This window comes from Flavisolibacter ginsengisoli DSM 18119 (genome assembly GCF_900129295.1).
GTDB lineage: Bacteria > Bacteroidota > Bacteroidia > Chitinophagales > Chitinophagaceae > Flavisolibacter > Flavisolibacter ginsengisoli.
In genome coordinates this window covers 1-57671 of sequence record NZ_FQUU01000011.1, presented here as the reverse complement: position 1 = coordinate 57671, position 57671 = coordinate 1, and the positions used below count along the sequence as shown (strand labels likewise).

General features: G+C 43.2%; 46 protein-coding genes and 1 tRNA gene. 21 read left to right on the top strand and 26 right to left on the bottom strand.

The features are described 5' to 3' along the window. Positions 1-515 precede the first annotated feature (515 nt). On the top strand, positions 516-1013 hold the full coding sequence (locus BUA53_RS13185; RefSeq protein WP_072835856.1) for a DUF7935 family protein: 498 nt from the start codon (positions 516-518) through the stop codon (positions 1011-1013). A gap of 57 nt (positions 1014-1070) precedes the next feature. After that, a complete protein-coding gene (locus BUA53_RS13180; protein WP_072835855.1) occupies positions 1071-2627 on the top strand; it encodes an acyl-CoA mutase large subunit family protein in 1557 nt (518 codons plus the stop codon). A gap of 51 nt (positions 2628-2678) precedes the next feature. Here the strand turns inward: BUA53_RS13180 and BUA53_RS13175 are convergent, their stop codons facing one another. Continuing rightward, entirely contained in the window at positions 2679-3293 is a 615-nt protein-coding gene (locus BUA53_RS13175; RefSeq protein ID WP_072835854.1) for a DUF4142 domain-containing protein, read from the bottom strand. Positions 3294-3465: 172 nt separating this feature from the next. Here BUA53_RS13175 and BUA53_RS13170 point away from each other — a divergent pair, with 172 nt between their 5' ends. Continuing rightward, complete coding sequence (locus BUA53_RS13170; protein ID WP_072835853.1) at positions 3466-4977, top strand: serine hydrolase; 1512 nt, start codon at positions 3466-3468, stop codon at positions 4975-4977. A gap of 20 nt (positions 4978-4997) precedes the next feature. Here the strand turns inward: BUA53_RS13170 and hutH are convergent, their stop codons facing one another. Beyond that, the gene (gene hutH / locus BUA53_RS13165) at positions 4998-6557 is read right to left on the bottom strand and encodes a histidine ammonia-lyase (protein ID WP_072835852.1); all 1560 of its coding nucleotides are present in this window, start codon (positions 6555-6557) and stop codon (positions 4998-5000) included. A gap of 58 nt (positions 6558-6615) precedes the next feature. Between hutH and BUA53_RS13160 the strand changes: the two genes are divergently transcribed. The 3 genes from BUA53_RS13160 (at position 6616) to BUA53_RS13150 (ending at position 8357) form a co-directional block, all read left to right on the top strand. Then, a complete protein-coding gene (locus tag BUA53_RS13160; protein ID WP_072835851.1) occupies positions 6616-7119 on the top strand; it encodes a hypothetical protein in 504 nt (167 codons plus the stop codon). A gap of 46 nt (positions 7120-7165) precedes the next feature. Continuing rightward, positions 7166-7239, top strand: a tRNA-Arg gene (locus BUA53_RS13155). A gap of 194 nt (positions 7240-7433) precedes the next feature. Next, entirely contained in the window at positions 7434-8357 is a 924-nt protein-coding gene (locus BUA53_RS13150; protein ID WP_072835850.1) for a hypothetical protein, read from the top strand. Positions 8358-8585: 228 nt separating this feature from the next. On the opposite strand, the gene BUA53_RS13145 is transcribed toward BUA53_RS13150, so the two are convergent. Further along, positions 8586-9800, bottom strand: a complete 1215-nt coding sequence (locus BUA53_RS13145; RefSeq protein WP_072835849.1) for an exo-beta-N-acetylmuramidase NamZ family protein — start codon at positions 9798-9800, stop codon at positions 8586-8588. A 487-nt stretch (positions 9801-10287) separates the two neighbouring features. Between BUA53_RS13145 and BUA53_RS13140 the strand changes: the two genes are divergently transcribed. Next, positions 10288-11034, top strand: a complete 747-nt coding sequence (locus tag BUA53_RS13140) for a glycosyltransferase family 2 protein (protein WP_072835848.1) — start codon at positions 10288-10290, stop codon at positions 11032-11034. Here BUA53_RS13140 and BUA53_RS13135 read toward each other — a convergent pair whose 3' ends face one another. Together BUA53_RS13135 and BUA53_RS13130 are read right to left on the bottom strand one after the other, a co-directional pair. After that, the gene (locus BUA53_RS13135) at positions 11035-12651 is read right to left on the bottom strand and encodes an ArnT family glycosyltransferase (protein ID WP_084080063.1); all 1617 of its coding nucleotides are present in this window, start codon (positions 12649-12651) and stop codon (positions 11035-11037) included. Between the two features lie 93 nt (positions 12652-12744). After that, complete coding sequence (locus BUA53_RS13130) at positions 12745-13965, bottom strand: acyloxyacyl hydrolase (protein WP_072835846.1); 1221 nt, start codon at positions 13963-13965, stop codon at positions 12745-12747. Between the two features lie 889 nt (positions 13966-14854). Between BUA53_RS13130 and BUA53_RS13125 the strand changes: the two genes are divergently transcribed. The 6 genes from BUA53_RS13125 (at position 14855) to BUA53_RS13100 (ending at position 24733) form a co-directional block, all read left to right on the top strand. Beyond that, positions 14855-15298, top strand: coding sequence for a hypothetical protein (locus BUA53_RS13125; RefSeq protein ID WP_072835845.1), 444 nt, complete (start codon positions 14855-14857; stop codon positions 15296-15298). A 27-nt stretch (positions 15299-15325) separates the two neighbouring features. Next, on the top strand, positions 15326-18142 hold the full coding sequence (locus BUA53_RS13120; protein WP_072835844.1) for a T9SS type A sorting domain-containing protein: 2817 nt from the start codon (positions 15326-15328) through the stop codon (positions 18140-18142). 20 nt (positions 18143-18162) lie between these two features. Beyond that, positions 18163-18297, top strand: coding sequence for a hypothetical protein (locus tag BUA53_RS21670; RefSeq protein ID WP_262494402.1), 135 nt, complete (start codon positions 18163-18165; stop codon positions 18295-18297). 275 nt (positions 18298-18572) lie between these two features. After that, positions 18573-20798, top strand: a complete 2226-nt coding sequence (locus BUA53_RS13110; protein WP_084080062.1) for a TonB-dependent receptor — start codon at positions 18573-18575, stop codon at positions 20796-20798. Positions 20799-21162: 364 nt separating this feature from the next. Beyond that, entirely contained in the window at positions 21163-21963 is an 801-nt protein-coding gene (locus BUA53_RS13105) for a hypothetical protein (protein WP_072835843.1), read from the top strand. Position 21964: 1 nt separating this feature from the next. Further along, complete coding sequence (locus tag BUA53_RS13100; protein ID WP_072835842.1) at positions 21965-24733, top strand: CHAT domain-containing protein; 2769 nt, start codon at positions 21965-21967, stop codon at positions 24731-24733. Between the two features lie 16 nt (positions 24734-24749). On the opposite strand, the gene BUA53_RS13095 is transcribed toward BUA53_RS13100, so the two are convergent. Further along, a complete protein-coding gene (locus BUA53_RS13095) occupies positions 24750-25493 on the bottom strand; it encodes a tetratricopeptide repeat protein (RefSeq protein WP_072835841.1) in 744 nt (247 codons plus the stop codon). Further along, a complete protein-coding gene (locus BUA53_RS13090) occupies positions 25486-26094 on the bottom strand; it encodes an RNA polymerase sigma factor (protein WP_072835840.1) in 609 nt (202 codons plus the stop codon). Before BUA53_RS13090 ends, BUA53_RS13095 begins: the two co-directional genes overlap by 8 nt. A 165-nt stretch (positions 26095-26259) precedes the next feature. On the opposite strand from BUA53_RS13090, the gene BUA53_RS13085 reads away from it, so the two are divergent. Together BUA53_RS13085 and BUA53_RS13080 are read left to right on the top strand one after the other, a co-directional pair. Next, positions 26260-26919 (top strand): hypothetical protein, encoded by a 660-nt coding sequence (locus tag BUA53_RS13085; protein WP_072835839.1) that lies wholly within the window; start codon positions 26260-26262, stop codon positions 26917-26919. Positions 26920-27164: 245 nt separating this feature from the next. Continuing rightward, positions 27165-27566: a winged helix-turn-helix transcriptional regulator gene (locus BUA53_RS13080; RefSeq protein WP_072835838.1), complete on the top strand. Its 402-nt coding sequence runs from the start codon at positions 27165-27167 to the stop codon at positions 27564-27566. 12 nt (positions 27567-27578) lie between these two features. Here BUA53_RS13080 and BUA53_RS13075 read toward each other — a convergent pair whose 3' ends face one another. Next, complete coding sequence (locus BUA53_RS13075; protein ID WP_072835837.1) at positions 27579-28142, bottom strand: cupin domain-containing protein; 564 nt, start codon at positions 28140-28142, stop codon at positions 27579-27581. A gap of 164 nt (positions 28143-28306) precedes the next feature. On the opposite strand from BUA53_RS13075, the gene BUA53_RS13070 reads away from it, so the two are divergent. From BUA53_RS13070 to BUA53_RS13055, 4 genes are all read left to right on the top strand, one after another. Next, positions 28307-28840 carry a DinB family protein gene (locus BUA53_RS13070; RefSeq protein ID WP_245793118.1) on the top strand — a complete coding sequence of 178 codons (534 nt, stop codon included), beginning with the start codon at positions 28307-28309 and terminating at the stop codon, positions 28838-28840. Positions 28841-29009: 169 nt separating this feature from the next. Further along, positions 29010-29837, top strand: a complete 828-nt coding sequence (locus tag BUA53_RS13065) for a helix-turn-helix domain-containing protein (RefSeq protein WP_084080061.1) — start codon at positions 29010-29012, stop codon at positions 29835-29837. Positions 29838-29909: 72 nt separating this feature from the next. Continuing rightward, positions 29910-30812, top strand: a complete 903-nt coding sequence (locus BUA53_RS13060; RefSeq protein WP_072835834.1) for an SRPBCC family protein — start codon at positions 29910-29912, stop codon at positions 30810-30812. 638 nt (positions 30813-31450) lie between these two features. Next, the gene (locus tag BUA53_RS13055; protein ID WP_072835833.1) at positions 31451-32053 is read left to right on the top strand and encodes a hypothetical protein; all 603 of its coding nucleotides are present in this window, start codon (positions 31451-31453) and stop codon (positions 32051-32053) included. Positions 32054-32399: 346 nt separating this feature from the next. Here BUA53_RS13055 and BUA53_RS13050 read toward each other — a convergent pair whose 3' ends face one another. Then, positions 32400-32678 (bottom strand): hypothetical protein, encoded by a 279-nt coding sequence (locus BUA53_RS13050; protein ID WP_072835832.1) that lies wholly within the window; start codon positions 32676-32678, stop codon positions 32400-32402. Positions 32679-32904: 226 nt separating this feature from the next. Between BUA53_RS13050 and BUA53_RS21665 the strand changes: the two genes are divergently transcribed. Next, positions 32905-33033 (top strand): hypothetical protein, encoded by a 129-nt coding sequence (locus BUA53_RS21665; protein ID WP_262494401.1) that lies wholly within the window; start codon positions 32905-32907, stop codon positions 33031-33033. A 61-nt stretch (positions 33034-33094) separates the two neighbouring features. Here the strand turns inward: BUA53_RS21665 and BUA53_RS13045 are convergent, their stop codons facing one another. From BUA53_RS13045 to BUA53_RS12965, 17 genes are all read right to left on the bottom strand, one after another. Continuing rightward, positions 33095-36235 carry a T9SS type A sorting domain-containing protein gene (locus tag BUA53_RS13045; protein ID WP_072835831.1) on the bottom strand — a complete coding sequence of 1047 codons (3141 nt, stop codon included), beginning with the start codon at positions 36233-36235 and terminating at the stop codon, positions 33095-33097. 248 nt (positions 36236-36483) lie between these two features. Then, the gene (locus BUA53_RS13040) at positions 36484-38661 is read right to left on the bottom strand and encodes a glycoside hydrolase family 3 N-terminal domain-containing protein (protein WP_072835953.1); all 2178 of its coding nucleotides are present in this window, start codon (positions 38659-38661) and stop codon (positions 36484-36486) included. A 14-nt stretch (positions 38662-38675) separates the two neighbouring features. After that, positions 38676-40142, bottom strand: coding sequence for an alpha-L-fucosidase (locus tag BUA53_RS13035; protein WP_072835830.1), 1467 nt, complete (start codon positions 40140-40142; stop codon positions 38676-38678). A gap of 199 nt (positions 40143-40341) precedes the next feature. Further along, the gene (locus BUA53_RS13030; protein WP_072835829.1) at positions 40342-41325 is read right to left on the bottom strand and encodes a PKD domain-containing protein; all 984 of its coding nucleotides are present in this window, start codon (positions 41323-41325) and stop codon (positions 40342-40344) included. 273 nt (positions 41326-41598) lie between these two features. Then, positions 41599-42681 carry an AI-2E family transporter gene (locus BUA53_RS13025; RefSeq protein WP_072835828.1) on the bottom strand — a complete coding sequence of 361 codons (1083 nt, stop codon included), beginning with the start codon at positions 42679-42681 and terminating at the stop codon, positions 41599-41601. A gap of 274 nt (positions 42682-42955) precedes the next feature. Then, the gene (locus BUA53_RS13020) at positions 42956-44608 is read right to left on the bottom strand and encodes a serine hydrolase domain-containing protein (RefSeq protein ID WP_084080059.1); all 1653 of its coding nucleotides are present in this window, start codon (positions 44606-44608) and stop codon (positions 42956-42958) included. 292 nt (positions 44609-44900) lie between these two features. Continuing rightward, the gene (locus BUA53_RS13015) at positions 44901-45335 is read right to left on the bottom strand and encodes a hypothetical protein (RefSeq protein ID WP_139256433.1); all 435 of its coding nucleotides are present in this window, start codon (positions 45333-45335) and stop codon (positions 44901-44903) included. Between the two features lie 80 nt (positions 45336-45415). Next, positions 45416-46177: a nuclear transport factor 2 family protein gene (locus BUA53_RS13010; RefSeq protein WP_072835825.1), complete on the bottom strand. Its 762-nt coding sequence runs from the start codon at positions 46175-46177 to the stop codon at positions 45416-45418. Positions 46178-46658: 481 nt separating this feature from the next. Beyond that, entirely contained in the window at positions 46659-47201 is a 543-nt protein-coding gene (locus BUA53_RS13005) for a hypothetical protein (protein ID WP_139256432.1), read from the bottom strand. Between the two features lie 25 nt (positions 47202-47226). Continuing rightward, positions 47227-47691, bottom strand: coding sequence for a hypothetical protein (locus tag BUA53_RS13000; RefSeq protein ID WP_139256431.1), 465 nt, complete (start codon positions 47689-47691; stop codon positions 47227-47229). 248 nt (positions 47692-47939) lie between these two features. After that, complete coding sequence (locus BUA53_RS12995) at positions 47940-48356, bottom strand: hypothetical protein (RefSeq protein WP_072835822.1); 417 nt, start codon at positions 48354-48356, stop codon at positions 47940-47942. 163 nt (positions 48357-48519) lie between these two features. Then, entirely contained in the window at positions 48520-49041 is a 522-nt protein-coding gene (locus BUA53_RS12990) for a tetratricopeptide repeat protein (RefSeq protein ID WP_217652995.1), read from the bottom strand. A 445-nt stretch (positions 49042-49486) separates the two neighbouring features. Next, positions 49487-49843, bottom strand: coding sequence for a transposase (locus BUA53_RS12985; RefSeq protein ID WP_072835820.1), 357 nt, complete (start codon positions 49841-49843; stop codon positions 49487-49489). Positions 49844-50055: 212 nt separating this feature from the next. Then, positions 50056-51453, bottom strand: a complete 1398-nt coding sequence (locus tag BUA53_RS12980; RefSeq protein WP_072835819.1) for a c-type cytochrome domain-containing protein — start codon at positions 51451-51453, stop codon at positions 50056-50058. Positions 51454-51464: 11 nt separating this feature from the next. Beyond that, positions 51465-52343 carry a sugar phosphate isomerase/epimerase family protein gene (locus BUA53_RS12975; protein WP_245793117.1) on the bottom strand — a complete coding sequence of 293 codons (879 nt, stop codon included), beginning with the start codon at positions 52341-52343 and terminating at the stop codon, positions 51465-51467. 139 nt (positions 52344-52482) lie between these two features. After that, positions 52483-53994, bottom strand: coding sequence for a DUF1501 domain-containing protein (locus BUA53_RS12970; RefSeq protein ID WP_072835817.1), 1512 nt, complete (start codon positions 53992-53994; stop codon positions 52483-52485). Between the two features lie 54 nt (positions 53995-54048). Beyond that, entirely contained in the window at positions 54049-56814 is a 2766-nt protein-coding gene (locus BUA53_RS12965; protein ID WP_217652994.1) for a DUF1553 domain-containing protein, read from the bottom strand. 649 nt (positions 56815-57463) lie between these two features. Here BUA53_RS12965 and BUA53_RS12960 point away from each other — a divergent pair. Continuing rightward, the coding region (locus tag BUA53_RS12960) for a transposase (protein WP_175546076.1) at positions 57464-57671 on the top strand (208 nt) is incomplete at its 3' end.

Below are 57671 nucleotides of genomic sequence, written 5' to 3'. Positions count from 1 at the left end.
TGCTGGAACAGTCTGAAAGATTGAAGTGTTTTTGCGTTTCGTTTGTTTGATGTTGTTTGATTTGGCATCAACTGTTTTGCCCCTTTCTCTGCGAAACTTTGCGGAAAACGCTGCGTCCTTCGCGTTACTTATTACGCAATGTGTATTAAGTCCAACTAATAAGATGAATCGTCTCTGCCTTCACACATCTGCCAAACAGATTGCTTCGTTCCTCGCAATGACTTTTATTTATTGATTTTCCTTCGAAACTTCTCTCCCTTTCTCCCTTCGATATTCCTTGTTCTATTGTTCTGCAGTTCTCTCTCCCTCGTCCGCCGAAGCGTTAGCGTATGAGGATCCTTATCAACTTGTTAACCCTGTCAACTTTTCAACCCCACTGTCAACTTTTCAACCCCACCGTCAACTTTTCAACCTGTCAACTTTTCAACTTCTCCTTCAACCTCTCCCTTCCCCCCTCAAACAATCCCTTCAATCATCCCAGTTTCCTATTAAATTTGCCCCCATAATAAAATCTAATGGGAGTTACCGTAGTCAGTTTAGTTGTTTCTATCATCGCCCTCATTCTTTCCCTGTTCGTTTTTTTCCAGTTGAAGGATAAGGACAACAGCACCCCGGATAGCTTCAGCACCCGGCCCTTACAGTTGCAGGCCTATGAAAGGCTGGTTATTTTATGCGAAAGGATCGCATTGCCCAACCTGATCAGCCGTTTATATCAACCCGGTCTTACCGCTAAAGAAATGCAGGTTTTCCTGCTCGAATCCATCAAACAGGAATATGAATACAATGCCTCGCAGCAGATCTATGTAAGCCAGCAATCGTGGGAAGCAGTAAGGAATCTTCGCGATCAGAATATGCTCATGATCAATACCATTTCCAAAACACTGGCACCGGAGTCCACAGCGGCAGACCTGAATAAGAGGATCATCGAAGGATTGATGCATGAAGAAAAAGCTGCCCTGCATACCTATGTAGCAGATACGCTTAACAGCGAAGCAAAGAAGATCATGAAGTAGATTCTCTTAGCTAGAAGATGGTAATGTGGTAAACTGTTTATCTAAAGCTTTAAGATCATGAGTAAACCTGTATTCACCGACTCCGGTATAGAAATAAGAACCCTGTACTCCAAAGAAAATACAGGGGATATAAAGCTTGAAGCGCCGGGTGAATTTCCTTTCACCCGTGGTGTGCAGCCTGACATGTACAGGGGCAAGCTATGGACCATGCGTCAGTATGCTGGTTTCTCTACCGCAGAAGAAAGCAACAAACGCTACCATTATTTATTATCCCAGGGTGTCATGGGACTGAGCGTGGCCTTTGACCTGCCCACTCAGATAGGTTATGACAGTGACCATTCGCTGTCTGAAGGTGAGGTGGGAAAAGTCGGTGTGGCCATTGACTCTATTGATGATATTGAAGCACTGTTTAAGGGTATAAGGCTGGAGGATGTTTCCACCTCCATGACCATCAATTCCACTGCTTTTATTCTCTTGTCTTTTTATGTGGCTTTGGCCAAAAGACAGGGTGCTGACCTGAAGAAACTTACCGGCACCATTCAGAATGATATTCTAAAAGAATATGCCGCCCGGGGTACCTATATCTATCCCCCCAAGCCTTCCATGCGCATCATCACGGATATCTTCCAGTGGTGCAGCGCGGAGCTGCCTAAGTGGAATACGATCTCCATTTCAGGTTATCATATCAGGGAAGCCGGGAGTACGGCTGTTCAGGAAATAGCCTTTACCTTAAGTAACGGCAAGGCCTATGTGCAGGCGGCTTTGGAAAAAGGGCTTGACATCAATGTGTTTGGCAAGCGTCTCTCCTTCTTTTTCAATGCCCACAACAATTTATTTGAAGAAGTAGCCAAGTTCCGTGCCGCCCGCCGCATGTGGGCCCGCATTATGAAAGACCTGGGCGCTACAGATCCCAAGGCCATGATGCTGCGGTTTCATACCCAGACTGGTGGCAGCACCCTCACTGCGCAGCAGCCTTTGAATAATATTGCCAGGGTAACCATGCAAACACTGGCGGCTGTCCTGGGCGGCACCCAGTCATTACATACAAATGGCTATGACGAGGCCTTGAGCCTGCCCACCGAAGAAGCGGCACGCATCGCTTTGCGCACCCAACAGATCGTGGCTTTTGAAACCGGCGCGGCTGATACCGTTGATCCCCTTGCTGGTTCTTATTACATAGAGACCCTGACCAAAGAAGTAGAGGAAAAAGCATGGCAACTGATAGAGAAGATCGATGCTATGGGTGGCAGTGTATCGGCTATTGAACAGGGATTCATCCAGGACGAGATAGCCCGCAGTGCCTACCAATACCAGCGCCAGGTTGAGAACCATGAAAAGATCATCGTGGGAGTCAACAAATTCCAGGTGGAGCAGGAAACGCCCATACCAGGCTTTCGCATTGATGACAGCATCAGGGAACACCAGGTGGAAAAGCTCAAAAAACTTAGGGCAACGAGAGATGCCGCGAAGGCCAGTGCCAGCCTGGAAACGATCAGGCAAAGGGCCATTGCGAATGAGAACCTGATGCCTTCTGTAATAGAAGCAGTGGAAAATTATTGCACCCTTGGTGAGATCGCCGATGTGTTGAGGGGCGTGTTTGGTGAATATAAATAAGCCTTTTATGCAAAAGCATAAAAGGCTTACAGATAATTAAAACTTTACTGGTTACATCTTTCCTTTTGAAATGGCCTGGATGGAATCAAGGTGTGTTTTCAGCGTTGGTAATGTCTTACCAGCCCAATTCCTGATATCCGCATCTTTGGCATCTTTTGATTCTTTTTCAAACTTGCTGACGTCCTTTTTGTGATCGCTCAACATCATGCTTACATAATGGTTATCGAAGGCCTTGCCTGTCATTTTTTTCATGGCATCCATGTGTTTACGCATATCTGCAGGCAAGCTATCCGGAAGCATGATACCTCTTCCTGAAACCAGTGATTTTAGTTCATTATTAGCCGCTGAATGATCACGAACCATCATGGCACCAAAATCTTTTACACGCTGGCTGGCAGCATTTTGCTGAGCCAGGTTACCTGCTTCTACTTCCATCATGCCACCTTTGGCTGCTTCCAATACAAAAAGGCTATCTTCTTTAGGTATTGGTGCCGTATTCATTGGTGTTGTGGTTGCCGTTGAGGTTTTAGAAGTATCCATCCCCGTTGTTGAGGTTGTGGTGGATGTTGAATCTGTGGTTTCCGTGCTGGTTGATTTGTTGTTGCCGCAAGACCAGAGGGTTGCAGCTAACAGAATGGCTGAGAAGGCTAAGAAATTCTTTTTCATACATGAATGTTTGTTACTGGTTTTGCAGAAATTTTTATGCCACTATTAAGGATACACTAAAATATTAATTCACAGCAACGATAATTCATGCATTCCTTAAACAGATTGCCTCTGAAGGCATTCCCTCCATCAGTGAAAAAACCTTTACTTTGTTTCTCAACTATTGATAAGTATGAGAAAACTTGCCTGTTTATTTAGTCTTTGTTTATCACTGTCTTGTATAGCCCAAACACCTTCCTTTGTCAAGGATAGCCTTGACCAGTATATCAATACAGGTTTAAAGGATTGGGAAATACCCGGGCTTTCCATCGTCATTGTAAAGGATGGGCACGTTGTAGTTTCTAAAGGTTATGGCGTGCGCAGCCTGGAAACAAACAAGCCTGTGGATGAGCATACCCTGTTTATGATCGCCAGTAATACCAAACTATTCACAGGAACAGCTTTAGCATTGCTGGAAACAAGGGGAAAATTATCCCTTAATGACAAGATCAGTAAATATTATCCCGAATACAGGGTGTATGACTCAACAGTAAATAAGTTGGTAACGATACGTGACCTGCTAACGCACAGGTTGGGTACCAAAACTTTCCAGGGCGATTTTACGTTCTGGAATACTAAGCTCAGCAGGGAACAGATCATGAATAAAATGCGCCTGTTAAAGCCTACAGGCATCTTCAGGCAGGACTATGGCTATTGCAACAGTTATTTCCTTGCAGCAGGCCAGGTGATCCCAAAGGTGACAGGAAAGCAATGGGAAGAATTTGTAAAGGACACCATTATGACGCCTCTGCATATGAGCGAGTCACTGGTCTTATCTACAGGTATTGCCCAACAGACCAATGTGGCAGTGCCTTACACAACTTCTTATACGGGTACCCTGCAAAAAGTACCATATGATAACTGGAACAACCTGGCTCCTGCTGCCAGCATTGTTAGCAATGTCAGTGATCTTTCTCATTGGCTGATGATGCAGCTGGACAGCGGTCGCTATAATGGCGAACAGGTCATTCCATGGGCAGCCATTCAAAAAACAAGAGATGTGAACATCATTACCGGCAGCCGCAAATCTGGAATATACCCTATACATTTCCGTGGTTATGGCCTGGGATTGTTTGTAGCAGATTACAATGGCAGGCAGGTCTACTGGCATACCGGTGGCGCAGGTGGCATGGTGAGCAATGTTTGCTTTATTCCTGAAGAGAAATTGGGCATTGCCATCCTTACCAATAATGACAACCAAAGCTTCTTTGAATTCCTTCGATACCAGATCATGGATGCCTACCTGGGTGTGCCCTATGTAAACAGGAGTAAGCAGCAACTGCAAAACTTCCAGGCAGAAATGGCAGGACAACTCAAAGAGATCGCTGACTGGAAGGCAAGGGTAAAAAACAATAAACCTGAATTACCCTTAACAGCGTATGCAGGTGTTTATAACAATGAATTGTATGGCCCCATTACCATCAGCCAGGTGGGCAACCGGTTGAAGATGAACTTCAGTGCCAAGCCTGAGCTTTCCGCTACGCTGGATTATATGGACAATGGTGAATGGCTGATGCAATACAACAATATCGAGTATGGCATTTTCAATATAAAGTTTACTATAGAAGGTAAAAAAGTAAAGTCAGTAACCACCCGGCAGAATGAATTCGTGGAGTATGATCCTTATACGTTCATCAAGAAATAAATGCAGAAGGATTTGAGGTCTTACTGGTAGGCCTCAAATCCTTCATTCAATTTAATACCCAGGGATTGGGCCAGCTCATTCACCTTGCGGACAAAGGAAAAATCACTGATGATGTTTTTGATGCTGTTGATATCATCAGCAAAGATCCTGTCCTCTTCGGCAAAGCCGGCAAACTGCCGTACAAAATCGTGTGCCCCTTCCAGTAAGGCGCTGCTTTTTAAAGGCCTGCGGAATTCAATGGCCTGGCAGGCGCTCATCAATTCTATTGCTAGTATAAATTCAAGGTTGTCAATGACGCGATTGAGTTTGCGCCCGCTGATGCTTCCCATGCTTACATGATCTTCCTGTCCCAGTGAAGTGGGAATGCTGTCAGCGCTGCTGGGAAAGCAAAGTGTTTTGTTTTCCGTGACCAGGGCGGCAGTGGTGTATTGCGGAATCATGAAGCCACTGTTCAAACCCACATTGTTCATGAGCAGCATGGGCAATCCCCATTTACCTTCCAGCAACAGGTAACAGCGACGGTCTGAAATATTACCAATTTCAGCCGATGCAAAACAGGCATAGTCCAACGGAAGCGCTAAGGGCTGCCCATGGAAGTTGCCACCACTGATGGTATCATCCTCACCAAATACAATAGGGTTGTCGGTAACAGAATTTGCTTCAATTTCTACCAGGTCCTTCAGGTGTTTCCATGCATTGCGCGAGGCGCCGTGCACCTGTGGCATGCAGCGCAGGGAATAGGGATCCTGTACCCTACCGCAATCCATATGGCTTTGCATGATCTCTGAATCAGCCAGCAATAACCTGAGGCGCTGTGCCACCAGGGTATTCCCTTCGAAGGGACGCAATTGATGCAGGCGTTCATCAAAGGGGGCCTTGGTGCCTGTCAATGCCTCGAGGCTCATGGCCCCGATCACATCGGCGGCTTCCAGGCAGTTATGCATTCTTTGCACGGCCTTAATGCCAAAGGCCAGTATGAACTGTGTGCCGTTGATGAGCGCCAGACCTTCCTTGGGACCCAGTTGTATGGGTTGTAACGAAAACTGTTTGAATATCTCCTGTGTCCTGTACCGTTTTCCTTCATAGAACACTTCTCCCAGGCCAATCAGGGGCAAGAACAAATGCGCCAGCGGCGCCAGGTCGCCCGAAGCCCCTACACTACCCTTTTCTGGCACTACAGGGATCACATTTTGTTCTATATGCCACAGGATGCGTTGCAGGGTGCTTAGCTGGATGCCCGAGTAGCCCTGGGCCAGTGCATGCACCTTGGTGATCAGCATCAGTTTGGCGATATCCAGGGGAACCGGATCTCCCACGCCCACGCTATGGCTTTGCAAGATCTTGTATTGCAGTGTGGCTGTATCCGCATCATTGATCCTGGTATTGGCCAGTATGCCAAAGCCGGTGGTAACACCATAGACCGTTTTATTGGTATCGGCCATGTGTTGGATATGTTGCTGGCTTTGCTGGATCCTGCCTATGACATCGGGGTCTAATTTTCCTTCTAATCCGCCTTCAGCCAGCGATATGGCCTTTTGAACTGTCAGTTTATCTTTTCCGTAGAAAAAGGGCTGCTTCATAATTTGATGGTCGAAAATAACTTATATCTTACAGCCACAAGCCACTATTTATTCCACTATGGAAAACCTGATATTCCTGCTCACAGCATCGCTGGTGCTGTATAAGTCTGCCAGAAAGCCAAAGAAGATCCGCATAGGTGATACCAATTGTTCTGTGTTATTTTCCCCTGATGCTGTTTTTGATTATACCCGTTCTGATGATAGTGATGAACTGTACTTTAGTGAGTACACGGAAAAAGAGATCAGCTATGGTGTATTGTGTGCGCGGCTCAGTGCAAAGCTTCCGCTGGATGAAGCCAGGGATATCATGGACTCCTATCTTACTAGGCTCCACAAACCTTTCCATGCATTGTATAATACCGGTATTGATCTCTGTCAACCTTTGGAGCAGGAGCCCTCTTGCATTAAAATGGTAGATTACTGGCAGGATGAAGACGAGATGGACTGGAAAGTGAAGGGCTATACCGATGGACAGATCATTGCGGTATTGTATGTGAAAAACATCAATCAAAGCACTGTGGAGCAGCATGACCTGTTTTTAGACAGCTTTTCAATGCATTAATCCTCCATAATATTTTGGATTCTCTTATATTTGCCGCTCTTTAAAAGGTCCGGTAGCTCAGTTGGATAGAGCAACTGCCTTCTAAGCAGTAGGTCATTGGTTCGAATCCAATCCGGATCACAGAGTATTTATTTCAAATCTTTATAAAGCCGTTCAGAATCAATTTTGAACGGTTTTATTTTTTTCCATCGTCGTTGCCCCCCAGGTCATTATTTCCAATTCTGATCTTTGATTTTTCTGATTAAGGTTTTACTGATTGGCGTTTCACGGAGAAAACAACTATTTTGTAACCTCAACCTCATAAACAAACTGCCTTGAAAACAATTCCACTTCTTCTTATAATACTGCTATCTATTGAAGGTCCCGCGCAAAATATTACAACAGATACCTCTACTACCTTCTTTCCGAACTTTAAGAAGGGTGAGAAAAAAACTTTCAAAGTCGTTGAAGAATCAAAGATTTACAATATGGGTTTTGTTGCAAAACAATCCACCTCAAGCTATGAAATGAAGATGGAAGTTCTGGACGACTCAGCCAGCTTCTTTATCATACAATTAGATCTTAAAACAGTCAGTTCTAAAAGCAATAAGCTTGAAATGAACAACCTGATAGCCCAAATCAGAAATGGTTTAAGGTTGAAGTATAAAATAGATAAAAAAGGGTTTTTGATGGATATGGTAAACTTTAAGGAGGTACACCATCATTTGTCAAAAGCTTTCGACTCATTAAGTGTAATTGAACATTATGATTCGTTTAACCAGGCTTTTGTTGATCAGTATAAAACATTACTAAATACTGCAAGTGGCATTTTAGATACCTACCTCAAGCCAATGACACTTTATCATACTCCGTATGGTGCTGAATTGGTTTATAAAAAACCTGTATATAAAGCTTCAGCTTCACTAAATGCCTTTAATGGTAAGGACATCCCGAATGTGGTGATCCTTGAATTGAAGGAGTTAAATTCATCAAAGGACTTTGCACAACTACGTTATGATCAAATCACCAATAAAAAATTGGCAGCCCTAATTACATCAGATAAGATTAGTGAAATAACAAAAAATATAACTGGGGAAGACTTAGATAAGGATGAACTTCCGGACGAAGTAAATTTAAAAGACCATAATCAATTTGATATGGAGATATCAAGCGGTTGGATCACAAAAGCCAGATATAAACGAATAGCGAAGGACGGAATAGCTAAAATGGTCAATACGATGGAAATCACAATGCAATAATAATCTCTCCCGCCTGTCTCAATTTTCTAGGGAAAAAGAAGTGTACAGATTATTTTTAAACATAGCAAGTCAGTTGCAGGCGAACTGGAAGCGAATAAACAGGATTCATAAGGAACATATAATTGGAAATGTTGAGCATATGGGAAGAAAGTAGGGAGTTGGTAGCCAGTAAACAGCTAGTAAATCCTCTAGAAGTCCTCATTTCAAATAATATAACACTGAGAACTTTTAAGGATACAGCAAATACTTCTTCCGCATCGCCTTATATTGACTTAAACCAGGCTCCCAGCTGGCCCGTACTTCTTTTTCCGATTTACCATCTATGATCTGTTGCCTGAACAAAGCAGAACCGGTCAATCGTTCAATCACTCCCATTTCCTTGCTTAGTTTGGAATCAAAGAATTGCTCTTTGTTGGGAGAAGCCCTGTACAGTTCCATCATCCACTGCAGGTTGATCTGCTTCTTTTTTCTTAATTGATCCACATCATACTGGCGCAGGTCAAGCCCATAGCAAACCTGGTTCATGAAGAGTGGGGTTTCAGCCATGCCCTTGATGCCTTTCGGTATGTAGTTGAAAGCATATTTTCCTTTCAGTTCCGGGCTGCCAATGACGGTAAAGGGAAAATAAGTGCCGCGGCCGTGATTGAGGTAGGTGCCTTCAAATAAACAGGTGGAAGGATAAAGCATAATGGCCTGCTGCGTATTTAAGTTAGGTGAAGGGCTTACCGGTAGTACATAGGGCATATCGTGGTTGTAGTTAGCCACCTTGATGATCCTCAGCTTGCATTGTACTTTATTGGTCAGCCATCCTTCGCCATTGGCCATCTGGGCAAATTCACCCACCGTCAGTCCATGTGCTATAGGAATGGGGAACATGCCAATGCCCGATTTGAATTGCATATCCAGCACCGGTCCATCTACCAGGTAACCATTGGGATTGGGCCTGTCCAGTATCAGCAGCTCCTTGCCGTTTTCAGCACAGGCTTCCATCAAACGGGCCAATGCATTGATATTGGTATAGAACCGGCAGCCAACGTCCTGCAGGTCATAGATGACGATGTCCACATCCGACAGGTCTTCTTTGGTTGGTTTGTTTTTCTTTCCATACAATGAGATCACGGGTATGCCTGTGGCCACATCGGTTTCATCGGCAACCGAAGCACCGGCACTGGCATTTCCACGGAAGCCATGCTCTGGTCCAAAGACCTTGACGATTTTAATGCCGAGTGTTTGCAAACTGTCCACCAAATGCTTTTTGCCAATAATGGTGGTCTGGTTGGCTAGCATGGCTACTCTTTTGCCTTTTAAGAACGGCAGGTATTTACCTGTTTGTTCTGCACCGGTTTGTATCCGGGTCTTGGTTTCATTTTGAATGGAAGATGTAGGATCAGTATGGAAAAGAAAGGCGCTTGCCATTAAAAAAAGGGATACAATCAATTTCATGGTTTGGGTATTTAAATTACAGGCTATTGAGAAACGTTATTACATACAACAACATGAACTGCTTACCAATTAGCCAGATCGGCACTGCTGTCGTTAATAAATGTTCTAAAATAACCAATTATTGCTCAGCTTTGTGGTAGCCCTCCAGGTGCAGAGGAGAAGTTCACCTTCTTCAGCCTATTTCGTTGTTCAACTGCTGCCTGCTCTTTTCCTGTAAAGAGCCCATAACCCCCAAAGGATAACAGGGTTATAGCGACTTCCTGTTTATTTACAACCCCTGATATGCACTGTAAAAGGGTTAGCCGCAGCGAAACCCTATTGCATTTACCGGTCAAATTATGCAGCCATTTTACTGAATATGACTTAAGTTATTTTTTTATATGGCTTTATTCAATACCTTGACATCTGCAATACTATTATCGCCTAAAAGTAAATATTGCTCTTATCCTGCTGTACGATCCTGTCTGTATTTCTTAACAGGAAATTTATGATCGGTGACAAAAAATTGATTGTGGTTTTGCCCTCCTATAATGCGGCCTGTACTTTGAACCGAACCTACAGCGAAATTCCTTTGAATATAGTAGACGAAGTTATCCTGGTAGATGATCACAGCCTGGATAATACCGTGGAAATGGCCCGGAACCTGGGCATCAAACACATACTTGTTCATCAAAAAAACAAAGGATACGGGGGCAACCAAAAAACCTGTTATGACAAAGCGCTGGCACTTGGGGCTGATATCGTCATTATGCTCCACCCCGACTACCAGTACACGCCCCTGTTAATTGCGCCCATGGCATCCATTATCAGCACAGGCTTATACCAGGTGGTACTGGCTTCCCGCATATTGGGAAACGGGGCCATACAGGGCGGCATGCCTGTGTATAAATACATTGCTAACCGGCTGCTTACTTTTTTCGAGAATATATTATTAGGTCAAAAACTTTCAGAATACCATACTGGCTACCGGGCTTTTTCAAGGGAGGTGCTGGAACATGTTGACTACCATAATTTGTCGGATGATTTTGTTTTCGACAACCAGATGCTTTCGCAAATCATTTACTTTAACTACCGCATTGCTGAAATCAGCTGTCCCACTAAATATTTTGAAGAAGCCTCCAGCATTAATCTGAAAAGAAGTATCGTTTATGCATTAGGTGTAATTAAAACTTCCGTGAAGCACCGGCTTTGTAAATGGGGCATGATGACAGATGGCATGTACAAAATGCATTAGCTATCTTTTTTGCTGGTAAAAAACAAAGCCGTTTTTCTTGTACAATAACTGCAGGCCTGGATTTTCCTTTTCGTCTTTTTCCATGTTCTGGATCTTGCCAACAAGATATACCTGCAAGCCTGGATGCCCCTGCAAGAAAGCACTGTCAGCCCTTGCCAGCGCTGGTGTTCGGCGGGCATAGTAAAGATGTGCGTAGCTCTTAAACCCAATGGTCTCCACAATGGAATTTCCAGTTGCCTTGCTTTTAAAGAACTCAATGGCAGCGCCCTGTGCATATTGTTCAACTTTGGGAGTGATCAGCACAATGGTCAAATTAATAGCGATGGCAGAGGAGGCAAACAAAACAAGGAGTGCTTTCTTTTGATGCTGAGCTGACAGCAGGATAAAGGCAACCAGGCCTGCCAGCAGAATAAAACCCGGTATTTTTTCATAGCCGGTCCAGACAACATTTGCCATTAGTGATTCATTGGCAAAAGGATCATGCACCATACCGGATTGCACCAGCCATACCTTCCAGGAATCGATAAAGGATATTGCCATTATGGCAAAGCATACCAGCAGGCCCATACCAAACTGCAGCCATTTTGCCCATGCAGGCAAACGCCAGCGTCCCAGGTATACCTGGTAAAAACTTACTGCCGCATGGTAGGTTAAGGGATAATAACAAAGAGAGGAGTAGTGAATGATCTTTGTTTTAACGATGGAAAATAAGATCAGCACCACCCAAAACAAGATCAGCATCCACCGGTGAAATGCGGGGGAAAGCTCATTGCCGTTTTTTATTTTTCGCATGGAAAGAAGGCTCAATACTGCTGCGGGAAAACATCCAAATAATAACACAAGGAAATGATAATAGAATGGTCCGCCGTGGTCTGATTCTTCTGTTGCAAACAGCCTTAGCTGGTAGTTGAAAAAATCCCGGATAACATAAGCCTCTCCTTTCAGCCATAAAGCAATAAACCATATGCTTCCTACCGATGCAGCCAGCAACAGAAAAAGCAGTATGTCTTTGAATTTTATAAAGTTCCTGAACCGGTTCAGCAAAGCATGCACGGCATAGCAAAGTCCAATAATAAGCAAGGCCACCGGGCCCTTTGTCATAATGGCCAGGCCGGCAAACAATCCAGACAAAAGAATGGAGCTTATGGAGGGCCGCACTTCGCTGTACAGAAAAAGCTTGGAGACAGAGAGAAAAATAAAAAGGTTGAACCAGGGATCAATGATGCCTGATTTGAAATAGAACTGGGGCAGCAGGGAGCCGGCATACACAATGATCCAGATCCAGCCAAAGACTGGACTAACAAGCTTCTTCCCCGTTCTGTACAGCACCAGCATGGTAATGATGCCGCAAACTGCATTGGGGAAGCGGGCTGCAAACTCATTTATGCCAAATAGTTTCATTGACAACACCTGCAGCCAAAAGAACAAAGGAGGTTTTTCCCAAAAGGGTGTAAAATTTATCTGGGGAATGAAATAATTATGCGTGACAATCATTTCACGGCTGGCTTCAGCAAAGTTTACTTCGTCCCAGTCGAACAAATGCGTTGATCCCAAAAAAGGAATGAATAAGACCGAAGCCAGTAAAACAATAAGCAGTCCTGGTTGCCATTTTTTCACAAGCAGTATATAACCCCTCGTTTAAAGAAGTACAGGAACAAGGTATGTTTTATATTTATATTATTACCTGACAACAAGGAAAGTTTATAAAAATCAAAATGCCATTCCAATATTGAATGTAAGCGGGATTTTCACCCCTGCATTTTCCGGGAACAGGTTGCCATTGGAATAATGGCCGATATTGACCTCAACATTCAGCTCACGGTTTTTTCCTGCAAACAAACCCATGCCCATCATATCCTGGAAGGTAAAATGTTTACCGGTGGCATTACCGTCAATCTCTGTTTGGGAAATAAAAGTTGGCCCCGCTACCGAGTACATAAAATACAGATCGACAGGTTTTGTCCTGATGGCAGTAAAACGGAACAAGGGATATACCGATAAGGTGTAAAAATTCTTTTGCTCATCCCTGCTCTTCCAATAAGCTAAGCTGCCTCCCAGGTCAATGGAAAATACTTTGAGGGTATGAAAGAAATTGCGCTGGTAGCGTACAAAAACGCCTTGTTTTGCGTTTGCATCCCCTCCCCAAAACACAGGGAAGGTTTTGCCTGCAAAAAAATCATTGACACCATAACCCCATGCATTAGTGGCAAGGCCTACCTGCAACAGGTGTTTTGGGAAAAAATAGCCGGCAGTTGCATTTCTGCGCACAGTTTCGGGAGGAAGCGTATAAAATTTATATTTAAACCCCGGGCCAACATACAAAGTATGTGGTTGTTTTACACCTGAATTTGATGGCGAATAAGCTGTTGTAAGCAACAGGTCCCATTTGTTGTTGAGCCGGTACTCAAGACCGGCACCGTATAACATATAAGGGTAATTGGCATCGGCAATTACCGTATAGCCGTCCATAATAAATCCTTTACGTGTTACAATACCCAATCCGCCCTCCCCAAAGATGGAAAGGTTCTTAATCAATGGTACTTGCAGCTTTGCGGTCAATCCTGCCACATTCATCCACACGGTTTTATCGCTCCGGCTTCCATTGATGTTTTTATAATTCACCCATAGCACGGGCCTCATGTATGTTATTTGTGCCGACAGGTACTTGTTGAACTGGTGTCCAAAAAGCACCAGTCGTACACCAACATGAGGGATAGAAATCACATCAGCCTTGTAGCCTGCTTCCAGGTTCAGGTTGGAAAACGGGTAGGTAATATACCCGACACTCACACTAACATAAGAATCGGAAAGTAAAAGAGGGTATTGTGTACGTTGATAAGGCGAATCTGTATTGGCTTTTAATACCTCTTCCTGGGCGTTAGCCGTCATTGAAAACAGGCGCAGTACTAAAAAACCAAGCAGCCTTCTCATAAATTGGTTTACTCAAATTTAGGTGATTGGCATTGATGACAGAGGTATACCAGCATGAACAGTTTTAACCATCCGCCCCGCAAACTGACCCCCATGGTCACAATGACACAAAGTGTACCGGTTTATGGCACTGGAGGCCTGCCTTTTTAGGGCAGGGAATGACCAACCCCTACCCTTGCAGCTTTCCAACCGCCAATATTAACCCGTCCGTAATACGGATCTCACACTAAAGGTAAACTCATCTTCCTTGCTCATACGGCAGGTACGTAAACACCTTGTCCGGGAGCAGAAAAGAGCAAGATGGGATAAGGTCCCGGCTTTTAGAACCCGGGGTGTTATATTCTATTCTTTTATAACTAAAGTGTTTTGATAAAGAACTAATCTGGTTCATTAGGAATATGTCCATGGGCTTAGATTAATAAGCGTGTATTGATAAACGTTACTATAAAGTAAAACATAGACCTGATTATCCAATAGCCAGATTGAACTGCTGCATTTGATCAATGTTTAAAGTAAACAAACTATTGTACAGTTTTAATGTATTGCGTTTTATCCAATCCTTATAATGCTATTTTATAGAAACTATAAGATGAACAATAAATCAACTTTCCAGCTATCATATAAAAGAATTCTTTTTACATAGCATCAACATAAGGATGATAGCCATCATTACATAGTTTGACATCTGTCATTTTACAGCGGAATAGCAATTCCTATTTTCATTTAGTATACACAACATTATTGTGCAATTGCAGGCCTGTATTGATTCTCTCCCACTCTGATGATTTAATCCTGCTTTATCAACTATAAAAGATATTCCTATCCCTTTTGTTTACGCTTCTGTTTAGCACTCTATAAAACTTCATTATTAATTTTTAAATACTTACAAATGAAAAAATTCAACCTTGCTGTAAGCCTCTTACTTATATCCATGGTTGCCTGCGGTCAAAGGGGTGAGTCTGTGAATCCTAAAAAGGACCACCAGGAATACCAGGGCTATACCATCCGGCTATTACCTGCCATGAGTGGCAGCTATGGCTATGAAATTGTAAAGGATAAGCAATTAATCGTGCTGCAATATCGCAATCCGTTCACAGGATCTCCGGATGGACTCAATAGAAAAGAAGATACCTATAAACTGGCACAATGGCAAATACGTCAACTGGCAACAGGTAAATCATGGGGGCATGGAATGCCCTTAGCCCAGGGAAAGGAATTAAAGCTGCCGCCAGCTCTTCTGCAAAAACTGCAAATGCAAGGCAGCAGGGGTCCGTGGATCAACCAGCGCCTGTCAAAGAAAGTGGCTGAAGAGCTACAAATCAATAACAATTAATGGATTGCTTACTTAAACATTTCTGATATGAAAAAGATATACTTATGCACCATAGCGCTGCTGACCCTATTCTTTGCATACAGCCAGGATGGCGCCTTAGACCCGGCTTTTGCAGGAAAAGGTTGGACAACAACAGAATTTACCCGGGGCAATTTTTACTATGAATCCGGCAGGCAGGTATTCCTGCAAACAAATGGAACCTATATGGTGGTTTTCAACATTAACGGCTATACCATTCTTGCCCGTTACCTCACTAAAAACAATACATTGGATATCAGTTATGGTACTGATGGCTATTCGGAACCGGTACACCTTGAATATGCGGCGGCTGCCCAGCAAACTGATGGCAAAATTGTCGTCACAGGTCTTTATAATGTAACCGGAAATTTGGATTTTGGTCTTGCCCGCTTCAATATTGATGGTTCACTGGATAATAGCTTTGGAATAAATGGCTTGCAAACAACAGACTTCTATGGTGATTGGGACTGGCCATTTGCCATCGCTATTCAAACAAGCGGCACCATCATCGTAGCTGGACAGGCATACAGTACCGTCAGCAACTCATATGATTTTGCACTGGCTGCCTATACTACTAATGGAGTTCCGGATGCCAGCTTTGGTACGGAAGGAAAACAAAGTACAGATTTCTTTGGTGACATGGACCTTGCTTCAGCCATAGCCATTCAAATCGATGATAAGATAGTCCTGGCGGGCCAGGCTTACGGCGGGGAGGGTACTACTATAGATTTTGCACTTGCGCGCTACAATACTGATGGCTCCCTGGATAATAATTTCGGAGTAAATGGAAAACAAACTACGGATATCTTAAATTATGCTGATTATGCTTTTGCTATAGCCATCCAATCTGATAACAAAATAGTGGTAGCAGGACAGGCTTCTGATAATCTCAGTAACAATGATGATTTTGCCATAGCCCGCTACGATACTTATGGAAATTTGGATCCCAGCTTTGATGGGGATGGTAAGCAAACAACTGATTTTCTAAATGGTGGTTATGACCGTGCGTTAAGCCTTGCCATACAAACTGATGGCAAGATCATAGCAGCAGGCCAGGTGGGTAACAATGCCACAAATAATTTCGATTTTGGACTGGCCCGTTATACCACGGGTGGGGCTTTAGACGCCAGCTTTGGTACTGGAGGCAAACAAATTACTGATTTCTTTGGTGGACAAGACTATGCTTTAGGCCTTGCTATACAAAGCGATGGCAAAATTGTTGCCATAGGAGAAGCCTATAACACCAACAGGAATACTGATTTTGCCCTGGTACGTTACAATACCAATGGTACCCTGGATAACAGGTTTGACAGGGATGGAAGACTAACCGGTTATTATACTGCCGGAGTGATGTATTTTACTGCGTTGGCGATACAAAATGATGGCAAAATAATAGCGGCAGGTACAGCGTATAACGCGAACTATAATGGAGATTTTGCCCTGGCACGTTATAATACAAATGGTACGCTGGATAAAACATTTAACCGTACCGGCAAACAAACCACAGATTTCTCAGGGAATGATGATTACGTGCGTGCTATAGTTATCCAACCAGATGGAAAAATAGTTGCAGCAGGAGCTTCCTCTATGCCTAAGCCATCTGATCCAGAATCTTATTTAGCAGATTTTGCCCTGGCCCGCTACAATTCAAATGGATCAATCGATAATAAGTTTAACCGAAACGGAAAACAAATCACGGATTTCTTTGGTGATATTGATGAAGCCTATTCTATTGCCCTTCAAAGCGATGGCAAAATTGTTGTGGGTGGTCGTGCTTATACTACCAATGGTAACCGCTTTGACTTTGGCCTGGCACGTTACAATTCCAACGGTTCTTTAGATGGAACATTTGGTACGGCTGGCAAGCAAACCACGGATTTCACAGGTTATGATGATTATGCCCATGCCCTTGCCATTCAAAGTGATGGTAAGATAGTAGTAGCCGGAATGACCTATAATAACACCAGCTATTATGATTTTGCTTTGGCCCGGTACACTACAAACGGTTCCCTGGATGGAGATTTTGATGGAGATGGCAGGCAAACGGTGGATTTTTTTGGCAATTATGATGGTGCTCATGCTATAGCTATCCAGGGTGATAAAATTGTTGTTGCCGGCGAAGTGTTTAACACTAATGGTACCAATTATGACTTTGGCCTGGCCCGTTTCAATAAAACGGATGGTTCTTTAGATGTCAGCTTTGGTGATAATGGTAAACAAACAACTGATTTCCTGCTTGGGGAAGATTATGCCAGTGCCATGGCGCTGCAAAGCGATAACAAAATAATTGTAGTGGGAGGCGTGTTTAATTCAGAAAACGGAGGTTATGATTTTGGAGTGGCCCGATATACTGCCGATGGTTTATTGGATGCTGGTTTTGATGCAGATGGTAAACAAACCAGTGCTTTTTCCGGAGGTTATGATATTGCTTATGCTGTAGCCATACATGGTAATGATATTTATGTAGCAGGATCAACAAGAGGACCAGTTGATAAGGGTTTGGTTGCAGCCTACACAACCAGCACCATCGCAGGCGCTTTACCAGCCATTACCAGTTTGCCAGCCAGGGAGAATGGACTAGCCCCTGTTCTTTCGGTGAAAGCCATGCCTAATCCGTTCACTACTAGTTTTACCCTGCTGTTGCATAGTGCGAACAATAGCCCCGCTACCATCAGCATTACCAATGCGGGGGGACAACTCATGGAAAGGAAAACAAGCTTTGCTGCAAACAGCCTGCAGTTTGGAGCTAATTATAAGCCTGGTATTTATTATGTAGAAGTTGTGCAGGGAACTGAAAAAGCAATGGTAAAACTGATCAAGCAGTAAGGAATATTAAAATATAAGGAATGAAAAAGGTAGTACGATGGTGCTACCTTTTATCAATTATATTGAATAATAAGATCAGCAACAATCCTGGAGCACACGGTCATGAACAATTACAAATGTCATCCATAACACAACCAGGATGGTTAGCAAATTAATAAGGGTGAGTGCAGTGTAATAATTTCCTTGGAAATCATTGGACTTTGCCATTCTTTTTTTAGCGAACCACTTCGAAGCTATTGGAACCATCGCCAGTAAGCATAACACAATGATCCCAGGGTAAAAACCAGTGACCTTGAAAGTATAAATTTTCGAGGCTTTTTTGGCATAGTATGCAATATGTTTAACGGTCCGAATTATAGTACTGGTATATCTTCGCACCACTTTACCTATGATAGCACCTACATCAATGTTAAAAGAGCTTTGCCAGCTAATGATTCAATTGTCTGATTTCTTACTCCATCGGGGTAATCAGTTTCTTTTACCAGGTCATAAAAGAAAGGGACCAAAGAAACATTTTTTTATACTTCATCTTTTCTTACTAGTTAGTTTTTGCTCTCAAGCACAAAACAGTGTAAAGATCATTGTAAAAACTGAAGACAATAAATTGCCTTTAGCCAGTGCATCAGTTTTCATTCCGCAGTTGAAAAAGGGAACGATGACAGACAGTTCAGGCAGTGCAGTACTTACAAACCTTCCCATTGGAAAAGTTCAAATTGAAGTTTCCTTTATTGGATATACCACAATAGAAAAAATGATTGCAGTTCCCTCTGCCAAAGAGGTAGAAATAATGCTTGAAGAAGCTGATGAGGAAGATAATCCCAATATTATTATAACTGCTACGCGAACCGACCGTTCTATTCGCAATACACCAACAAGAGTTGAGGTAATTGCAGGAGGAGAAATTTCGGAGAACATAAGTATGCGTCCCGGCGAAATCAAAATGCTGCTAAATGAAACAACAGGCATCATTACTCAACAAACTTCTGCTATCAGCAATACCGCCGATCTGCGCATACAGGAACTGGCAGGAAGGTATACCCAAATATTACGGGATGGTTTTCCTTTGTATTCAGGCATGTCAGAAGGATTAAGCCTGGTGCAGATCGCACCGCTTGATTTAAGGCAGGTGGAGATCATTAAGGGTTCTTCTTCTACCTTATATGGCGGGGGAGCCATCGCCGGACTTGTTAACCTGGTAAGCAAAACACCCACAGAGAAAAGAGATTTAAGTTTTCTTGCCAATGCAACGTCTGGCGGCGGACTTGATCTAAGCAGTTTCTTTGGGCAACGGTTTAAAAAATTTGGCCTTACCATCTTTAGCTCACGCAATACTAACCAACCCTACGATCCTTCCGGTATTGGTTTTACGGCCATTCCAAAGTTTGCACGGTATACCCTAACTCCCCGTTTATTTTATTATGGCAATAAGACCAATGTAAATGCCGGGATAAGCTATATCACTGAAGACAGGCTTGGGGGCAATATGGATTTCGTAAAAAATGGCAGGGCTGGATATTATGAAAAGAATAATTCTGACCGCTTTACCACTCAATTAGGCGTGATACACCGGTTCAACGACCATACCTCTCTCAACATCAGGAACAGCTACAATCATTTTAAAAGAATAAGCTCCAATCCATCTTATCAATTTGACGGACTGCAGCAATCTTCTTTTTCAGAAATAAGCATCAATGCAGGAAAAGAGCAGTTGCAATGGGTTGGTGGCTTAAATCTTTACACAGATAAGTTCAATGAAACACTTCATTCCAGTCATCCCTTAAGAAATTACCATCACAGCACTGTTGGGGGTTTCTTACAAAGCACCTGGTCGCCTGCCGGGGTCTTTAGTTTAGAAGCAGGTATCAGGGAAGATCACAATTCCCAATACGGATCTGTATTGTTGCCCAGGGTTGCTGCCCTATTTCATTTTTCAAACAGCTTCAGCTCCCGTATTGGTGGTGGTTTAGGTTATAAGCTGCCAACTCTATTTACCGAAGAAACTGAGGAAAGGCAATACCAGGATGTCTTACCCATCGATGAAGATAGGGCCAGTTATGAAAAATCTGCCGGGGCTAATATTGATTTTACCTACACGACTTCAATAGACGAAGTAAGGCTCATGATCAATCCTTTGTTTTTCTATACGCGCATCAATCATCCCCTGGTATTGATTCCAACCGGAACTCAATTTCAACTGGTCAATGCCGGAGGGTTTACCGACTCGAAGGGAATGGATGTATCCTTTCGTTTAAGTCTTGATAAGATCAAATTCTATTCTGGCTATTCTTATACAATTGCACAAAATCATTTCAACGGGCAAACGACTGTTTACCCTCTTGCTCCCCGGCACAAACTTCATTTTGACCTGGTATATGAAATAGAGAACAGCTTACGCGTGGCGTTCGAAACCTATTACACCGGCCCTCAACAGCTTTCTGACGACACTAAGGGAAGGAGTTATTGGTTAACCGGTGCGCTCATTGAAAAAAGCTGGAAACATTTTTCTTTATTCATCAACGGGGAAGACCTGAACAATGTAAAACAAACCGATTGGGGTGCTATTTACAATGGACCAGGCACGAATCCGACATTTTCAGATATATACGCTCCGCTGGAAGGAAGAACTATTAATGGGGGGATAAAGATTATGCTATAAAATTCAGCCCTCGCATCTCCCCTGTTTGTCAGAAAGGCAAATGGCCCCCGATTAAAAAAGGAGCGCGCCTGCCTTAAAAGGAAGCCTATTTTATATCATGAAAATGTTGTTAGGTTTACTTATTCTCTTTTCTACAAATCTTTACCCGCGTGTCTCGCTAGGCTCCAGGCCAACTGATGCGCGGGAAGAATACCTTCATAAAATCTTTTTACACGCACGGTTACATTTCCCTCTCCTGTTCGTACTTATTAATAAGACATTGAATCATGGCATTAAAAAATGAATGTAAAACTTCTGCATTAATGACCCCATCCCGGGCTAAAACTGTATTTTCGGCAAAGCAGTACCTGAAATATGCTGCTTCATGAAAACATCCTTTTATATATTGTCCCTTACCTGCTTCCTGGTCTTTGCCTGTAAAAAAGAAACAGCGGTAACCCAGGCAGAGCACCTCAGTTACAGCGACTCTGTATTTTACTTGCAGGCCGGCAACTATACCATATCTCCAAAGAGTGCAAAACCAGGCAGCTATACTGCCTTCACTGACAACCTGTTGATCGATAATGCCACAGGCACTATTACCATAGCCCTTAAAGGCAGAGACGGACAAAGCCAGACAGGACTCAAATACAAGATCAAATTCAGGTCTTCCAACAGCGACCAGGAAGACTCCACCTATATCACCATCTCGGGGATCAACTATTTAGATGCCTTTCATTACCTGTCGCAAAACGATTCCATTATCAGTCCCACCTATAATGCGGATAACAGCTTAGCCTTGCCATCGGGTAATTACGGTATTGGGTTGGATAATAAGCTGGCCATCAACTCAGCCAATGGACAGATCAATGTCAATGAATCCATCAGGAGAGGTTTTTTTGACGACCCTTCACACAGCAGCTGGAAGCAGGTCACTATCAAGTATGCCATCAATGACAGGAGCAATGCAGTGGAGAACCAGCTGGATATCATCCTGTACCGCTATAACAGCCTGGCTGATGTGCCCACCAATGTGAGTGGACTGATGCAGGCACACCAATCTTTATCATTGGGATTGAATACCAGGGCCATTCCTTCCACTCCTGCACCCGTGGACAATAATCTGTCGAGTGACTTATCTTTATCCAAACCAAGACCGCCTTGTATCGTGATCATTGGGCACTAAAATGAAATTTGTTTACTGTTTACTTTCCTGCGTTTTTTTGTTCCTGCTTTTACACTGCTTTTCACAGGCCGGTAACCTGCCGCCTTCCATATTGGCACAATACCAAAAAGCCAACAGGTATTATAACGAAGCCTTACAATATTCCGCTGATGATAAAAAAGAAGCCAGGCTCAATCAACTGGCCTTGCAGGAATTTCTATCGCTCCTGTTTCATATTAGGAAAAAAAAATCTACCGCCGATACCGTAGAGTTTTTTTCCTGCCTCAAGATAGGGGAACTGGAAAGCTATTTCGACAGCACGGAAAATGCCCTGAAATATTACAACCAGGCGCTGGGCATGCAATCAGGCCTGCCTTTTCTACCCGACTCCTTCTTTTTCAAATCTTATTTGTTTGCCGGTCTCATTTACTACCAGCAAAGCCAGGCTGACAGTGCTGCCAGCTATTTCAAAAAAGCGGAAGCCATACACGATCAGTATCCTCAACAGCTTTTGGAGAGTGAACGCCTGTACAATTTGCTGGGCGCCATCTATTACGAGTCAGGCAATTACTACCAGGCAAAGAATTATTTTTTAAAAGCTGCCGAAGCCTTATCTAAAAGCCATTCTTTTTACAAGGGCCTTTATGTGAATTACCAGATCAACCTGGCCACGGTATTATTTAAATTAGAGGAATATGATACAGCCAGCAAAATCTACCAACAGCTTCTGCCCTATCATATTTACCAAAACGAGATCTATAATAACATCGGGTTGATCCATCTCTATACCCATCAACCGCAAAAGGCTATTGAGTATTTTAGTAAAGTGCAGTACAGTAATTTTTTACAACTGGGATTGCTGAATGATATGGCCAGGGCTTGCCTTGATTTAAAAAATTATCCTGCTGCCATGAACTACCTGCGCCGGGCCATTGATCAAAACGGGGTTTATTATAAGAATAACCGGAATAAACACCTGGGGCGCAGCTATCAATTGATGGGCGATCTTCATAAAGAGTCAGGGAAATATCCGGAAGCCCTATCCTATTATCAACAAGCCTGCAACCAGCTGTATCCTTCTTTTAGGGATACCTCCATCCATGCCCTTCCACAACAATTTTCGGGTGTATTTTCTTACATCGACCTGTTTCAGGTGCTGGTGGCTAAGGCGGAAACCTGGCATTTGCGCTACCTCCAATCACTCAACCTCGAATATGCTGAGGAAGAATTGAAAACCTATCGGTCTGCTTTTGCACTGGTGGCCTACGTGGAAAGGACATATGACAGTGACCAGGCGAGACTGTTCCTGGGAAAGATAAAATACGCCATCCATTCCAGGCCCATAGAGATGGCCTATGAGCTGTATACGAAGACCCGCAATAAAAAATACGCGGAAGCACTCTACCAGTTTGACCAGCAGAACAAGGCAACTGTGCTGGCCTTTAACCAAGAGTTCTCGGCACTGGCGCAGCATAGTAACCTGCCAGTTTTAAAGGAAGTGCAGGACCTGAAAAGAAAGATCACGGCATTGTCCATAAAAGCCAACCAGATGACTGACAGCCTGGACCTGGCTAGGACAACAACTACCATCCGCAACCTGGAAATAGAGCTGGGAAAGAAACAGGAGGAGCTGGCAAAAAAGATCCATTTGCCTGTTAGTAATGTGCAGCCTGTCAGCGACCAGCAGGCTAAAGTACTGGATGATGAAACGGCCATCGTTTCTTATACGCTTTCAGAAGACAGGCTGACCAAAACAGTCATTACAAAAGATTCTTTTACATGTTACCAGGATACCCTCCCGCCAGTTTTTCATCAGCAGCTTCAAAGTTATATTCAATCCCTACTGACCCCTTCCGGTACTTTCGCAATGGGGACATCAAAAGCTTTATATACATACTTGATCAAGGGTATTGATAGTAAGGTCAAACACCTGGTATTCATCCCAGACAATGAATTGTGCTATCTGCCATTTGAATCACTCATAGACCAACAAGGAAAGTATTTGATTGAGAACCATTCCATTCAATACCAGTATTCCACTAACTTATTGAAAAGATCAGGGGCAGCGTTCAGCCATCACCAGACCCTGTCCTTTGTACCATTTGCTTCCCGCGCAGGACAGGCATTCGGCAGGCTACCCAATTCCTTGTCCGAGGTTTCTGGTTTGCGCGGAGAAAAATTCATAGATACTGCCGCCACTAAGGAGAACTTTATTCGCCACCTGCAGGATCACAGGGTCGTTCACCTGGCCACGCATGCCGTGGTGAACAATAGGGAAAACAACTTCTCCTACATTGTTTTCTCTGGCGCAGATAGCACGCAAAGCAGGTTGTATGCAGGCGAGATATACAACCTTCCTTTAAAAAATACAGACCTCGTCATCCTGAGTGCCTGCGAAACAGGGGCGGGTAATTTCATTAAGGGTGAAGGGGTGATGAGCCTGAGCCGGGCATTCAGCTATGCAGGCTGCTCCAATATAATAACCACCTTATGGAAGGCCGATGATTATTCCACCGCCTACCTAAGTAATAAGGTGCATGGATATTTAGATGAAGGACTTTCTATAGACAAAGCCTTGCAACAAGCCAAGCTGGATTACCTGGCTGATAAAAAGATCAATCCCCGGTTAAAGACTCCTTATTACTGGTCGCACCTGGTATTTGTAGGTGATGTGGCTGAGAGTCGATCGTTCGCCTGGAACTGGGTGATCATTGCAATAGCCATTGGACTCTTTATTCTCCTGATACTGGCAATAAAAAGGTCCCGAGCTGGCGGGAGCCGTTTCTCATAGGGTTTAAGTTAAGGCATTATTGAAGTTTCCTGACCTTCTCCACCAACTCCCCAGAAATGTTTTCGTGGTAGGGATGATTGGCATCATTACGGATGATTCGCATCATGCCCAGTGCTTCGGAATAGTTCTTATTTTTCAAATAAGCCAGGGACAAATAAAACTGGGCATCCTTTGCAAAAGGACTGCTGGCATTCACCTGTTCCAGCCAGGTTATCGCCGTAGGCAGGTTGCCAGTCTTGAGATAAGATATTGCAACCAGGAAGCTATCCTTTTGCGAAAGGCCTGCTTTGCTGGCATCTTTAATTACATCATTGTAAGCCTGGGTCCTGTAATCATTCTCTACCAGACTGGCATTGTCACCTGCTCCGCGTACAGAGGACAAGGAATAATCTACAAAGGTCTCATTATATAATTTGCCTGGCGTATTACTTAGGTACCTGAAGGTTTGTATACCGATGAAAAGAATCAATACCGCCGCAGCCGCCCCGATGGTATAGCGTAGCACCCTGCTGATGCCAGTTACTTTGGCTGGTGACTGCTGCGTTTTCAATTCCTTCATCATTTCCTGGTGGATGGTGCTTACCCTTTCTCTTGTTGCGGATTGCCTTACTGCTTCCACTGCTACCCGCAGCGACTCCACCTGTTCTTTCAAGGCAGGATCCTGCGTCATTTGCTTTTCAAACGCAGCTTGTTCTTCCGGGTTCATCAGCCCATCCAGGTAATTGATGATGGTTTGGTTGTTATGTAAAGATTCATCCATTGACAAACTGTTTTAATTGTTCATAAAGGGTTTTATCGCTCCGTATCATTTCCTCCAGCGCCTTTAAGCACTTGTATTTTTTATTGCGAACTACCTGTTCGTTCTCGTAGTGCAGGGCACCCAGTATCTCCTTCATAGGCAAGTTCTCGAAATAAAAGAGCACCAATATCTTTTTACAGGTCTCGCCCAGTTGATTGAGAGTTGCCATCAATCTTACTGAAGCTTCCCTGCTCTCGATCGCCAGGCTGGATGATAAATCCTGCTCCTCTTTTACCTGCTCATATCTCAGCTCCCGCAATTGTGCCCTGCCTCTTTTTTTCAGTTCATTCAGCCAGAGGTTGCGGTTGATAGAATACAGGAAGGTTTTTATGGAAGACTCACCCCTGAACTTGCCCGCTTTGACCAGGTTAATAAAGGACACAATCACCTCCTGGAAGATATCCTCCGCATCCTGTATATCACCGCTGTTATTGAGCACATAAGTAGACAGGAATTCAAAATGCTGCCTGTATAAGAACCTTATGGAATTATCAACTGATTCATTATTCAACAAATTGCTTAACAACTCGGCGTCACTATAAGATCCTGTCCGGCTATCCATTATTAGTTTATATGCAGGTTTGAAATGTAACCTTGAAATGGGAACATTTTATAAAAACATCGCTTTCCGAACGAAAATACCCCGTAATAATAAATTTTTGACTGACATGGTTACATTTCAATGATCTGCGATGACTCATAATCATTAAACCATAAAACAATTTGTATGAAAACAAGAGCAATCATCTTATCAGCCATAGTAACAGTTGGCTTATTCAGCTGCAAAAAGAATGTTGACAGTGTTAGCATCAGCAATGCTGGGCTGGACTTTCAATTAAGAGCTACCAACCCCAGTTCCGTTGTGGAACGCACCTCTGCCACCATCACCTGGGAGGCGGGTTTTGTCAATGCCAATTTGATCAAATTTGAAGCCAGGCAAAACGGCCAGGAGACAGAATTCAAATCCAATGTACAAAAGCATGTGGACCTGTTTGGAACATTGTCCACCATTGGCACCATCAACCTGCCAACAGGTACGTTTGACGAAGTGGAGTTTAAAATTGTTGCGGCACCCAATGGCAATGAGCCCGCATTACAACTGCAGGGCAGCGTGAATGGCGTGCCGGTAGTATTAAGAGTAGACAATACGCTCGAGATCAAATCCGAGCAATCGCAGGTTACCTTAGGCGGAGCAGATGTGGCCCTGAATACGATGAACCTTTCACAGTTAACGTTCGGGCTCTCCGCGGATGATTTTGCAAATGCCACGCAAACCAACGGGACCATCGTGATATCATCCAGTTCCAATCAGAATCTTTTCAATGATATCCTTGCTAACTTTCAAAAACACCACGAAACGGAGGTAGAGGTACACCACCATCATTGAGCAATTTCCTATGAAAACCAAAAACAGCCGTGAGGCTGTTTTTTTATTGTATAGGGTTTATCGATTGGGTGCATAGTAGCACCGGCCCTGATCACCTAATCGGCTAATTTCCAAGCTGAGAAATCTTAGAATATCACCATAGCAAAAGCTGAGGATCGTTTACAGGCTAATAGAAAATTATAAATTCCGAAACCGAAATTCAGAAAGTTCTTTGATGAGAATTTAAAGTAGTCTAATTTGACATTATGAGTAATAATGATGAGTTATATACAGGCTGCCCGGTTCAGTATGCCAGGCAATTTATTGCAGGTAAGTGGCAAATGGGTATCCTGTGGAATTTAAGTAATCAACCCCTGGGCTTTAGTGAAATAAAAAGCAAACTTCCGGGCTTATCAGATAAAATACTTACACAGGAACTGGACTTTTTTCTTGAGAAAAAAATTATTACCCGTAACACTTTTGAATATCAAAACTCTAAATCCGAATATGCATTATCACCCATAGGGAGGAGTTTAATCCCTATCATCAATTCAATAGTGGAATGGGGTTATTTAAACTTACAAGATGAACAAGTCAGTAAAGAAATGAGCATGACACCGTTGCCTGCCATTGAAGCTATAGAAGATGGAATAGCTCAGAGAGACTAATCGTTTTTTTACTTACAGCTTTGGAAACACAACTCCATATTTTGAAGCTGTTGCAACCAGCTTTTGAATATCAGGCGGCCCTTGAGGAAGCGGCGGAAGCTGCAATTCTTCAGCAGGTTTGCTCATTTCAATAAAATAATTCTCCAGCCCTCCAGGCGTAAGTAAAATCAATGTTTCCAGTTTTTCAGACTGTATTTTAAATGAATGCTGAATATTTTTAGGCAAAAACATAACATCTCCTTGTTTTGCCTGGAAACTTTGATGGCCAACAGTGTATACCACTTCGCCATCCAGTATTAAAAAGGCTTCGTCTTCTTTGGTATGGGTGTGAGGCGGGGGTTCAAGGCCTCTGCGTTCAGTGGCACGAAGCAAGGCGTACTCACCTGCCGTTTCTTTTGAAGACAGGAGTACTGACATAAAATGACCTATATACCAATAAGAGTTTTCTTTCGTCCTGCTGGCAAGCATAGGTATCAATTGCGCTGCTTCATTTTTGATATTGGCAAATGCGTTAGGAACAATGGACATGCCCGTCATTACTCCCAATGTATTTAAAAATGCTTTTCTGGTTGGCATAACTAGTAATGTTTGGTTTCTGAGCAAACCTACAAGCTTACTGTTTCAAAACACCTGGGTCTTACCAATAGGTAAGTTGCTCTAAATACTTGATGTGTAAGGTTTATTATCTGCACATTAGGCTAACATGGTAGAGCACAGTTTTCCATAAAAGATTTCTAGTTTTGACGAAACAAGATTTGATCCATATGACGCTAACTGAACTGGAAAATACAGTTGACATTTGGATCATTGCTTTACAGAAATATGATGTATCTGTGCTGCAAACTCAACCTGACTCGGATAACTGGTCCCTTGGACAGGTTTATTTGCATATCCTTAATGACACCAACTTTTATATGGAACAGGCCGGGATTTGCCTCTCTCATAAAGAAAACCAATCAGAAAAGAAGACGGAATTTGCAGCCCTGTTATTTTCAAACAATGGATTTCCTGATGAAAAGATTGAAGTTGATCTGCTTGCCAATCGAACCATACCGCAACCAACCAACAAAGCTGACCTGGTGGAACAAATGGAACAACTGAAGGCCAGCTTAACCTCATTATGGGAAAAGGTTTCGGAAAGCAGCGATTATGGAAAAACAAAGCACCCGGGACTTGGCTATTTCAATGCAAGGGAATGGCTTGAATTCGCTGAAATGCACATGCGGCACCACCTTCGACAGAAACACCGCATTGAGGTCGCCATTGAAACTTGAAATGCCAAAAAAAATATTGTAATTATTTGTTGCGGCCGGGGGTGCAAGGGCCCATTAGTGGATTTTTAATGAGAAGTATATTTTTATTCAAGGCCAAAAGGTTTTAGAATCACGCGTGTCACTTGCAGGAGACTAGTCCGGGATAGAAATACTATATTAGTTAGTGAAAATGCAAATACAGTTTCAGCATATTGAGCCTCATTTTCTACTCAAAAACTACATTGAAAAAATGTGGCTGTTCAAAACCAGCGGACGAATGCCCATGGAAGATTTGAAATTGGTTGTGCCGAACGGAAACCTCAAGCTTACCATTTCATACAAAAACGGAATTGTTGCGTCAATGAAAGGAAAAACGTTTTCGTCAAAAGAACACGACATTACATTGACCGGTTTAGTTGATGTGCCTGTAATCTTAGACACAGAAAAAGATGTGGAAACGGAAACCATTGGTATTGAATTTCGGCCGCAAGGCGTGTATCGTTTCTTTCATTTTAATTTGAACGAAATCAAAAATCAAATTTATTCTTTAGATGATTTGTTAGGTAATAGAGGAAAGCAACTAACTGAACAAATTGCCAACGCCGCATCTGCAAAGCAAAAAATGTTTTTGGTACAACAATTTTTGATCGATCAACTTTACCGGAAGGATGAAGATTTAATTTTTGAATATTGTGTAGAAAAAATAAATTCCTCAAAAGGAAAAATTACAATAAAGGAATTGGAAAAGAAAACGGGTTACAGTACCCGCTGGCTCAATATAAAATTCAAAGAAAAATTAGGTGTAAGCCCCAAAAATTTATCTTCTGTTATTCGCTTCAAGCATTACTACCAGGCTATCGTAAACGGAAAGGAAAAATCTTTCCTAAAAAATGATTTTTACGAACTGTATTATGACCAGTCACATTTCATAAAAGACTTTAAACGCTTTACCGGATCAGTACCCACAAAGTTTGAAAAACAAATAAACAGCTTTGGTGAAAGCTATTACAAGGCATAGTACTTCCGATTTTTACAATTTTACATGTATCATTTTGCCTTGTTTTACAATCAATTTAAAATAAACAGGAAAATGGAGAATAGAGATTATGCCATAACGGTTGAAGTTGCAAAATCTTCACAGGAAGTTTTTGATGCAATCAGTGACGTGACAAACTGGTGGAGTAAGGACTTTGAAGGTAACAGCACAAAATTAAATGATGAGTTTACCATTAACCACCCTAATGCACATTATTCCAAACAAAGATTGATTGAAGTGGTTCCCAATAAAAAGGTTGTTTGGCTTGTTATCGATAGCAATCTAAACTGGATTAAATCCAATAAGCAGGAATGGACAAATACAAAAATGATTTTCGAGGTAAACCCAAAAGACGACAAAACTGAACTTCGCTTCACACATGAAGGACTTACTCCGGATAAGGAATGTTGTGCGATGTGTGTAAAAGGCTGGGACCTTGTTGTCGGAAATTGGTTGCTTCACCTCATCAGCACAGGTAAACCATCAATAGATATGGCCAAAGCAGCAGAAATTAGAAATCAGGCTGCAAAAGCGAATGCAAGTTTCCATAGTAGTATTTCAGCAAACATTTCAGCCAAAGAAGCATTTGAAGGAATTTGTAAGGTAAATGAATGGTGGGGAAATATTGAAGGAGAAACCGGAAAACTAAACGATGAATTTATTTATCGACCCAATGATACCTGGGTAAAATTCAAGATCACAGAATGTAATGATAGGAAAATTATATGGCATGTTACCGACTGCTACTTGCATTTTCAAACTAACAAAACTGAATGGACAGACACTGAGGTAATTTTTGAAATTGAAGAAAAGGGGCATTCATCCCGGATAAATTTCAAACATCTGGGCTTAATTCCTGAAGTTGAATGTTATGAAAATTGTATTAAGGGTTGGACCCATTATTTTCAGGGTAGTTTACTACAACTATTAACAACAGGCAAAGGGCAATTGAAATAAAGCGCTGACCTGGCTAAACAGATCATTTAGCTACCCTCCCCTGGTTTTGTTGTCGGAGCCCCACCTAAAATGAAGCCGGGATCTTTCAAGGTGCTTATGGTGCAATAGGCATTGCTAATTTTAGTTACAGATTAACGTGGCCTCGTTTGCCTGTTAAAGAGTTCCATTGGGCGTTTAACAATGCCCTATCTCCTTTCAATTTAAGTAAGTACCTTAAGTACAGCAGCTCCATAGAAGCTCCCTATCAACGCCCTTCCAGAAGCATAGATACTGCGTGACCACCACGCAGTATCTATATCGTAAATAGCTGGTTACTATGCTGTTGACTGCCTTTATCTAAGAAGGAAGCCAGGCTCTTTGCAGAAGGTGAATCTTCCTGTTCACACCATGGCTATAAACGCCAAACCTAATAACCCGAGTTTAAGCATGTGACTGATCAATAACCGGTAAAGGCTGTTTATCACCTTGTTAACTTGCCAACCTGTCAACGGGTTATTCCTTATACCCCCCCATCAATCTTTCCCATGACCCTTTTAGACCCTTTTCCGGCAAAAAGCGGCAAAAAGCGGCAATTCCGGCACCTGGGCTTTGATGTACTTATACTTTTTTCAAACTTGCAGCCATAAAATCAATTCTATATGGCAAAGCAAAAAGGATCAGTGAAGGCTAAGGGAACAGTTGATGGTAACCTGAACTTTTATAAAACAATTGCCTGGGGTTACCTGGCAAGGCTGATTCCAGGTGTGGATGCAAAACGCTTTCGGGAAGATCCTGCCTTTGAAGGAAGCAGGAAGAGTGCCAGGCGCTTTGGTGAGGGCAATATCATGTGTTCCATTATCTACCGCTTTGTGCCTCAAAAAAGAAGGTTCAGGCATTTGTTTAAACAGGTAAGAACCATAGCCATAGTCTGCCTGAAGCATGACATGTCAAAAGCAGATGTTTTCAATGCCATTTATACCTTCCTGGAGCAAGAAAAGCGGATCTCTCTTACAAGGGAGCAGTTTGATGTATTGCTTGCTTCCTTTGAACAGGAACTGGCTGAAAGGCTCAATGAACCAAAGGAAGAAAAGGTAAAGAAATCAAAGAATAAGCTGGAGCTCATAGTTACAGCCCCCCTGCAGCAAGAAGACAATGAATTCTTAGCACTTCATATGGATGATTATGACTGGAAGGTAAGTTTTGAAGGAACGTTTCCTGATGATTACCAGGTGCCTTTGTTTTTACTACAGCATGTTGCCTGAAAATGAAGTAACAGGTAATAGTATGGTTACAGTTTTAAAGAAAGAAAACTGTGGTATTCTGACATTTTAAGTAAGCATAATTGAATGGAAAGCTTTCATGCAGGAACTTTCTTATTGGCTACCGTTTATAACAGTAGTTCTTCCGCGCTCCTATCCGCTTCTATACTTTTCCTGGTCGTATTAAAAAAACAACATCGAACAAATAAATGCCAGGTTTGACAGTTGATGTTCTAAAGTAACCAATTATTGTCCGGATCCGAAATATTGCAGATTTAAGTTCACCTGTAGATTGGTTTCCAAAAAGGCAAAATGTTTTATTATGATTCAATTAATTTTTTCCCTTTGCTCAGGAAATATTTCCATCAACACCCAATCCATCAACCATATCAAAATCAGCTTTCTTTTTGATTTTCTTCTTCAACTTATTAGCCAACACGAAACAAGCTATAGACAGGTAAAACAAAAAGCAATAGCCAAAGAAGAATGCTATTTGATCGGGAAGCTGTTTATCAAATAATTCCTTACGTTCATTTCCTTCCACAACTAATAATTGAAAAAAACCTGCCAATTGGAAGAATAGGAAGATGTAACCAAGAATAATTAAAATTATACGTATAGTTTTCATGAGGTTTATAGGCTAGTCAATCTTAGTTAAATATACAAGTATGGCATATTTTTCTCAATTATACAATGTTTTTAAAGTTGTAAAAGTATGTACATAGTCGTTACCCAGGCATTTGTACAGCAAACTTCCATGATCAATGGTTATAAAGTCAACAAAATGAATGGCATTTCCATTTACCAATTCCAAATATTAATTTAGTCCTCCGTACTACTTAACAATGGAAATCATGAAACCTAAACTACTCTTACTGCTGTTCATCCTCATCCTGGCCGGATGTAGCACCTCCAAACAGGGATGTCCCGGTGCCAGCTACCAGGGTCCAAGGTATAAAGCCTCCAAATTCAGTTGGAATTAAAAAGCCACCCACCCATATTAGGTGAATGGCTTATTAAAGAGGCATACGAATTACTATTCACTCACCATGCTTGTTTGACAATTTTGGTCCAGGTCTTTACTTCGCCCTGTGTTAATTGCACATAATAAATTCCCGGCCGGTACGCAGCTCCTAATTCAAGAGGCTTACCTGGAGTGATATTCCTTTTCTCCACAACCCTGCCTGAAACATCATACACCACCAGATCAGTCAATGATCTGTTTACTGCAGTGTACAAAAGCGTAAAGCTTGAATGAGTTGGATTTGGATATACCTGGATGCCAACCGCATTTTCTTCCATTTGTTCATCTGAAGCATTACGTTTTGTTATGGAAGCATCATGGCTACAATTGCCTAACCTTGAGCCATTATTTAAATGTGCCGCCACCGCATTGGCACCCACACAAATGGTATGGGCATTGGAAGGCCTTCCCGGAGGTACCTGGCAGACCAATACCTTATCCATTTTATTGCCACAACGTACATCCACCACGTTTATCAATTTGCTCATGGTTTGGCTACAACCCGAAGCATCAGTCACTGTAACAGAATAGGTTGTTGCCATAGTGGGTGATACGGTAACCGATGTTGTCACTGCTCCATTGCTCCATAGATAAGTATAAGGTTCAGCCCCACCTGTTGACTGGGCTTTTAAGGTGATGGCTCCTGCAGGTGCATAACCCTGGTAAACCGTATTGGAGTCCACGCCTCTTTTCATTGTAATGGCACCTGGAATATTAACAGTCAGATCACATCCCAACTGGATGGCAGCGAGCATACCTAATTCACCTCCATAAGTGGTTTTTCCGGCTGCATATAAACGATTGCCCTGTATGGAAAGACTGTGAATTTCATCTATACCCCATCCCAATTCTATGACCGCTTTACCATCGGTAGAAAAGCTATTATCCAGGCTCCCGTCTGTATTCACCCGCGCCAGCGCCATATCTGTTAAAGGCCACCCTTTGGCATAGCCGCCAATGATCAATTTCCCATCGGGCTGCAACACGATCGACGTTGCCTGTTCATTACCGAGGTTAAAATTAATTTCCAGGTTTCCATCTTCTGAAAAACTATTATCCACAGACCCATTGCTGTTAAAACGCTCTATCCAGAAATGATTATCTTTTATCCCTACCACTACTATCTTCCCATCAGGCTGCAGTAAGCCATCTGTTGCTGCATTTGAAAATGTGCCGTCCCCGGTTATTACCATTCCATCTCCGTCAAAGGAGAGGTCAGGTGAACCATCGGGATTAAACCGCGCCAGGACAATTTTACCTGTTTGCGCTTCTCCTACAACCATCAATTTCCCATCAGGTTGTAAAAGCAAGCTAACCACCCTATCATCATCTGATCCGAAATCTACCGTCAACATGCCATCACCGGAAAAAGTATTATCCAATGTACCATCACTGTTATACCGCACCAGTGCCATATCAATGCCACCGTTAGTTGATGCAGTGTATCCGCCAACAACTATTTTTCCATCGGGCTGGATAACTAAATCTGTTGCAATAGTATAATCCCGTATTTTCATTAACAGTTGGCCATCACCGGAAAAACTATTATCCGGGCTACCATCCGGATTGAGGCGGATCACCGCCATATCAAATTTGCCAGTGCTGCCATTCCAAAAATAGCCGGCCACTACGATCTTGCCGTCTGGCTGTATCGCAATGGCTTTTGCTTCTGCTCCACCCATTCCAAACTTGGGCATGACTACTCCATCACCTGAAAAACTCATGTCATAACTACCATTCTTATTGTACCTGATCACAATGAAATCCAGTGCTTCAGGAGACATCTGGGTGACACCTGCCGTAATGATCTTTCCGTCCGGCTGCACGGCAGAAGCCTCATAAACAGTCCTGCTGGAATGTTTAAAATCTTTTAGAATGCCGGCTACTCCAAAACTATTATTCAGCGTACCGTCTGCATGGTAGCCAGCAACCGCAATGCCCATTGAATAACGATAAGTACCTGCGATCATGATCTTACCGGACGGCAGAATAACCAGGGAGGAAGCTGAAGCGCCGGCTGTGGATTGGTATTCATTCACGCCGGGTATGTCAAAGCCATCACTAGAAAAGCTGTTATCGAGGTTACCATCGGCAGTATACCTTGCCACAATAAAATCCTGGTACGCATAGGTCCTGGCAGCACCTGCTACCACGATCTTTCCATCTGTTTGCAAGGCCATGGCATTGACCAGGTCATCATTATCCGTCATTTGGCTGATCTGTATGCCATCACCAGAAAAAGTAGGATCCAGGGAACCATCTGTATTCAGCCTGACCAGCATAAATTGCATAACGTTGACGTTATTAAGGGTGAATCCTCCAGCTATGATCTTACCATCAGGCTGTATGACTATGGCCTTGGCTACGCTGTTCCATCCATTAACAATAAACTGGAATCCATTGAGTCCAAAAGACAGATCCATATTGCCATCGGGCAGGTACCGGGCCAGGGCCATACGGATCACGCCTGACTGGCTGAAATAACCTGCTATCACGATCTTACCATCAGGCTGTATGGCTACTCCATTAGCACCTGCCGCACCTATGAGGTTGGTCTGCAGTTTACCATCACCCGAAAAGCTGTTATCAGCAGTACCATCGGAATTGAAACGCGCAAGAGCTATCCTGTCCCTGACATTATCATAGGTGCTGCCCACCATTACGATCTTACCATTAGGCTGTAGTGCCATTCCAAAAAAGGAATCGTCAGTGGAAGAAAAATCCATCGTTACTGAGCCGTCACCTGAAAAGCTATTGTCAAGGGTGCCGTCGGTATTGAACCGGGCCAGGGCAAAATCCTTTTTATCAGAAGTTTGCGTGGTACCACCAATAATGATCTTTCCATCTGCCTGCATTACAGCTTTAGGCTCCCGGATAAATACGGGAACTGAATAGCCACCCTCTCCATAGGCGGAATCTAAAGCACCATTTGTAAGGCGATGGGTTATGAGCGTTTGCTTGTTCATTGCAAAGACCAGGTAAAACGACCCATCCGGTGAAAGCAGTATTTGCTGGCATTGGTTGTCATACATGATCTCCCTGCTTCCGAAATCTGTTCTGACGATGCCATGATTACCAAATGAAGGATCCAGGTTGCCGGCTTGGCTAAAGATAGTTTTGAATAATGCCGTCAGGATAAGCACCATTACTATTTTTTTCATGACGTTAATTTTGATTGATATAATAAATGATCAAGCTCCGGTTAACCAGGAATGGAAGTATAAGCTTTGTATATAGTTTGGTATAGCATACGGAATTGAAAGTTCCGCCATACATATGATTCAACCGATGACCGGCAACAGAAATACCAGTGATATCCATCAGTAGGAATGAAAAAGTAAACCTATGGACAAGATATAAAGGAGGGCTGGTTAAATTTTTAACTGAGCAGTGCGTAGCAAAGATTGATTTAATGATCAGCTACCCGGAAGTTCTTTTTTAAATAATAGTCCTCAGAACTTTTACCAATAGCAATGGTATAGATGCCATTATAAAGCTTCCACTTATGACTGGACGCATCCCATTTTTGCAGTTCAGCCAGGGGAATGCTCAGGCTTAATTCCTTACTATCACCTTTTCTTATACTGACCTTTTTGAATGCCTTTAATTCTTTCAATGGCATGCGGTCCACTCTGGGATATTCCACATACACCTGCACCAGTTCATCACCATCCATGGCACCTGTATTCTTAATACTTAAGGAAACTACAATACTATCCCCAGGTGTATACTTTGCTTTCAGTGGTTTTTCCCAGGCATAGTCAAACGATGTATAACTCAGTCCATACCCAAAAGGATACAGCACCTTGCCATTATAGTAACGATAGGTACGACCCTGCATGTCATAGTTGTCATAAGCTGGAAGGTCATTGATGGAGGCGTAAAATGTAACAGGCAGATGACCGGATGGAGAAATTTTACCGAATAACAGGTCGGCCAGTGCGGTACCACCCTGTTCGCCTAGGTACCATGCGTAAATAATGGCATCTGCATACGGGGCTATGGCCGAAACATCTACTGCGCTGCCTGCAGTGATCACTGCGATGATGGGTTTATTGTGCGCCTGGCGTAATGCCTTCATATAAGCAATTTCAGATGCAGGCAGGCTGATATTCTTTTTATCACCTCCTCCAGGGGCCAGGAAGGCATCACCTTCTTCCCCTTCATACACCGGCGTTAAACCTATTACTGCAATGGTGATATCTGCATTCCCGGCCGCCCAGGTTCCACCAAAATGCGTGGTATCGGTAAAGTCGCAACCCTGGTCATACTCCACCCTTGTTCCAGCTCCCACTTCTGCAATGATGCCTTCCACAAAATTTACGGACTGGCCGCTAAGGCCATGGTAATTGCCCAGCAACGCATCCAGGGAAGCTGCAGTCGGACCAACAACCATAATGCTGCTGTACTTCTTTCTATCAAGAGGCAACAGGTTGTGCTCATTTTTCAGCAATACCATGCTTTGCCCAGCCATCTTCCTGGTCAGTCCTGTATGATAAGCGTTACTGATACTATCAGCGCCATAGTGCGAATAAGGATTGGCGTTAGGGTCATCATAAAAACCCAACTTCACCTGGAGGCCCAATGTTATAGCCAGGACACTATCCACCTCTTTTTGTGTTACCAGGTTTTGTTGCAATGCCTTCATGGCATCATCCTGGAGCAGGTTGCTGCAATCCATGTTGACCCCTGCTTTAATAGCAGCGGCTGCCACCTCAACGCTGTTGGGTAATGTTTTATGTCTTGACCATATATCTTCCAGTGCCCAGCAATCCGTAACCGTCTGGCCTTTAAAGCCCCACTCCTTGCGCAATATTTGTTGCAGTAAGGTATTGCCCGTGCAGCAGGGTTCTCCGTTTACACGGTTGTATGCGCACATCACCGAGGCCACACCGGCATCCACTAATCTTTTGAAGGCATAGAGGTAAGTTTCCCTAAGGTCTTTTTCATCTACCAGGGCATTAAAGCTATGCCGGGTGGCTTCCGGCCCGCTGTGTACGGCAAAATGCTTAGCGCAGGCCGCAGTTTTTAAATGGTCCTTATCATTACCCTGCATTCCCCTCACAAAGGCAGTACCCATGGTAGCAGTTAAAAAAGGATCCTCGCCATAGGTTTCCTGCCCTCGTCCCCAACGCGGATCGCGGAAAATATTGATATTGGGCGACCAGAAGCTGAGTCCCATGTATTGCAGGCGCCTGTCCTGCTGAACCGCAAGGTTATACTTTGCCCTTGCCTCGGTGGAGATCGCATCGGCCACCTGTAGCATTAGTTCGTCGTTGAACGAGGCCGCCATGGCAATAGCCTGCGGAAATACCGTGGCCTTACCTGCCCTTGCCACACCATGCAACGCTTCATTCCACCAGTTGTAAGCAGGGATGCCCAGGCGGTCAACTGCCTGGCTGCGGAATCCGAGTACCGAGATCTTTTCTTCCGGTGTCAGTCTTGACAACAGATCGCTTACCCTTGCCTGTTGTGACAATGATGCCTGCCTGAATGGAAGAACAGGCTGCTGTGCCTTTGATGCATTGCCTGCAAATAATAACAGCAATAGCGCAAGCTTCGATAGTTTATAACAACTGGTGAACATGATGAATGATCTTTTTAATACACTTCTATAGCAGATAAAACCGGGCATGCTTTGGAATCCCTGATATTGATCCTGATCTTATTTGTTTCCACGGGATCTATCTTAAGAATGCGCTTATAGCCTATGGTAGTAGCGGAGGCCACTTCCTGCCAGGCATTGTCCTTCCAGGCCTCCACCGTAAATGCATTGACCCTTTGTCCCAACCTGATATACTCCTGTATCAATATGTACTTTACCCTTGTTTTCTTCCTTAACTGCAACTCCACGCTTGCCCTTGTCACCTTATCATCTGTAGCCCAATAACTTTGCCTGTTGCCATCGGTAAGGTTGGCCGCTGCAAACTGTTTGAGCATGCCCCTCGTATTACTGGCCTGGACCTTTGAGCCTGCTGCGAAGTTGGTCCCCAATTCTTTTTTTAAGAGCGCTGCAAAACCATCAAGGGCCTTCACATCAATTTCATTGAAAAGTCCCCTTTTGTCTGGCGGGATATTAAGCAACAATGTGGAGCCGCGTCCCACGGAGCTTAAGTAGATATCAAATAATTGTTCGGGCGTTTTTACCAGTGAGTCTTCAGTTTCGTGATAAAACCAGCCTGGCCTGATGGATACATCCGTTTCTGCAGGGACCCAATTTTTTCCATCCGGGCTACCAGTATTGAGCAGGGTTTCTATACCTGCCTTCCCGGCATACAAGGTATCAATGGAGATGGTATTCCAATTGGTTTCTCCGGCTACCCCTCTCTCATTGCCCACCCATCTTACACCCGGCCCGGCATCACTGAAAAAAATGATATTGGGCGCCATTTTGCGCACCATGTCTAACGTTGCGGGCCAACCGTAATAGCTGGCCCCATTGATCCTGCGCATTTCCCTGGCACCGCCATAATAGCCATCTCCGCCATTAGCGCCATCAAACCACATTTCAAATACAGGTCCATAGTTGTGTATCAGCTCTTTCAACTGTTTGCGGTAATAGGTAATGTAGGAAGGAGTGCCATAATCAGCCCTGTTGCGATCCCAGGGCGAAAGGTAGATGCCAAACTTCAATCCAGATACCCTGGCGGCATTACTTGTTTCCTTTACCAGGTCGCCCTTTCCTGCCTTATAGGGACTATTTTGAATAGCATGGTCCGTGTATTTTGAAGGCCAAAGGCAAAAGCCATCATGGTGCTTGCAGGTAAGGATGAGGCCTTTGAAGCCCGTTTGCTTTAATACCCTGGTCCACTGTTGCGGATCGCAGGCTGTGGGGTTGAACAGGGCCGGGCTTTCATCGCCATAACCCCATTCCTTACCCGTAAAGGTGTTGATGGTGAAATGTACAAAGGCATTCATTTCCATTTCGTGCCATTGCAATTGAGCGGCTGAGGGTACGGGTCCAACTGGTGCGGGTGGTGCTGCTTTTCTTGATTGTGCTGACAACCCGCTCCAGGTCAATACAAGGATACTACCTATCAAAATTGCTTTCCTGAATGTTTGGAGCATAAGTTTTAAAAAAGGTAAATATTTATAATGGGGTTCAAGTTAATGCATCCATGAACAAGTGATTGATACGTTCCTAATTCTTCGCCCGCGGGTCTCCTGCAAGGGACTCACGGGGAAGAAGCACTGAAAGATGAAAGTTAAAAGTTATTGGTTTTAATGATGCGGGAAAACATTACAATCCTGCAAATAATGCAGGAAGTTAATACCACTTAATCATAACATCATGATAAGCCGGAGTAAATGAACAATCAACATTGCCCGGGTAATGAATGGTCAACAAACCATTGTTATATTCATACCAGTACCAATAACCAGGGGTCGACTGGTTTGAAGTTTGCCCATCAGGTATCGTATCTAAACTATAAAATGACCCTATATAACCATTGTCAGCCGTACCCCAATAGTATTTCAAATAAACGTCGAATTTGGCACCTGGAGGCAACACGTTATTAAGGTTAGGTATCTTCATAACACATGATAAATTTCCATATAAACTATCCACCCTAATACTGTCAGTATACCTGCGAGTTACTATAACATCAATCGTATCCCTTGAACTTACACCTTTGTCATCGGTCACCTGCAGCGAAAATTGATAGTTGCCCAGGACTAACGAGCTAACGACTGTTTTGGATGAATCGACATTTTGAATAGTTGAAGAAGAAGGACCTGCAATCTTTTTCCATCGCCATTTCATTATTTGCCCGTCAGTGTCAGTTGAGGCAGTGCCATCCAGCAATATATTATCCTGTGGCAGGTAAATTACCTGGTCCGCTCCGGCAATAGCAATCGGTGGATGATTAATATTGTATGCAGTATTCACATTCAATTGAACTGTGTCCCTTGCACTTGCTCCTTTATCATCTGTTACCTGCAACTCAAACTGGTAAATTCCCTGCACCAATTGGTCTGCATTGGTGATGGCAGAGTCAGCATGATTTAACTGGCAGGCAGGCCCAGAAATTTTTGTCCATCGCCATGTTGTTATTGTTCCATCTGGATCGTATGACGCAGTGCCATTTAGTACAATGTTGGCAACAGGAAGTCTGATTACCTGGTCATTCCCGGCCACTGCCACAGGGGGCTTATTACCTTCAATACAACTTTTGCATGAAGTTTCTTTCCTACAGGATGAAATAATGATTGCTGTAGCAATTGCAACTAAAGCAAGTCTGGTTATCATGCATTTTAGTTAAGAGATATAAGATACAAAATTTGTATAATATTTAAAACAACTAATATAACAATCTGACTTGCAGCACTTAATTATAAAACATCCTCAAATCCCTTTGTTTCAACACCCTGGACCATAGTTTCAATATACATTCTTCGCCCGTGAGTCCCTTGCAGGAGACGCGAGGAAGAAAAGCGGCCAGTTTGGATCTATTACTTTTGGCCCGCCTGGGTCTTCACTGCCATAAAAGCTTCACATTTTCTGCATCGAAAGTACAGTCAATCATACTTCCCTGTTCAGGATCATCCTTACCTGGTCGCCTAATTTTTCCTTTGATGCCGTGGATAAGTAAAATGTTTCGTAATATGCTTTGATAAAAGCGGTCAAAGGTGTAGCAATCAGGGCACCAATCAATCCAAATGCACTTGCCATGGCAAGCATAACAAACAAAGTAGAAACCGGGTGCAGGTTCATGGTAGAAGACCGGATGCGTGGCATAACAAAATCACCCATGATCTCGTTCGTTGCCAGATAAAAGATAAGCACCCAAAGGGCTGTCATCGGAGCAATGGAAAGCGCTATCAGAACCGGTGGAACAGCCATTATGTAAAGGCCCAGTTTTGGAACCAATTCGGCAAACAGTGCTAATCCTGCCCACACCCAAACACCGGGAAGACCCATAAACGTAAGAAATATAAAAACTAAAATGGCTTCAAACAAACCCACCACCAGGTTCGACCACATCCAGCCTACCATCATTTGCGAAGCCTTTGCCAATGCCAGGGTTGCTTTTTGTCTTTTTTCCTTCGCAAAAAGTGTGAGGTAGGTTTCAATCAGTGGAGCAGGATTGATCAGCATATAAACTACAATGCTGAAAAAAACAATAAGCAGGAAAATGCCACCAATCAGTGAATAAGAAAAACTGCCTACACTGGTGATTACTTTACTAACCGAAGGCAGGTTTTCATTCAAAGCTGAATTATCCAATACTTTTTCCCTCAGGGAAGGATAATCTACCAACAAGGAAGCAACCTGCCGCTGTAGATCTGTTACGTATTTCGGGAGACCGGCCACTAATGAACTCACCTGCTCCAGGATACGTGGCACAACCAGCCAGCCCAGAAAAAACAAAAAGAGCATCATAGCAAAAAACACGAGTAAAGCTGCCCCGGTTCTTGAAACTTTTTTAGAAACCAGCCACATGGTGGGAGCATTTAAAATAAGGGTGAGCACAACTGCAAGAAAGAATAGGAATAGAATACTTATAACCTCCTTTGCGAACCACAGTCCTAAAATTACAAAAGCAGCAATTAAGATGAGGCGCACTCCATTTTTATACCTGCTTTCTGCCGTATTGTTGTTCATAGACCATTTGTTTTTCTCTTCTTCACTCCCGGTGTTGTTGAATGGAAATTACAGCTTTCAACCCAGAACATTTATATCCTTATAGTCCAACCGGGGTCTTCACTGCCCTGGCTTTAGTGTAGGGCGACCCCGGGGTACTTCAGGACGGAGGGGCATGCTTTAAAGATAAGGCTCAATGTAAGTCCCGGGGTCTCTCCGCCCTTGCCATGGCCATGGGAAAAGACCCCAGGCGGACGACAGACCCCCGTATTACAATAGTGGTTTTATCAACGCTTTATTCTAAAAGCTTTTCTAGAATCTTTTTCCCGTTCTCATTCGCGGGATTTAATTTGACTGACTCCTGATACATTTTAATGGCCTCTGCTTTTTGCCCGGCGGCTAAAAGCGCTTCGGCATAACTATCATAAGCATTCCAACTCCCTGGAAACAAATCAACATTTGTTTTCAGTGTTTCAACGGCTTGTCTATTCAAATGTCTTTCGGGCAAATGGTAAGGGTTATTGTTTCCCATAAAGTCATACCCCAGGGAATTCATCTCATCTTCGCTCAGATAATAATTAACCGTGTCTCTTTTTAAAGTTTCCAAACTTTCTTTGGCAGCAATTGCACCTTTACTGAGCAAAATATTTCCATACACTTTCGCAATGCTTTTTTTAGGCGTATCAACTTTTTTGCCATTTAAAAGCATCATTACTTTTGAAGCATTGTCATGGGCATTAAAATGCGTGTTGTCAAATAAGATCACTGTCTGGTGTTTGGTGATATTTCTTAAAATATTGGAACTTAGACCCATGGCAGCACCGCTATGGTAAACTAATTTGCCTAATGAAGTATCTTTTTCAATTTCCCATCCTAATCCAAATTCATCGGCATTATTTTCACCACTATTTAATTTCACCGGCACAAATGCTTCTTCCAATGTTTGTTGCTTTAGTAATTGGTTGCTGTATAAAGCATTGTCAAATTTCCATAGATCCCGCATGGTGCTTGTATAATCGCCAAAACCGTTAAAACCATACGAATGCCAATATGCCCTTACATAGGGAATAGAATTGGATTTTACAGGTTTGGCATCATAGAGGTGCAAATACACATGTGGAAATGCATAATTTTTGATTTGGGCCCTGTTAAATTGTTCAGGTAATGGAAAAAACGAGGTTTCATTCATACCTGCACGTTGAAGTATATTTTTTTCGATATAGGCTTTATAAGGTATTCCAGTAAGCTTTTCAACAATCAAAGCCAGTACAATAAAGTTGATGTTGTCATAATTACCTTTTTCGCCGGGTTGGTAAATTAAAGGTTGTTTGTTTGCAACAATTCCGGGAATGAAATCCTTGTTTGTGAAGACTTTCGAAGGGTCTTCCCTTTTGTATTGATCAAAATAAGCATTGTAAGGCGGCAATCCGGAAGTATGCGAAAGCAAATGCCTGAGGGTTATTTCAGGATATGGAAAATCAGGGAGATATTGAATAACGGGGTCGGTAATTTTCAATAAACCTTTTTCTATTAACTGGAGAATGGCTGTTGCTGTCAGGAGTTTTGAAATACTTGCTATAGGGAATGAGATGTTGGGCGTATTTGGTGTTTTCGTTGTATAGTCTGCATACCCGAAAGATTTTTCATAAACAATTTTATTTTCTTCAATCACCAAAACGTTTCCGCTGAATTGTTGATTTTTAACTAATGCCAGGAAGTAATCGTCTATTGTCTTTTGCTTAGATTGGCCAAAGACGGATTGTGCAATGAAAATCGAAAAGAAAAAATTGATTACGTTTTTAATCATGCCTTTTATAACGTGTTTGCTTTGTAAAAAGTGCAGGGACATAATAAAATACTGGAACATTCTCAATAGTCCACCCGGGGTCTTCACTGCCTGGGTTTTCTGCGTAGGGAGACCCCGGGATACTACAAGACTAAGGGGCATGGTTTAAAGATAAGGCTCAATCTAATCCCGGGGTCTCTCCGCCTTTTGCACAAGGCTATGGGAGAAGACGGACACCAGGAAAGACATCATTTTATTGTTCGCTGAAGTATCATTTTTCAGTTCACCCGGGGTCTTCACTGCCTGGGCTTGTGCGTAGAGAGATCCCGGAATTACTAGAAAACGAAGGGGCAATGGTAGAAAGATATTGCTTAATGTAATCCCGGAGTCTCTCCGCCTTTTGCACAAGGCTATGGGAGAAGACCCCAGGCGGACGCCAGAAACATTTTATTGTTTACTGAGGGATCATTTTGCCGTACCTGCCGACTGATTGGTCATACCAGATAAAACTTGTTTCTGTTAGTGAAATAACATTTGATGTAAAAGTGCCCATTACATTTGTCACTTCTGTTTGAGTTTCCCCATTTAGAAACTTCCATGTTCCACTAAGAGTTGTTCCGTTTTCTGTGGTCTCCTGGTAAGTACCATCGGCGTTATACCTGACCTTATTTAAGGAGAGGTCCATTGAGTTATTTGCTTTTCCTTTTTTATACGCTACTAATGTGCTGGCTTGATTATAGTTAGTGAAATATTCATCATATACCCAGGTTTTTGAGGTCAATAACTCTGTTTTTGTTTTGGTGGTAATACTACTATCCTTTTCTTTTTTGCAAGAGGTAGCGCCGATAAGTAAAAAAAGAAAAAATAAGAAGTAAGAAATTGTTTTCATAAATAAGGCTGGTTTAATTCTGCTAAATAAGGATTTTTTTTCATAACTGCTACTTTTCCTTGGATTGAACAACAAAGAACTCATTTCATTCTTTGTGCTTTGGTTTCCGCTCCGTACCTGCGAAACGCAATGGATTGTACTTTCCCCTTTTTGTCGCTTACAAAAGCTACCACACCCACGCCGCCTTCGTTAAAGAAACCGGTGTCTGGCTGGCAGAAAAAAACATTGTTTGAAAGTGGCAAAAGTTCAAATTTATTTGTGTTAGTGTTTTCATGAATAAACAGTTTGTTATTCTCCCGGGAAATGGAAAAAACCAGGGCAGGCATCACCTGGTACTGCCCGATATAACGGTCGTATTTTATCGGAATAGTGTTTACGGCTTTCCTTGCCAGGGGGTAAAATGTTTCATGTGAGGCTAATAGCAACCAGGAACCGTCTTTCTGAATATAGATGTCTGTTTTTCTCAAATCCTGCACGTCATTGTGTTGATTTCCCCACCATTCGTGTTCTTTTATTTTATAGGACATGACCGCAACGTTGCTGTCTTTGATTACATGCACGTCCTCAAATTGAAACACATCTTTGTATCCCTGGGTAGGTGGTCCAAATCCCTTCATCACATCTACTTTGGTTATTACCTTTCCTGTTGGTGTAGCAATGATGTAACTGTTTGCCACATAACGCGACCAGATGCTGGTATCACCTAAGTCAAAGGCTTCAATCCTTTTATATGCCAGTTGCGAGAGTTCTCTGGCAAAAACGGTATCTGCTTTATCCTGAGATTGTGCAGTTCCTAAAAAGTGAATCAGCAACCAAGAAGTCGAAAAAAAAATCTTTTTCATGCCATTAATTTAGATGTAGCTCGTTGTAACATTATTCCTAATCGCTAATGCAGGGATTTACACCCCAACGCACTAACGGTTCCTGAAAATCTCCCATCACACAGATCTTCTTTTAGTTTATTCGAAGTCTTCACTGCCTGGGCTTATGCATATGGAGATCCCGGGATTACTACTAAACGAAGGAGTATGGTTTAAAGATACGGCTCAAATGCAATCCCGGGGTCTCTCCGCCTTTCGCACAAGGCCATGGGAGAAGTCCCCAGGCGGACACCTGGAAACACATCATTTTATTGTTTACTGAGGTATCATTTTACAGTCCACCCGGGACTTCACTGCCTTAGCCTTGGCGTAGGGAAACCCAGGATTACTATAAACAATGATTTTCATTAGACAGATCTATATAATCGTTCATTTCTGCAATGAATAACTTTTGCTAGCCGCCAACGAACTTAATTATTTAAAAATCCAAATTAATGAAGGACTAATAAAATACCGGAACGTTATTAAATGAACCGTTTTTAATTATTACTGAGCCTGGGGTACCGTAAATATTATCGGGGTATCCCGGGCTTATCGCTGGTGTAAGCTGGCCGGAAAAATTTCCACTTATATGTCCATCCGTATAGGATGTAACAGTAAAGTTCATATTATCACCTGGATTATACACATATTGAGGCTTGCCTTCGAAACTGGTAACATACATGGGGCCATAATAACTTGTGTATTTGTAATTCCCAACTATTAGACTATCAGTGTGAAAAGTAAAAACAATTTCTCCGAAACTGCTTATGCCACTAAGAATATAGCCACCCGATTTTTCACAATATAATGTGGGACTACCAGCGAGCTGGTGGTCAGCATCCTTAACTGAGATTGAGACAGGATTACCATTGATTTCATAACTTAAAGTAGCAGTAGTGGTTTGTTTGATGCTGGTAACACCAAGCATAGAATCAGCGATGGATTGCTTATAGCAGGAGGACAAAACCAAAGTTGTAGCGGCAATGGTGAGGTAAAACTTCATAGTCATTATATGGTCACGGTGTAGTTTAATAATTGGTGTCTCTTTTTCCAAAAGAGATAAATCTTGATATTCCCAGGCTTATAAAATTATTAGAGCCCCCATGAGCGATTACTGTTTCATATCGAAGGTTCAAATCAAAAGGTGCACTCCCGATTGTAAATAAGTAGCCTGTTCCTCCTGCCAATACCACACCATGATATTTTAGGTCTATGTCATTGCCATCATTTGGCAACGAGGTTATTCCAACCAGGCTGTAGCCAATTTGGGGTTCAATATATAATCCCTGGCCGGTCCCATTCAATGTATACCTGTAACCGGCTACCAATGGACACATGATAGTACCGTAATCCATTCCATAACCTTTCAGGGGAAAAATATTAGCGCTTAATTCCATTGTGATATCAGCTGCGTCTGAGACAGGCACCCCGGTTTTAATAAATGCGCCAAACCCCATTGAATAATCCTTAGTGTTGTTCCCAACTAACTTCATTGCACCAATTTGGGCATTTGCCTGCAACATTAAAAAAAACACGAGGAAAGCTGTTAGTGATCCTTTACCCATAAACTTGTAAGCTTTGAATGGGTCAAATGTAATACCCAGGCTTTGTTATTGCAACCCTTATTAAAGGTGTATTCAAGCACTTTTTGTCCGCGAGTTTCCTTGCGTACCCTTGAAAGTCAAAGTAACTTTATGAGAACAACCGGCTATCTCTTTACATCGAGCGATGTTGGTTACTATCAGAGTTCTTTAACACTAAATACATCGCCTACCCAGTTGCGCTTTGTCACGGCTCCGCTTGTTTCTTTGGTCACGAACAATACTGTATACTTTTCGTAGGCGTTCGGGTCTTTTAAATTGTTTTTGACACTGGCTGCAATTGATTTCTCAAGGGATTTCCTTTCGTTGTCCCCTTTAGGGACATTTGTCCCATTGGTAATGGCTACCTCTAATTCAGTACTTGTCTTACCATTCGAAGTGATTTCCTTTCCGGCAAGATTGATGTGTTCAGCACGAACCATGCTTGTCAACTCCTTTTCAACTTTGCCAGAGTCAATAAAAATCGGGTCTTTCATCCGGGTAGTGGTTAGTGTACAACTTGCTAAAAGTGCAGTTAGGCCGAAGAGCAGGTGGCATTTGGTTTTCATCAATGTCATTTAAGTTGTTTTGGTTAGGAACATTTTTATGAGCTAAACTTAGCGAATATTTTCCTTCGATTGCAGCTAACAAACAAAGTGTTTACTATGTGGCAGTATTAGCATTCCTGCTGCTCATTTGCCTTGTTGCGTATTGGTGAAAGCTGCATTTTTACACTGTACTTTACTCTCTAAATGTTAGGCTTATGTAATCCTTCTTGCTTAAATTCAACAATTGGCCCAGCATCTTATTATTCGGATACAATTCCGTAAGTCTCCGGAATTCCTCACGGCCCTCTCGCTCCTGGCCAATAAGAATTAATGACAATGCCCTGTTAATACTATTTGATTCAGACTGTTTTGTTTTATTGGGGTCCGCGATTCTTCTTTCAAATATTTCAATACTTGTTTTGTAAAATGCCGGTGCATGCAGCGTATCTCCAATTTTGTCACTCAGCATGCCTGCTATAACCCATGCTTCTGCCAAATCGGGCTTTATAACTAAGACCTTCTTTGTCTCAATCAGTGCTTTTCTATAATTCTTTAATGTACAGTAAATAGCGCCTTTGTTGCTATACGCGATATAATAGCTTGAATCCAGTTCAATTGCTTTGTCTAAGTAAAAGAGTGCGCTATCATAATTTTGAAATTGTAGGTAATCTGCAGCCTTATTGTTCAATTCTATAGCTTTAGGAGTGCAATTCATTTTATTTCCCTGCCCGTAGCACTGCGTAAGAAAAAAAGATGAGTAAACAAACAGTTTTAAAATAATACTTGACATTGAATAGTTAACTAAAATTCTCATAGATCTTGAAGTAAAAGTTTGCTAGCTATCAATAGCTACACCTACTGCAATATCACCTTCAAAAATCACATTAAGTGATATTTTCTTCCTCCGCGAGTCTCCTGAAAGGGACTCGCGGATTTATAAGTACATATTCTCCCAATCCAGAACTTCTTCATAATGCGTCACTTCACAAAATCTTTGTTTCCTCTTAAAGTAGAATAAACAGGAAGAATGAATATAAGCTTCATTGTCTTTCGCTAGCATCCACTTTCCCTTTACAGGATTATCATGAATGTAATTAAGTTTTTGCAACAAGAACTTTTCCGTCCTGCATTCCTTTATATCAAAACCTGGTTTCCATATCTCATGCTTCTTTCCTCTTGATCTGTCTTTTGGGTTCTACTCCTGAGGTTAACAGATTCAACAATTCATTTTCTTTTTTCTGCTGTAGTTTATTGACTATATCATATGCCAGGAACCTCTTTCCATTACCTATTATGGTATTTAGTTTTTTAGAAGTGTTCCTATAATTAATTAGAAGATGTAAATGATTGGGCATGATCACATAGCCAACAATATCATTCCCTTCCTTTTTTATTACTTCAAAGAATTTATATACTTCATCATAGGCATCAGCAGTATCAATTAATGGAAGCCAGTTATGACAGGTAAATGTTATGAAGTATACACCTTTTGATGTAACTAAGGTTTCAATAGACATTGTTCAATTTACGTCATCAAACTGAAACCCGCGAGTCCCTTTCAGGAGACTCGCTGGAGAAGAATACAAACGAAAGCCGTAAAAATAATTAGCTTATCCAATGAACCTTGATCCATCCATTTCCCCATAGGTCAGCGCAGGAGTACCTTGCTTCTCCAGGCTCTACCCTATTCTTAATGAGTGCTTCCCCTGGACTTTCTCCTTCGCACCGCTTATTTCTTAGGCTTCACTACTGTTGTATCAGTAACCAGTGTAGGCACATGATACCCACCGGTATCAATCAATACACCGGGAAATATCTTTTGCAAGGCTGTCCATTCATTGCCTTTGATTCCTGTTTGATAGAGGTAGATGGTCTTCAATTCTTTTAAACCCCTTAATTGTTTCAGGCCATTGAAGCTTACACTCGTACCTACCAGGTTCAGGTATTGCAACCGTTCCAGCTTTTGCAGGGACGTTATTCCTTTATCAGTAACCTGGGTATGATCCAAATACAGTTTCCTGAGACCAGCCATGCCGGACAGTAAAGAAACACCCGCATCAGTCACAGGCGCATCACTGAGCTTCAGTACGATCAACTGCTTTTTTAATGGCAATAACAAAGACAGGTCCTTATCATTTACCTTGCCGGCAGAAATAAAATTCACGGAGAGGTAATTACTGTTTTGCGCAATAGGTAACACCACTACGCCCCTGTTTTTCAGTGCTTCTATTGCTTTCGGGTCAGCTGCTTCCACCGGGGTTTCCGGTGCATCTGTTTCAGCGCCGGGGGTTGCAGGCTGTTGTAAAGCCGCCAGCACGCTTTTAACTTTTTCAGGTTGCTCCAGGTCCTTTACTTTTTTGCTGAATGGAGCACCCTGCTGCACCCACCAATGCAGGAGCGCAATTTGATCTTTGGTCAACTGCGGCTTTTGCTTTGGCGGCATATGGTCGTCATTGTCTTTTGGCAACAGCAATCTTTTGATCAACTCACTTTCCTCAGCCTTCCCTTTCACCAGCACCTCGCCCTTCTTCCCTCCCTTCAATATAGCTTCCGGGCTGTCCAGGCGAAGTTTGCCTTTTTGCTTTTTGTCGCCATGGCAGTCATAACAGCGTGCCTGCAGCAAGGGCCGCACCATATCGTTGTATACCTGTGCTTCCTGGATATTGCCCGCAGGCATCACTACCGGTGCAGGTGCTTTTTCAGCTTCGGTTGCGCCAGACAGGTAGCCTTCACCATGTGTGAGCGTACCTCCCAAATGTCCTGTGATGATGATCAAAACCAGCAACAGCACACTGCTAGCCTTATAAAGGGCATCTAAACGGCCGCTGAATATCCTTGAGGCCACCAGTAAGGAAACGGCAGTAACGGCAATGCCACCCCACATGTGCAGCGAAACGATAGTGCCATCGTACGAACCATTGTTTGACAATAAAAAACCGGTGATACAGGAAACCAGGGCAGCACCGATACCTAACAGCCAGATCAACTTCAGGACAGGGCTGGAAACGGCATATTTTTCTTTACGCGAAAGCTGTTGCAGCAACAATGCCAGCAACAAGATGCCAATGGGCAAATGCACAAGCACGGGGTGAAAACGTCCAATAAATTCTGAAACAGAAAGGAGCACGGAAATGGATTTTAAGCAGTCAAATAACGTTTACGTAACAAATGCATCATGTGAACATTAATGCCCCACTGGTCGGCTAATGGCTGACGGGTGTAGGGCGTTGTAGGCATATAATCTGGTGGGCCAAACTCGGTTAATATAGTGATCCTGCCTCCTTCTTTCTTCTTGCGTGCTATTACGGTATCCCACCAGGCCAGGTGTGCTTTCACGGCTGCTTCCCATTCAGGTGCACGTGGATCATTCACCTGCGGACCTTCGGCATGCCCGATGCGGGCATGAATATGTTCTGTTCTTTCCAGGGTCAGCTTTAATGTCTCCGGCTGGTCCTCCAGCAACGACTCGCTCACGTTGCACCAGTGCGACACATCAAAGGTGATCTTCAACCCGCTATTCTTTTCCAAAAACTTGCGGGCTACCGGTGCAGCAAACAGCATTCTTGACCTGTGTGTTTCATGGCAGATCAATAACCCGGTGTTCTTAGAAACCTGCAGGGTATGATCGATCAGCGCCTGGTTCTCTTCAAAAGAAAAATAATCCTTACCGGAGTGGCAATTGATGTACAGGGGACGATGCCTGCTGGCGGCAGCATCTGTCACCGCTTTTTTAAAATCAGCCGCATGCTCTTTATAATTACTTTGGTAAGCGCCACATAGGAAACCCACTTCAAGCTGGTATTTTTCCAGCAGACCGAATAATTCATCCTGTGCCTGCTTTTCTTTTGGCCACCACAGCTCGATGCCATCATACCCTTCTTTTTTTACTTTGGTACAATACTCCTCCAGGCTGCCTGGAAAGCCCCAATTGGTGGCGAGTATCTTTAAGTCGAAGTTGTTTCCGGCAGCAAAATCAGGCTGGTTGCCTGCGGCTAGTATATCTAATGATGAAAGCATAAGTGCGGTTGTTGCTGAAGCAGTTGTTTTAATAAAATCTCTCCTGTGTTGTATCATGCTGGTGTCGAAAATAATGTTTATTGAATTGCCTCTTTCAATTGGGGTTGATGAACGGGTTTTTTGTATCCTCTAAAGAATATCAGGCAATGATCTCCTGTATCACTTTCCCATGAACATCGGTTAGCCTGAATGGTCTGCCCTGGAACTGGTACGTAAACTTCTCATGGTCAAAACCCAACTGGTTGAGGATGGTGGCCTGTATATCAAACGCAGTTACTTTACCGCTTATGGAACTATACCCGATATTATCAGTCTCGCCATAACTGGTTCCTTTGCGAATGCCACCACCGGCCATCCAGATGGTAAAAGCTTCGGTGTGGTGGTCTCTACCCTTGAATGGATTTTGCTTGCCTTCCCTGTTCTCCATCATGGGTGTACGACCAAATTCTCCACCCCATACCACCAATGTATCTTCGAGTAGGCCTCGCTGTTTGAGGTCAAGTATCAGGGCTGTAACTGCCTTGTCCGTCTGGCGGCATTTGTTGATCAGGCCCACATCTATAGAGAGTGACTGATCAGTGCCGTGGCTGTCCCAGCCCCAGTCAAATAATTGTACAAAGCGCACTCCTTTTTCTACCAGCTTTCTTGCCAGCAGCACATTGTTGGCAAAATGCGCTTCACCGGGTTTGGTGCCGTACATATCATGAATATATTGTGGTTCCTTAGTGATGTCCATAACTTTCGGCACAGACATCTGCATGCGGTAAGCCATTTCGTATTGCGATATACGGGAAAGAATTTCAGGATCGTTATACTCCTGGTACTCTTCTTCATTGACCTTGTTAATGGCATTGATGGAAGCTTTGCGAAGGTCACGGTCCATGCCTTTGGGATCGTTGATAAACAATACAGGATCACCTTCACTGCGGCATTGCACGCCCTGGTAAACAGAAGGCAGGAACCCGCTGCCCCAAACGCTTTTGCCGGCATCGGGAAATTTACCGCCGGAGGTGAGCACCACAAAACCCGGCAGGTTCTGGTTTTCTGTACCAAGACCATAAGTTACCCAGGAACCCATGCTGGGTCTTCCAAGGCGTGGCCCACCGGTATGCATCAGCAACTGCGCAGGTGCATGGTTGAACTGGTCGGTGGTGACAGCCTTTAAAAAAGAGATCTCGTCCACTATGCCTGAGAGGTGCGGCAGGTTGTCGCTGATCCAGACACCGCTTTGTCCATATTGTGCAAACCTGGCCTGTGGACCCAGCATCTTGGGAACGCCGCGTATGAAAGCGAAGCGCTTGCCTTCCAGTAATGAAGGCGGACAATCCTGCCCGTCAAGCTTCATTAATTCTGGTTTATAGTCAAACAATTCCAGTTGTGAGGGAGCGCCTGCCATATGCAGGTAAATAACGCTTTTTGCTTTAGCCGCGAATTGGGGCAGCTTAGGTAACAATGGATGTGCAGGATCAAATAAATTAGCTGCAGGCGCACCGGAACCACCCAGGCCACAGGATTGCAGCAGGGAGCCCAATGCCAGTGAGCCAAAGCCAAAAGCACAATCCTTTAAAAAATGCCGCCGTGTGTGCAGGCGTGCGGAAGCTTCCCGGGCTTCATTCAACAATCGCTGCGCGTGCAATTCTTTTTGTGTCATGCGTTTTATTTCGTTCCAGTTAAGTGTACTACAAATAAATTTATATCAGGCGATTCAACTCTTGGTGACCAGTTCATCCAGGTTCAGGATGGCATTGGCAACCACCACCAGCGCTGCCGTTCCAGGATCATTGTGTTCATTATTCGTTCCTATCATTTCACAGGTCTTGTCCTTATCTTTTGTAAAAGCCTGCAAGGCGGTGGCATATAATTCCATCAGTGCTTTTAATTTTCCGGGAGCTATGGGCTTGTACATGGCCAGCTCATATCCTTTATTGATAAGGTCCTCTGCATTCCTGGATTTAGCTTCGCGCTGCATGCGGTAGGCAAAATACCGGGAGGCCTCCAGGTAAACAGAATCATTCAGTGTAACAAGAGCCTGTAAAGGCGTGTTGGTGCGTATGCGCCGCGGCATGCACACTTCCCTGCCTACCCCGTCAAAACTGATCATCGATGGATAGGGCGCAGTTCTTTTCCAGAAAGTATAGATGGCCCTTCGGTATTGGTCCTCTCCTTCACTCCTGGTCCAGGTATAACCATTCCATGGCGACATCCAGATGCCTGCAGGCTGCCAGGGCATTACACTTGGTCCATACATTTTAGGACTTAGCAAACCACTCACTGCCAGGGCCTGGTCCCGGACCTGCTCAGCCGAAAAACGCACACGTGGTCCCCTTGCATAGAATTTATTCAGCGGATCTTTTTCAAGGGCTTCTTTCGACACCCTGGAATCCTGTGTGTAGGTGGCAGAAAGCACCAATTCTTTCAATAGTTTTTTGATGCTCCAGTTGTACCGGTTCATAAACTGCCAGGCAAGGTAATCGAGCAATTGGCGGTGCGTAGGCTCGGCACCCTGTGTACCCATATCCTCCAGTGTTTCCACCAGGCCAGTACCAAACAACTGTTCCCATAAGCGATTGACCATGGTGCGTGCGGTCAATGGATTTCTTTTATCGGTAAGCCATTGCGCCAATCCAAGGCGGTTGTTAGGTGCTCCTTTAGGAAGAGCACCTAATGACTTAGGAACGGCAGGTTTCACTTCATCACCTTTTACCAGCCAGTTGCCCCGCTCAAAAACATAAGTGTGCCGGAACATTTCAGGAGGGTTGTCAACCATTATGGGTGTGACAGGAATATTTTTAGCACTCAGTACCTGCCAAAAGTTCTTATTGGTAGAATCATATCCCGGTAGTGACTGACCGGGCAAGGGCCTGGTAAAATAAAACCAGTCGAACATGATACCGCTTGCCTTTGGATCTTTCAGGGAAGGGTTGTTGTAAATAAAGTACAGGTCATGTGTACCCTGCACCTGCGTAAAAGGAAGTTTAACGAGCTCCCAATCCTTTGTAGGTTTTATGGAGGTTGACAACAATACAGGGCCATTGACATTATCAAGCCTGATGGTTATTGTGCCGCCTGGTACAAAGCCTATATAGCGGTAAATGAGTTCTGATCTTCTGTCAAGTACAACATTTTTCAAACGTGCACTCGATGGAGTGCGCATGGCCAGCCATTTGGTATCATTCAATTCACTGTTGATAAAATGGTCCGTGGTCAAAGAGTTGTAGGTGGGCTCCCATGTCTTCAGGAAGCGGTATGTTTTTGCAGCTTCGCCCTTAAAGCCTTTTTCCCTCAGCCAGTTTACCACTGCAACAAGTTTTGCACTATCGCTTCCAGAAAAATGCCTGAGCAGCGGGTAATCGGCCTCGGTATCTTCATCACGGCTGTTGTTAAAGAAGGCCATGAATTTGTAGTACTCATCATGCTTAAATGGATCGTAAGGGTGGCTGTGGCATTGCACACAGGCAAAGGTGGTGCCCATCAGGGCTTCCCAGGTTGTATTCACACGGTCAACAATAGCCGCAGTTCTGAATTCCTCGTTATCCGTGCCACCTTCATCATTGGTCATGGTATTGCGGTGAAAGGCGGTGGCAATGAACTGATCATCGGTGGCATTAGGTAGCAGGTCACCGGCTATCTGCTCGGTTAGGAATTCATTATAAGGCTTGTCTGCATTAAAAGCTTTGATCAGCCAGTCGCGATAGTGCCAGATGTCACGGTTGGCATCCCGCTCATAACCTTTGGTATCCGCATAGCGGGCCAGGTCCATCCACATGGCTGTCCACCGTTCGCCATAAGCCGGAGAAGCCAGTAATGAATCAACCAGGTTTTCATAGGACTTTCGTGAATTGTCTTGCAGGAACTGTTGTGCCAGGTGATCAGATGGTGGCAAACCCGTAAGGTCCATACTCACCCTCCTTAACAGGGTAGGCTTTTCCGTTACAGGCGATGGATCGAGTTTCCTTTGCTGCAACTGGTCGTAAATAAAATAATCGATATCATTTTTTACCCATGCCGGTTTGGATGGAGAGAATAAACCAAAGAAAGACGTAGAAGGCTTTGGAAGGGCCACTTCCTGAACCGGAACATAGGCCCAGTGCTCGCCCCACTGAGCTCCCTGTTTGATCCATTCCGTAAGGATATTGATCTCCTGTTCACTCAATGGCTCCGAATGGTAAGGCATACGTTCTTCCGGATCTTTAGAATGAATGCGACGAACCAATTCACTTGCATTTGGGTCTCCCGGCACAATAGGGTATTTACCCGATTCCGCTTTGGCTAGTGCCTCATCCCTGAATAAAAGGCTGAAGCCTGATTTCTGCCGCACGCCGCCATGGCAGGTGATGCATTTCTTATTGAGAATGGGTTTTACCTCGGTGCTGAAGTCGATCTTAGCAGAAGGCTTAAACAACCACCATGCACCCACTCCCATCACAACAATAGCAGCGATCATCAATTTTTGAAGAGAAAAAAACTTCATATAACCTTGGGCATTGAAAGGGATTTATAACCGGTATGTCCATACACTCACTTAAACGGCTCTTCTGAATGATAATAAACTTGCTACAAATTAAGATTACACATTGATATTTCGTTAGTTTCCAACTGAAAAGGATTGAAAAAATGGAATTACCGACTTCAATTCTCCTCACCGGCATAAACCAAAAACAATAATATAGAAGCCACTGCCCGCCAGGTGGTGTAGTATGAATTAACCCCGATACCGGTTCCATAGGTTATCCTATCTAATACCCATGTATGTCTATACACTTTATCAAAAGTTGATTTTTAAGCCCTTCCTCCCTGTGGTTGATCAACCAGTTATTCCAATGCATAAAGAGCTTTTTATATGAAAGGTTTCATTCCCAGGTAAAGACTAACCAAATGGGGGGATGTCCCGAAGATATCCCGAGGATATCCCGAGGATAAGCCGACGATAAGCCGACTCTTATAGAGTCGGGATATCCTCGGGACATCTATGGTTTATGTATGGGATAAGATTGGGTTTATGTAGGTAGTGTTTAGATAACTGTGTAAAGGGATAGTGAGGCACAGCAGTTGGGTGATTAGGATTACCTCAGCTGCTGTTGCCGGACGATATTAGTTAACTTTAAAACACAGTTGTTTTTATGGAAGTCAGCGAACAATTAAAGCTTTTGCTCAAAGAGCAGGTAAAGCGGCAATCCAGCGCTGGTGGCATCAGCGATTTATTGCAACAAGTCTTTAAAGAAGCTATCCAGGAGATGCTTCAGGCAGAAATGGACAATCATGTAGGCTATGAAAAGCATGCTCCTGATGCCTGTGAGTATCCCAATAGCCGCAACGGAACCAGCTCAA

Excerpts from the sequence above, each read along its gene's own strand:
- BUA53_RS13185 (WP_072835856.1), top strand. The coding sequence starts at position 516 with ATGGGAGTTACCGTAGTCAGTTTAGTTGTTTCTATCATCGCCCTCATT.
- BUA53_RS13180 (WP_072835855.1), top strand. The coding sequence starts at position 1,071 with ATGAGTAAACCTGTATTCACCGACTCCGGTATAGAAATAAGAACCCTG.
- BUA53_RS13175 (WP_072835854.1), bottom strand. The coding sequence starts at position 3,293 with ATGAAAAAGAATTTCTTAGCCTTCTCAGCCATTCTGTTAGCTGCAACC.
- BUA53_RS13170 (WP_072835853.1), top strand. The coding sequence starts at position 3,466 with ATGAGAAAACTTGCCTGTTTATTTAGTCTTTGTTTATCACTGTCTTGT.
- hutH (WP_072835852.1), bottom strand. The coding sequence starts at position 6,557 with ATGAAGCAGCCCTTTTTCTACGGAAAAGATAAACTGACAGTTCAAAAG.
- BUA53_RS13160 (WP_072835851.1), top strand. The coding sequence starts at position 6,616 with ATGGAAAACCTGATATTCCTGCTCACAGCATCGCTGGTGCTGTATAAG.
- BUA53_RS13145 (WP_072835849.1), bottom strand. The coding sequence starts at position 9,800 with ATGAAATTGATTGTATCCCTTTTTTTAATGGCAAGCGCCTTTCTTTTC.
- BUA53_RS13140 (WP_072835848.1), top strand. The coding sequence starts at position 10,288 with ATGATCGGTGACAAAAAATTGATTGTGGTTTTGCCCTCCTATAATGCG.
- BUA53_RS13130 (WP_072835846.1), bottom strand. The coding sequence starts at position 13,965 with ATGAGAAGGCTGCTTGGTTTTTTAGTACTGCGCCTGTTTTCAATGACG.
- BUA53_RS13125 (WP_072835845.1), top strand. The coding sequence starts at position 14,855 with ATGAAAAAATTCAACCTTGCTGTAAGCCTCTTACTTATATCCATGGTT.
- BUA53_RS13120 (WP_072835844.1), top strand. The coding sequence starts at position 15,326 with ATGAAAAAGATATACTTATGCACCATAGCGCTGCTGACCCTATTCTTT.
- BUA53_RS21670 (WP_262494402.1), top strand. The coding sequence starts at position 18,163 with ATGAAAAAGGTAGTACGATGGTGCTACCTTTTATCAATTATATTGAAT.
- BUA53_RS13110 (WP_084080062.1), top strand. The coding sequence starts at position 18,573 with ATGATTCAATTGTCTGATTTCTTACTCCATCGGGGTAATCAGTTTCTT.
- BUA53_RS13105 (WP_072835843.1), top strand. The coding sequence starts at position 21,163 with ATGAAAACATCCTTTTATATATTGTCCCTTACCTGCTTCCTGGTCTTT.
- BUA53_RS13100 (WP_072835842.1), top strand. The coding sequence starts at position 21,965 with ATGAAATTTGTTTACTGTTTACTTTCCTGCGTTTTTTTGTTCCTGCTT.
- BUA53_RS13095 (WP_072835841.1), bottom strand. The coding sequence starts at position 25,493 with ATGGATGAATCTTTACATAACAACCAAACCATCATCAATTACCTGGAT.
- BUA53_RS13090 (WP_072835840.1), bottom strand. The coding sequence starts at position 26,094 with ATGGATAGCCGGACAGGATCTTATAGTGACGCCGAGTTGTTAAGCAAT.
- BUA53_RS13085 (WP_072835839.1), top strand. The coding sequence starts at position 26,260 with ATGAAAACAAGAGCAATCATCTTATCAGCCATAGTAACAGTTGGCTTA.
- BUA53_RS13080 (WP_072835838.1), top strand. The coding sequence starts at position 27,165 with ATGAGTAATAATGATGAGTTATATACAGGCTGCCCGGTTCAGTATGCC.
- BUA53_RS13075 (WP_072835837.1), bottom strand. The coding sequence starts at position 28,142 with ATGCCAACCAGAAAAGCATTTTTAAATACATTGGGAGTAATGACGGGC.
- BUA53_RS13065 (WP_084080061.1), top strand. The coding sequence starts at position 29,010 with ATGCAAATACAGTTTCAGCATATTGAGCCTCATTTTCTACTCAAAAAC.
- BUA53_RS13060 (WP_072835834.1), top strand. The coding sequence starts at position 29,910 with ATGGAGAATAGAGATTATGCCATAACGGTTGAAGTTGCAAAATCTTCA.
- BUA53_RS13055 (WP_072835833.1), top strand. The coding sequence starts at position 31,451 with ATGGCAAAGCAAAAAGGATCAGTGAAGGCTAAGGGAACAGTTGATGGT.
- BUA53_RS13050 (WP_072835832.1), bottom strand. The coding sequence starts at position 32,678 with ATGAAAACTATACGTATAATTTTAATTATTCTTGGTTACATCTTCCTA.
- BUA53_RS21665 (WP_262494401.1), top strand. The coding sequence starts at position 32,905 with ATGAAACCTAAACTACTCTTACTGCTGTTCATCCTCATCCTGGCCGGA.
- BUA53_RS13045 (WP_072835831.1), bottom strand. The coding sequence starts at position 36,235 with ATGAAAAAAATAGTAATGGTGCTTATCCTGACGGCATTATTCAAAACT.
- BUA53_RS13040 (WP_072835953.1), bottom strand. The coding sequence starts at position 38,661 with ATGTTCACCAGTTGTTATAAACTATCGAAGCTTGCGCTATTGCTGTTA.
- BUA53_RS13035 (WP_072835830.1), bottom strand. The coding sequence starts at position 40,142 with ATGCTCCAAACATTCAGGAAAGCAATTTTGATAGGTAGTATCCTTGTA.
- BUA53_RS13030 (WP_072835829.1), bottom strand. The coding sequence starts at position 41,325 with ATGATAACCAGACTTGCTTTAGTTGCAATTGCTACAGCAATCATTATT.
- BUA53_RS13025 (WP_072835828.1), bottom strand. The coding sequence starts at position 42,681 with ATGAACAACAATACGGCAGAAAGCAGGTATAAAAATGGAGTGCGCCTC.
- BUA53_RS13020 (WP_084080059.1), bottom strand. The coding sequence starts at position 44,608 with ATGCCCCTTAGTCTTGTAGTATCCCGGGGTCTCCCTACGCAGAAAACC.
- BUA53_RS13015 (WP_139256433.1), bottom strand. The coding sequence starts at position 45,335 with ATGAAAACAATTTCTTACTTCTTATTTTTTCTTTTTTTACTTATCGGC.
- BUA53_RS13010 (WP_072835825.1), bottom strand. The coding sequence starts at position 46,177 with ATGAAAAAGATTTTTTTTTCGACTTCTTGGTTGCTGATTCACTTTTTA.
- BUA53_RS13005 (WP_139256432.1), bottom strand. The coding sequence starts at position 47,201 with ATGAAGTTTTACCTCACCATTGCCGCTACAACTTTGGTTTTGTCCTCC.
- BUA53_RS13000 (WP_139256431.1), bottom strand. The coding sequence starts at position 47,691 with ATGAAGTTAGTTGGGAACAACACTAAGGATTATTCAATGGGGTTTGGC.
- BUA53_RS12995 (WP_072835822.1), bottom strand. The coding sequence starts at position 48,356 with ATGACATTGATGAAAACCAAATGCCACCTGCTCTTCGGCCTAACTGCA.
- BUA53_RS12990 (WP_217652995.1), bottom strand. The coding sequence starts at position 49,041 with ATGAATTGCACTCCTAAAGCTATAGAATTGAACAATAAGGCTGCAGAT.
- BUA53_RS12985 (WP_072835820.1), bottom strand. The coding sequence starts at position 49,843 with ATGTCTATTGAAACCTTAGTTACATCAAAAGGTGTATACTTCATAACA.
- BUA53_RS12975 (WP_245793117.1), bottom strand. The coding sequence starts at position 52,343 with ATGCTTTCATCATTAGATATACTAGCCGCAGGCAACCAGCCTGATTTT.
- BUA53_RS12970 (WP_072835817.1), bottom strand. The coding sequence starts at position 53,994 with ATGACACAAAAAGAATTGCACGCGCAGCGATTGTTGAATGAAGCCCGG.
- BUA53_RS12965 (WP_217652994.1), bottom strand. The coding sequence starts at position 56,814 with ATGAAGTTTTTTTCTCTTCAAAAATTGATGATCGCTGCTATTGTTGTG.